At 35.7% G+C, this 57,671-nt stretch carries 47 protein-coding genes, 1 other RNA gene and 1 pseudogene (1 of these 49 only partly in view); 24 read left to right on the top strand and 25 right to left on the bottom strand.

Annotated features, from left to right (window positions below; translation table 11 throughout):
• Nucleotides 1–418: 418 nt before the first annotated feature.
• Both PH4a_RS01980 and PH4a_RS01975 read left to right on the top strand, forming a co-directional pair.
• Nucleotides 419–931: a hypothetical protein gene (locus PH4a_RS01980; protein WP_129037362.1), complete on the top strand. Its 513-nt coding sequence runs from the start codon at nt 419–421 to the stop codon at nt 929–931.
• Nucleotides 932–936: 5 nt separating this feature from the next.
• Nucleotides 937–3,759, top strand: a complete 2,823-nt coding sequence (locus PH4a_RS01975) for a sugar transporter (protein ID WP_129037360.1) — start codon at nt 937–939, stop codon at nt 3,757–3,759.
• Between the two features lie 52 nt (nt 3,760–3,811).
• On the opposite strand, the gene PH4a_RS01970 is transcribed toward PH4a_RS01975, so the two are convergent.
• Nucleotides 3,812–4,663, bottom strand: a complete 852-nt coding sequence (locus PH4a_RS01970) for a T3SS regulon anti-activator ExsD domain-containing protein (RefSeq protein ID WP_129037357.1) — start codon at nt 4,661–4,663, stop codon at nt 3,812–3,814.
• Between the two features lie 83 nt (nt 4,664–4,746).
• A complete protein-coding gene (locus PH4a_RS01965) occupies nt 4,747–5,583 on the bottom strand; it encodes a helix-turn-helix transcriptional regulator (RefSeq protein ID WP_129037355.1) in 837 nt (278 codons plus the stop codon).
• A gap of 1,088 nt (nt 5,584–6,671) precedes the next feature.
• Between PH4a_RS01965 and PH4a_RS01960 the strand changes: the two genes are divergently transcribed.
• Together PH4a_RS01960 and PH4a_RS01955 are read left to right on the top strand one after the other, a co-directional pair.
• The gene (locus PH4a_RS01960) at nt 6,672–7,361 is read left to right on the top strand and encodes a bactofilin family protein (RefSeq protein ID WP_129037353.1); all 690 of its coding nucleotides are present in this window, start codon (nt 6,672–6,674) and stop codon (nt 7,359–7,361) included.
• 80 nt (nt 7,362–7,441) lie between these two features.
• Nucleotides 7,442–7,999: a GNAT family N-acetyltransferase gene (locus tag PH4a_RS01955; RefSeq protein WP_129037351.1), complete on the top strand. Its 558-nt coding sequence runs from the start codon at nt 7,442–7,444 to the stop codon at nt 7,997–7,999.
• Here PH4a_RS01955 and PH4a_RS01950 read toward each other — a convergent pair.
• Nucleotides 7,977–8,327 (bottom strand): nitrous oxide-stimulated promoter family protein, encoded by a 351-nt coding sequence (locus tag PH4a_RS01950; protein WP_129037349.1) that lies wholly within the window; start codon nt 8,325–8,327, stop codon nt 7,977–7,979. The two genes, PH4a_RS01955 and PH4a_RS01950, sit on opposite strands and share 23 nt — an antisense overlap.
• Before the next feature lie 179 nt (nt 8,328–8,506).
• On the opposite strand from PH4a_RS01950, the gene PH4a_RS01945 reads away from it, so the two are divergent.
• Nucleotides 8,507–8,752 carry a DinI-like family protein gene (locus tag PH4a_RS01945; protein WP_064720677.1) on the top strand — a complete coding sequence of 82 codons (246 nt, stop codon included), beginning with the start codon at nt 8,507–8,509 and terminating at the stop codon, nt 8,750–8,752.
• 75 nt (nt 8,753–8,827) lie between these two features.
• Here the strand turns inward: PH4a_RS01945 and PH4a_RS01940 are convergent, their stop codons facing one another.
• Nucleotides 8,828–9,067: a YecH family metal-binding protein gene (locus tag PH4a_RS01940; RefSeq protein ID WP_129037347.1), complete on the bottom strand. Its 240-nt coding sequence runs from the start codon at nt 9,065–9,067 to the stop codon at nt 8,828–8,830.
• 109 nt (nt 9,068–9,176) lie between these two features.
• Nucleotides 9,177–9,392 carry a DUF465 domain-containing protein gene (locus PH4a_RS01935; protein WP_129037345.1) on the bottom strand — a complete coding sequence of 72 codons (216 nt, stop codon included), beginning with the start codon at nt 9,390–9,392 and terminating at the stop codon, nt 9,177–9,179.
• Nucleotides 9,393–9,647: 255 nt separating this feature from the next.
• Here PH4a_RS01935 and eco point away from each other — a divergent pair, with 255 nt between their 5' ends.
• The gene (gene eco, locus PH4a_RS01930) at nt 9,648–10,139 is read left to right on the top strand and encodes a serine protease inhibitor ecotin (RefSeq protein ID WP_129037343.1); all 492 of its coding nucleotides are present in this window, start codon (nt 9,648–9,650) and stop codon (nt 10,137–10,139) included.
• Nucleotides 10,140–10,209: 70 nt separating this feature from the next.
• Here eco and PH4a_RS01925 read toward each other — a convergent pair whose 3' ends face one another.
• Complete coding sequence (locus tag PH4a_RS01925) at nt 10,210–10,647, bottom strand: universal stress protein (RefSeq protein WP_064720673.1); 438 nt, start codon at nt 10,645–10,647, stop codon at nt 10,210–10,212.
• A 516-nt stretch (nt 10,648–11,163) separates the two neighbouring features.
• Here PH4a_RS01925 and PH4a_RS01920 point away from each other — a divergent pair.
• On the top strand, nt 11,164–12,078 hold the full coding sequence (locus tag PH4a_RS01920) for a cation diffusion facilitator family transporter (protein ID WP_129037340.1): 915 nt from the start codon (nt 11,164–11,166) through the stop codon (nt 12,076–12,078).
• Between the two features lie 95 nt (nt 12,079–12,173).
• Here PH4a_RS01920 and ghrB read toward each other — a convergent pair whose 3' ends face one another.
• Nucleotides 12,174–13,133: a glyoxylate/hydroxypyruvate reductase GhrB gene (ghrB, locus tag PH4a_RS01915; RefSeq protein ID WP_129037338.1), complete on the bottom strand. Its 960-nt coding sequence runs from the start codon at nt 13,131–13,133 to the stop codon at nt 12,174–12,176.
• Between the two features lie 421 nt (nt 13,134–13,554).
• Here ghrB and galE point away from each other — a divergent pair, with 421 nt between their 5' ends.
• The 10 genes from galE to PH4a_RS01865 all read left to right on the top strand — a co-directional run bounded on the left by galE (nt 13,555) and on the right by PH4a_RS01865 (nt 26,848).
• Nucleotides 13,555–14,571, top strand: coding sequence for a UDP-glucose 4-epimerase GalE (gene galE / locus PH4a_RS01910; protein ID WP_129037336.1), 1,017 nt, complete (start codon nt 13,555–13,557; stop codon nt 14,569–14,571).
• A 47-nt stretch (nt 14,572–14,618) separates the two neighbouring features.
• Complete coding sequence (locus PH4a_RS01905) at nt 14,619–15,674, top strand: UDP-glucose--hexose-1-phosphate uridylyltransferase (RefSeq protein WP_129037334.1); 1,056 nt, start codon at nt 14,619–14,621, stop codon at nt 15,672–15,674.
• A 132-nt stretch (nt 15,675–15,806) separates the two neighbouring features.
• On the top strand, nt 15,807–16,967 hold the full coding sequence (galK, locus tag PH4a_RS01900; protein WP_129037332.1) for a galactokinase: 1,161 nt from the start codon (nt 15,807–15,809) through the stop codon (nt 16,965–16,967).
• Nucleotides 16,967–18,037: a galactose-1-epimerase gene (gene galM / locus PH4a_RS01895; RefSeq protein ID WP_129037330.1), complete on the top strand. Its 1,071-nt coding sequence runs from the start codon at nt 16,967–16,969 to the stop codon at nt 18,035–18,037. Before galK ends, galM begins: the two co-directional genes overlap by 1 nt.
• A gap of 179 nt (nt 18,038–18,216) precedes the next feature.
• Complete coding sequence (locus PH4a_RS01890; protein WP_129037328.1) at nt 18,217–19,233, top strand: substrate-binding domain-containing protein; 1,017 nt, start codon at nt 18,217–18,219, stop codon at nt 19,231–19,233.
• 406 nt (nt 19,234–19,639) lie between these two features.
• Entirely contained in the window at nt 19,640–21,274 is a 1,635-nt protein-coding gene (locus PH4a_RS01885) for a sodium/sugar symporter (RefSeq protein ID WP_129037326.1), read from the top strand.
• 236 nt (nt 21,275–21,510) lie between these two features.
• Nucleotides 21,511–23,550 carry an IreA family TonB-dependent siderophore receptor gene (locus PH4a_RS01880; RefSeq protein ID WP_129037324.1) on the top strand — a complete coding sequence of 680 codons (2,040 nt, stop codon included), beginning with the start codon at nt 21,511–21,513 and terminating at the stop codon, nt 23,548–23,550.
• Between the two features lie 114 nt (nt 23,551–23,664).
• On the top strand, nt 23,665–24,522 hold the full coding sequence (locus tag PH4a_RS01875) for an alpha/beta hydrolase (RefSeq protein ID WP_129037322.1): 858 nt from the start codon (nt 23,665–23,667) through the stop codon (nt 24,520–24,522).
• 378 nt (nt 24,523–24,900) lie between these two features.
• The gene (locus PH4a_RS01870) at nt 24,901–26,067 is read left to right on the top strand and encodes an MFS transporter (RefSeq protein WP_129037320.1); all 1,167 of its coding nucleotides are present in this window, start codon (nt 24,901–24,903) and stop codon (nt 26,065–26,067) included.
• Nucleotides 26,068–26,347: 280 nt separating this feature from the next.
• Nucleotides 26,348–26,848, top strand: a complete 501-nt coding sequence (locus PH4a_RS01865) for a DUF1287 domain-containing protein (protein ID WP_244212956.1) — start codon at nt 26,348–26,350, stop codon at nt 26,846–26,848.
• A 548-nt stretch (nt 26,849–27,396) separates the two neighbouring features.
• On the opposite strand, the gene PH4a_RS01860 is transcribed toward PH4a_RS01865, so the two are convergent.
• Complete coding sequence (locus tag PH4a_RS01860) at nt 27,397–27,780, bottom strand: YkgJ family cysteine cluster protein (RefSeq protein ID WP_064720660.1); 384 nt, start codon at nt 27,778–27,780, stop codon at nt 27,397–27,399.
• A gap of 409 nt (nt 27,781–28,189) precedes the next feature.
• On the bottom strand, nt 28,190–28,534 hold the full coding sequence (locus PH4a_RS01855; protein ID WP_129037315.1) for a DMT family protein: 345 nt from the start codon (nt 28,532–28,534) through the stop codon (nt 28,190–28,192).
• 452 nt (nt 28,535–28,986) lie between these two features.
• On the opposite strand from PH4a_RS01855, the gene umoC reads away from it, so the two are divergent.
• The gene (gene umoC / locus PH4a_RS01850; protein WP_129037313.1) at nt 28,987–29,400 is read left to right on the top strand and encodes a lysozyme inhibitor LprI family protein; all 414 of its coding nucleotides are present in this window, start codon (nt 28,987–28,989) and stop codon (nt 29,398–29,400) included.
• 162 nt (nt 29,401–29,562) lie between these two features.
• Here the strand turns inward: umoC and PH4a_RS01845 are convergent, their stop codons facing one another.
• The 4 genes from PH4a_RS01845 to PH4a_RS01830 all read right to left on the bottom strand — a co-directional run bounded on the left by PH4a_RS01845 (nt 29,563) and on the right by PH4a_RS01830 (nt 34,067).
• Nucleotides 29,563–30,267: a LutC/YkgG family protein gene (locus PH4a_RS01845; RefSeq protein WP_129037311.1), complete on the bottom strand. Its 705-nt coding sequence runs from the start codon at nt 30,265–30,267 to the stop codon at nt 29,563–29,565.
• A 1-nt stretch (nt 30,268) separates the two neighbouring features.
• A complete protein-coding gene (locus PH4a_RS01840) occupies nt 30,269–31,690 on the bottom strand; it encodes a LutB/LldF family L-lactate oxidation iron-sulfur protein (protein ID WP_064720653.1) in 1,422 nt (473 codons plus the stop codon).
• An 11-nt stretch (nt 31,691–31,701) separates the two neighbouring features.
• Nucleotides 31,702–32,421: a (Fe-S)-binding protein gene (locus PH4a_RS01835; RefSeq protein WP_064720651.1), complete on the bottom strand. Its 720-nt coding sequence runs from the start codon at nt 32,419–32,421 to the stop codon at nt 31,702–31,704.
• A 119-nt stretch (nt 32,422–32,540) separates the two neighbouring features.
• Complete coding sequence (locus PH4a_RS01830; protein WP_129037309.1) at nt 32,541–34,067, bottom strand: L-lactate permease; 1,527 nt, start codon at nt 34,065–34,067, stop codon at nt 32,541–32,543.
• A gap of 2,382 nt (nt 34,068–36,449) precedes the next feature.
• Here PH4a_RS01830 and PH4a_RS01825 point away from each other — a divergent pair.
• Entirely contained in the window at nt 36,450–37,040 is a 591-nt protein-coding gene (locus PH4a_RS01825; protein ID WP_129037307.1) for a histidine phosphatase family protein, read from the top strand.
• Between the two features lie 216 nt (nt 37,041–37,256).
• Here the strand turns inward: PH4a_RS01825 and PH4a_RS01820 are convergent, their stop codons facing one another.
• The 6 genes from PH4a_RS01820 to PH4a_RS01795 form a co-directional block, all read right to left on the bottom strand.
• Nucleotides 37,257–37,856 (bottom strand): protein-methionine-sulfoxide reductase heme-binding subunit MsrQ, encoded by a 600-nt coding sequence (locus tag PH4a_RS01820; RefSeq protein ID WP_129037305.1) that lies wholly within the window; start codon nt 37,854–37,856, stop codon nt 37,257–37,259.
• Entirely contained in the window at nt 37,856–38,866 is a 1,011-nt protein-coding gene (gene msrP / locus PH4a_RS01815; RefSeq protein ID WP_129037303.1) for a protein-methionine-sulfoxide reductase catalytic subunit MsrP, read from the bottom strand. The genes PH4a_RS01820 and msrP overlap by 1 nt, the downstream gene beginning before the upstream one ends.
• A gap of 128 nt (nt 38,867–38,994) precedes the next feature.
• The gene (locus PH4a_RS01810) at nt 38,995–40,353 is read right to left on the bottom strand and encodes a heavy metal sensor histidine kinase (RefSeq protein WP_129037301.1); all 1,359 of its coding nucleotides are present in this window, start codon (nt 40,351–40,353) and stop codon (nt 38,995–38,997) included.
• Entirely contained in the window at nt 40,328–41,020 is a 693-nt protein-coding gene (gene hprR / locus PH4a_RS01805; RefSeq protein WP_129037299.1) for a response regulator transcription factor HprR, read from the bottom strand. Before hprR ends, PH4a_RS01810 begins: the two co-directional genes overlap by 26 nt.
• Nucleotides 41,021–41,389: 369 nt before the next feature.
• On the bottom strand, nt 41,390–43,588 hold the full coding sequence (locus tag PH4a_RS01800) for an ABC transporter permease (protein WP_244212924.1): 2,199 nt from the start codon (nt 43,586–43,588) through the stop codon (nt 41,390–41,392).
• Nucleotides 43,589–43,655: 67 nt separating this feature from the next.
• On the bottom strand, nt 43,656–44,651 hold the full coding sequence (locus PH4a_RS01795) for an HlyD family secretion protein (protein WP_244212923.1): 996 nt from the start codon (nt 44,649–44,651) through the stop codon (nt 43,656–43,658).
• A 729-nt stretch (nt 44,652–45,380) separates the two neighbouring features.
• Here PH4a_RS01795 and PH4a_RS01790 point away from each other — a divergent pair.
• On the top strand, nt 45,381–46,274 hold the full coding sequence (locus PH4a_RS01790; protein ID WP_129037295.1) for a LysR family transcriptional regulator: 894 nt from the start codon (nt 45,381–45,383) through the stop codon (nt 46,272–46,274).
• 64 nt (nt 46,275–46,338) lie between these two features.
• Here the strand turns inward: PH4a_RS01790 and PH4a_RS01785 are convergent, their stop codons facing one another.
• The 3 genes and pseudogenes from PH4a_RS01785 to PH4a_RS01775 all read right to left on the bottom strand — a co-directional run.
• Nucleotides 46,339–47,328 carry an aldo/keto reductase gene (locus PH4a_RS01785; RefSeq protein ID WP_129037293.1) on the bottom strand — a complete coding sequence of 330 codons (990 nt, stop codon included), beginning with the start codon at nt 47,326–47,328 and terminating at the stop codon, nt 46,339–46,341.
• Between the two features lie 40 nt (nt 47,329–47,368).
• Nucleotides 47,369–48,220: an aldo/keto reductase gene (locus PH4a_RS01780; RefSeq protein WP_129037291.1), complete on the bottom strand. Its 852-nt coding sequence runs from the start codon at nt 48,218–48,220 to the stop codon at nt 47,369–47,371.
• 113 nt (nt 48,221–48,333) lie between these two features.
• Nucleotides 48,334–48,534 (bottom strand): annotated as a pseudogene (locus PH4a_RS01775) (hypothetical protein); the annotation flags it as partial.
• A gap of 542 nt (nt 48,535–49,076) precedes the next feature.
• Here PH4a_RS01775 and PH4a_RS01770 point away from each other — a divergent pair.
• From PH4a_RS01770 to PH4a_RS01760, 3 genes are all read left to right on the top strand, one after another.
• Complete coding sequence (locus PH4a_RS01770; RefSeq protein WP_129037289.1) at nt 49,077–50,681, top strand: type I restriction-modification system subunit M; 1,605 nt, start codon at nt 49,077–49,079, stop codon at nt 50,679–50,681.
• On the top strand, nt 50,671–52,113 hold the full coding sequence (locus PH4a_RS01765) for a restriction endonuclease subunit S (protein ID WP_129037287.1): 1,443 nt from the start codon (nt 50,671–50,673) through the stop codon (nt 52,111–52,113). The genes PH4a_RS01770 and PH4a_RS01765 overlap by 11 nt, the downstream gene beginning before the upstream one ends.
• Nucleotides 52,114–52,235: 122 nt before the next feature.
• The gene (locus tag PH4a_RS01760) at nt 52,236–55,514 is read left to right on the top strand and encodes a type I restriction endonuclease subunit R (RefSeq protein WP_129037285.1); all 3,279 of its coding nucleotides are present in this window, start codon (nt 52,236–52,238) and stop codon (nt 55,512–55,514) included.
• 210 nt (nt 55,515–55,724) lie between these two features.
• Here the strand turns inward: PH4a_RS01760 and PH4a_RS18110 are convergent, their stop codons facing one another.
• From PH4a_RS18110 to smpB, 3 genes are all read right to left on the bottom strand, one after another.
• Nucleotides 55,725–55,895: a hypothetical protein gene (locus tag PH4a_RS18110; RefSeq protein WP_164971518.1), complete on the bottom strand. Its 171-nt coding sequence runs from the start codon at nt 55,893–55,895 to the stop codon at nt 55,725–55,727.
• A 296-nt stretch (nt 55,896–56,191) separates the two neighbouring features.
• Nucleotides 56,192–56,557: a transfer-messenger RNA gene (ssrA, locus tag PH4a_RS01755) on the bottom strand.
• A 59-nt stretch (nt 56,558–56,616) separates the two neighbouring features.
• Entirely contained in the window at nt 56,617–57,099 is a 483-nt protein-coding gene (gene smpB / locus PH4a_RS01750) for an SsrA-binding protein SmpB (RefSeq protein ID WP_064720628.1), read from the bottom strand.
• Nucleotides 57,100–57,255: 156 nt separating this feature from the next.
• Between smpB and PH4a_RS01745 the strand changes: the two genes are divergently transcribed.
• A protein-coding gene (locus PH4a_RS01745) for an SRPBCC family protein (RefSeq protein WP_064720627.1) crosses the window boundary here: on the top strand, nt 57,256–57,671 show its 5' portion. The gene runs 19 nt beyond the window's last position; only the first 416 of its 435 coding nucleotides appear in the window; the start codon lies at nt 57,256–57,258; its stop codon lies off the right edge, out of view.

Raw genomic sequence — 57,671 nt, 5'->3', positions numbered from 1 at the left:
ATAAAACGAAAATCAATTACATTTTTGATATTCGTATTCTGATATTATCCTGATAATAAGAAACAGCAATAAAAATTAAATAAAGAAAATACACGTAAAATACGTAAATAAATGATAAATTTAGTATTATTATTTTTATTATTATCTGGTATCCTTTTCTCAAGAAAAACTTAATCACTGGCTAAAAAAGAGATAATATTATTTACTAAATAAAGGTTGTATTCATTTTTTGATGTTTTTTGTGTGATGTATGTTGTGTTTTAAGCATAAACAAACAAAACAACAAGGTTGCTCGTTGCTACCTAAGGCTTCGGCTTATTTATTTAGTATGCAGTAGGTAATAGAAAATTATAATAAAATGGCTTAAAATGCGACAACTCATACGCTCTTATTTAAGTCTGATCGGAATTAAGGAAAAATGATGTCCTTATTAAAATATAAAAAGAATGTTCTTGCTGTGTTTATGGCAACTAGCACTATTGCTTTATCAGGGTGTGTTTGGTCATCACAAAGCCAACCCGTTGAGACGCCAGCCCAAACATCAGCGCCAGTATCGGCACAAAATCCTGCGCCTAATACGACTACACAGCCAACAGCAGCGGCACAACCTATTTCCATGACGCCTACTTTAGGATCGGGAAATGGTGGTTTAGATACACAAAAATTAGGATTAGCACCACAAAGTACTTGTATCAAGCAACTTGACTCCTTAAAAACATTTTCTCCCTCAGATTATCAATCAATGATGGGGGCATTTAAGGAAATTAGTGAAATCAATGCGATGTACCGTAGTGTTCAAGGTACAGCAAGCAAAGATAGCTTAGATCTTTTAAGAATGAGTATTGAGTCGAAGACGGAAGTATTGTGTGCGAAAGTTCGCTACCTCTCTGTAATGTCAGTGAATTCGACATTGAAAAAACTAGGTGAATAATAATCATGAAATTAAAGCAGAGTGTTTGTCTTGCTTTTATGTTGTTTCCGGCTTTGTCATTTGCTAATAATGAGTTTAATTCTGTTATTGAAGACTTTGACCGTTATTTTGAAACTCAAGAGCCTCAGAAACCACTAAAAGTTGATCCTAAACCATCTGCTGTTAATTCATCTTCATCAAGAACGGGACAGGTAAGAGGGGCAAATACTGCAACTGCCAAGCCTCAACAAATAAAAACAGAATCAAAAGTAACGCAGCCAACAGTTAATAAAACAGATAATCAGGTGATAGTGCCCAATGGTACACCTGATATCACGTTGTCTGAAAACTGTCCTGTACCTCAAATTGATTATGCTAAAATAAATAACGACTACACTCGTTATTTAACACCATTACTTTCTTTCGTTCCTATTAAGCCACAGTTTTCAGCTGACGACTTAAATCGATATAGTTATAGCAATAAACCGACTGTTTATAATCCACTTGATCTTTATACTGGTGCGCGTTTTCCAAAACAATCACGTAATGAAAATGCACTGTTAGATATTTTCCCTGGTGCATTTTATTCAATTACAGCTATTCCATTCCATTTTGCTTATCAATTTAATCGTTCTTTGCTTGATCACAAGCAACCTCTGTTTAATAAAGAGTTATTAAATAGACTGGCAACAACGAAAGAGAAATATCAAACATTACATAAACAGTTTACTGAGCAAGCAAGTGTTATTGCCCAGTATTCTGAAAAACTCTTACATGCCAATGCACAAATTCAGCAATTACAAACAGAATTAACGCAAACAGAAAAAAAACTGGTGCTGGCAAATGATCTATTAAAAGATAACACTCTAAAAGAGACGGTTACTCATTTGCAAACTGAGTTAGATAAGACGGAAAAAGAGCGTAATTCCTTAGCTGAACAACTTGCAGAAAAAGAAAAAGCATTATTGGCTTCAACAGAAAAAAATAATGAATTTGTAAAGCTACAACAAGAATTTGAGTCACAAAAAGATGTACTCAAAGACTTAGAAATAAAAGCGGCAGATCTTGAAAAAGAAAAAGAGCTAATTCAGTCACAATATGCACAAGCGCAAGCTTTATTAAAAGACGATACGGCTAAGAAAGAGATTGATAAGTTACAAAGCTCATTAACAGATATCATGAATGAGCATGAAAAATTAACTAACCAATTAAACGAAAGACAAGCATTGTTGGTTAAAGTAGAGAAAGAGAAAGAAGATATACAAGAACAATATGTACAAGCTCAACAGCTATTAAATCAAAATGATGAGCAGAAAGATCAAGAGATTGCTAAATTACAGGCATTAAAAGATAAAGAAATAGAAAAATTACAAGCAACTTTAGAATCAGTACAGAATGAGCAGAATAAACTCACTAATCAGTTAACTGAAGTACAAGCTAAATTTGCTCAAGTCGAAAAAGAAAAAGAGAATGTGCAAGCTCAATATGCACAAGCTCAGACTTTATTAAAAGATAATACAGCTCAAAAAGAACTCGAAAGACTTCAAAGCTTAATATTAAACATTACTGCTGAGCGTGAAGATATCGCTAAAAAATTAGCAGATAATCAAGTGTTACTAACACAAACTCAGCAAGAAAATAAGCAACAAGTTGATAATCAATTACAAGAAATTACGCAGTTAAAAACTCTATTAGCTAAGAGTCAGCAAGAACAAGAGAAAATTAATAAATCATTATTATTAGCTCAACAGCAAAATGCAGACGCAGATGAAAAACTAAAAGTTATTCCTGAGCTAAAACTACAGCTAGACAGTAAAGTAAAAGAATTAGCAGATCTCAAAAAAGGATTATCTGCTGGCGAAAAAGCCATTGAAACTTTAGTTGCTGATAAAAATAGTTTGATTACTAAATTAGAAAAAGCACAAAGTGATTTAACGGCCAAATATCAGGCATTAGATAATCAATATAAAGAAAGTAATATTGCTATTGCTCAGTTAAATGTGAGCAAAACAGAAAATGAAAAAGCGTATGCATTATTAGAAAAACAGTTTGCTGAAAAACAGGATGCTATTAATAAATTAGCAACGCAATTAGAACAAGCAAAAGCTCAGTCAGAACAACAGAACACAGAAAATACGCAATTAATTGCTTCATTGAAACAACAACAAGCCGAATCTACTGCACAAGTTAAACAGCAAGAAAATACATTAACAAACGCCCAAAAAGAACTTATTGATGTTACTAAACAGCTTGAAGCTCAACGTGTGTTAACCAAAACTCTGGAAGAGAAAGAGTTAAAATTAAATGAGCAACTAAAAGCGAAAGAAGCAGAGTTAGTCAAAACGAATACTGATACAACGAGTATCCAAAAAGAAAATAAATCACTCAAAGAACAGCTAGAAAAAGTGATGGGTGAAGGGCAAATGATCTCAGGACAACTTGCATATGCGTATTCCATTATTGGAAAAGATAATGCTCAGCGAAATAAAACAATTCTTTCGGATATACAAAAACAAAATTATATTCAGTATGATGACAACACCTACTTTAAAATATTAAAACAGGGTAAACCGGTTGATTCTATTTCAAATAAGACGGTAGTTTTCGTTATGCATGAAGAACTTACAGATGGTACGGTAACACTCAATTATGATAAGTCTAATCCGCTTATTTTGCCTTATCGTCAGTTACCACTACCATTGAATACCTTTATTGCTAAGGCAGGTATCAATGGTAAAGCTAAAATCTATATTAAGCCTGGTGGTGGTTATGGTAAAAATGGTGTTCCGGGTCAAATACCACCTGAGTCTATGTCTATTGTGACTGTTGAAATATTAGAAATTAAATAGCCTTCGAGAATATCAGCTCTTCTATTCCTTTGGGTTTAGATGAGCTGAGTCGTTATTCACGCCATAAAAAATTATCATTATTTAAACATAGTGATCTTTCAAGTAGCCAATCTTTTAATTTTTGACAATTATCGTGATGTTCAGGAATTGTTTTTAATATATCCCAAAGTGGCTTTAAGATCTCTGAGCGTGGATAAACAGCTTGAATATATTCTCGAGTATTTTTTATTTCAACAGTAAAAATAGGTTCGATTTTCCATGCATCTAAAAGTATTTTTAACTCTTTGCTTAATAAATCTTCGATAAGCATTAGTCTTACCTTATCTGCATCTAGTTTTATATTAATATCATCTAAAGATAAAAAAGAATCAGCATTATTTGATGGTTGTTTTTCTTCAAATAGCTTAATGTTATTACATTGATTAATTTGTAACTCCAAATCTCTTTTTATTTCATAAAGAGAGAATAACTGTGGAGCGATATGGTTAACCCACCAAATAAAAAGAGGTTTGATTACAGCTTGAATAAGGCGTAGGTGTTCTGTGATGTTCACTGTAGCATCAAGAGAATCATTCCATTTTATATCTAAAGGTAAGGAATTATCAGATGAAAGGCTTGAAACACGAGCTAATTCGATAATATCTCTAATATCATTTTTTGACATTTCAACCGAGCAATGTTTTTTTCGTAAAAACCAGGTTGATTGCAACAGGCTATCTAAATCTTCTCGACATAAAAGGCGCGATAAGACTTTTATCTGTTTTTCATTAACATCTTCGTCGTTAAAAAATGAAGAAAACTGAAGATTAAATAAATTATCTACAGTTTTCATATCATTATTAGCCATTATTTTTTTTAGTGAATCTAGATCACGGTAATAATGGTGCTGATTGTTTTTTATCATAATATTTACTCTCTCGTAAGGATAAATTTCAAGTATTCTAACGATGAATAGATTTTTTATATTATGATATTCGTCTGTATTTTTTATAATTTCAACTTGAGATTTCGTGCTTTGCTTGGTGTCATGTTGAAGCGACGATGATAACTTTGTGTGAAGTAAGATTGGCTAGAAAAACCGGACTCCATTGAAATATCCACAATACTCATTTCAGTGGTTAGTAATAGCTGGTGTGCGTAAATAATTCTTCTTTCACATATCCATGTTCTTGGTGATGTACCATAAACATGGCTGAACAACTCTTTAAATGTGGTTAGCCCCATACCAAACTCACGAGCAAATTGTTTTAATTTCCAATTTTTTAAATGATTCTTTTCCATGAAAATTTGTAAGCGGTCAACTTGGCGATGACTTAATTGGCGTAATAATGCCATAAGGTCAGAACCTTGCTCTGTCGAGAGTAATAAGATTAAAAGTTCTTCAATACGTAATTGGGTAAAAGCATTAGGACAATCTTGAGAAAATAAATATTCAAAACCATTATTGCAAAAATGAATAAGAGGGGAGTCTTGAAAGCAAATAAAGGCTGAAGAAAAAGTTTCATCTCGTTCTATATTACTAAGAATATCACTGTACTTTGACATGAAATTTCTTAAAAAATCATCAGGCAGTGGAATATAGATTGTTTCACAAGGCTCAGCATTTTGTGTTTTTATTGTATAATTTCCTGTTTGCAGGAAAAGTACTTGGTCTTGTTCTACCAAAACTGTATCGGTACAGTTTTGTAATATGAGCGCATTCTTTCTTATAAGATATAAAGCTTTTTGTTCACTTTCTAATATTTGATATTGTGGATATAAATAAGTTTTTTTTTGAATAGCACAATCATTTAGATTATTTTCACTGCATTGTATTGTATTCATTTTTCGCCCAAAATTTATTTTATAAGTATCACTATATTTTAAAAATTAATAAATAGAGAGTTTTTAAAAACTGTCTTTTTATTATTGTGCCGTTATTAAAAATAAAAAAGAGAATGTTTTCTTTATTCTAATGTGGTTTTTTTTTAGATATTAGACATCGATATAACCATTGGTGATTTAAGATAAGTGATTTTTCTTAATTTAATGTCATTTTTAATGAATTGCAAAAAAAAATTAATTAAGCCAAATTTAATGGAAAGAAATAAAATGATATAGTTATGAAAATTTGTAACTTATTATTTACAGATGTTATATGAATGGCTAAACCAATTTAATTACAATAAGTTATGGGTAATTAATTTCTTTACAGTGTAAAATATTCGGCTATAAATTATAGAAATAAAGAGCTTAGATAAAATGTGATTTATTTCAATTTAGTTAAAATATAATTGGTTATTGTAAATAAATATAAGTAAAATATTTTAAATAATTAACAATTAAAAATAAAACCATAAGTTTATAATTCATTGATTTATTATTTCATTTGTATCTTTTATTCGTGATCTTTTTGTTGATAACTTTTAAAATTTAATGCTTTCCAAATTTAAATTATGAATATTTATTTTAATTACACGAAAAATAAATAATAATAGACAAAAGCATATTTTTCAGACTGAGTAATTTATCAAAAAAATCTATTTAAAATAGGTTAAAATTTTCATTACGTGACGTTGATCTCATATTTTTTAATTTAACTTATATTCCTCCCTAATAAAAAAATATTTTAAATGATGAGTTTTTTTGAATGATTTCATGGGTGAATATTACGACTGATAAATAGATGTTAATTTTAGATAAAAAGCGACAATCAATAAAAGATTAATAATGTTACGAAAATTAAATTTAAATCTAACTTATTAAAAATTAAGCTATTAATATTATCTGTGACGTTAAATTTTTCTAAAAGCAAACCAATAAACTGAATAGAAATAGTAGTCCTATTATTGCAATTATATTTGATGATTATTTATTAATATAGTGAATGCATTAGTGTATTTATTGTCAGGGAGGTAGAGTTGCAGCTAATTATGGATAATAAGCGAACACAGCAAAATATTATATTTAGCGGGATATGGATTATTTGGGTTATCGCATTAATTGCTTTTTGGCGTTACAAAATAGCGGGCGAGTTTTTGATTATCCTTATCCTAATTTTTAGCATTATTATTTATTCTATGACTTTGAGGTTAAAAAAAACAGCTATGTTTAGTCGTAAAACTGAAACACCAAAAGCTGCGGAGCCAATTACTACAGTAATTACTGAAGAGAAAAAACCGATGCCAGAACAACGCCTGTATACCATTATTGCCAAGGGGTCGGTATTTCAAGGTGATATTAATGTTGAAGGTGATATCCAAATATGGGGAAAAGTCGCTGGAAATATCAATGTAAAAGATGGTGTGATCCGAGTTATGCATGCAGGTCAAGTTGAAGGTGAATTAGCAGCGCCAGATATTATTATTGACGGTTTTGTTAAAGGAATTTGTGCAGCTAATAACTTAGATATTTTGGAACATGGTGAATTACGTGGTACAAGTCGTTGCGGCAGCATGTCGATTAAACGTGGTGGTATTTTCACCGGACAATCAGAACAGGTAGAGCATCAAGCTAAAGCCGTTGCTCAACAGCGAGTCGTTTCTATTAAAGAAGGTACCCATACTAATAAAGAGAAAGATGTAGCGCCAATAGAAACGCCACTTAAAGAAAATAAAAAATAAAAGACCCTTTTTCTTTTCATCGTTTGCTATTTATTCTATTTTATCATTATTGTCTTAGAGCGAATAAAAAGAGAATAACGTTGAAATTAGAAACTCCCCGACTACAACTGCGAAAATGGCGTGAAAGTGATAAAGCGCCATTTTTTTATCATATTAATTCTGATGTTGATGTAATGCGCTATTTTCCTTCAGTATTAACGCAGGCTGAAAGTGATAAACTTGTTAAGATGATTAAAGATAAATTTATTCAGCAAAATGGCTGGGGTCTTTGGGCTGTGGAATTAAAAGAGACTGAAGAGTTTATCGGTTTTGTCGGTCTTAATATTCCTCAAGCAGTATTACCTTTTAACCCTTGTGTTGAAATTGGTTGGCGTATTGCAAAAACACATTGGCGTAAAGGTTATACCTATGAAGCAGCAATAGCGGTATTAAAATTTGCTTTTGAGCAGTTATCCCTTAACGAAGTCGTCGCATTTACCGCAATATCAAATATACCTTCGCAAGGCGTTATGAAAAAGCTGGGTATGACTGAAACTGAATACTTTTTACATCCAGCATTAGATAAAGGGCATCCTTTAGCTGAGCATGTATTATATAAGCTAAGTAAACAGGATTTTATTTTTCCGTCGAACGTGTAGATCTACGTTTAACAGGTAATGGGGGAATAGGCTTTTTATCATCAATAAGATGTCTAATCGCTAGAATTGGGTGATAAATTAGCATTCTAGGCCCTGCCCAACGCATAATTTGTTTCATTGTCTCTCTTTTTACGGGTTGATAACAATGAATTGGACACTGTTTACATGCTGGCTTTTCTTCACCATAACGACACTTATCTAATCGGCTGTAAGAGTAATCAATAAGCTGCTGATAATAGTTTTGCTCAGGTTCAGGGTGGTTACGGGCATAAAGCAAAACCATTTTTTGAATTGTCTTTTTCTCTCGATTAATTCTTTTACCTGACATATTTTTCTCTCTAAACAATATGTTGTATTTATTATGCATCTTATCACTTGTGTCTGTATGATGCTAAAAACTTATTTAGTGAAATAAAGTGAATTTTTTTATTAAAAACACTTTTCTTTTTTCTTAGAATATAATACTGTATTTATATACAGTTTATTTGTTTTTGAACGGTGAAAACCATGCGTGTGGAAATTCTATTTAGTAAGCAATCTAAAATTACAGAGTCATTATTTCCGCTATTAGAGCTCGAACTAAGAAAAAAAATTACTCCAGAATACCCTGATATGCAATATCGTATCGCTTTTAGCAGTATGAATTCAATTCAAGTTACAGGTGTAAAAGATGAAACTAAACATGAGCATATAATGGAACTTATTCAGGGTGTTTGGGAAGACGACAGCTGGTTACAAACAGACGACGAATAAAGTGATATAAAAATAGATTAAGATAATTGCCAGTAATAAATTATTTTTAAAATAAATCACTGGCAATTTATAAAACTAGTGGCGGCAAATCTTACTTTCACTGGTTGTGAATCCACCTTCAGCAGGAATGAACTTACCCTTCTTTTCTAAAAAATCTACAAGCTGAGATGCCGTCATATTTTCAGCTGAACAAGTATGAAAAAGTGAGTCATTGCCAAATTGTTGGTGAATTGCTTCTATCAACGATTCTTTTGTGAATGCGGTTTCAGACGATAAGATAAAATGCAAAACTTCATGGCCATGTATAGAAGACATAATTAGCATCCTAAAAATAAAGATATATTAATTATGCATCTTTTGCTGCAAGTAACTTTGTTTTTAATCATAAAAGCGATGACATAATGCCATCGCTTTTAAATACTGATTATTTTTCAGCTTGTTGAAGTAATTTCTGCATTTCATCTTTTAAATGAAGCTTTTCTTTTTTGAGTTTTACCACTTCATCATTATAGCCTGCACCATTAGGTCCTTCTAATTTAGCTATTTCTTGATCCAACCGATTATGTTTATCAAAGAGGGCTTGAAAGCGAGGATTGCTATCTTTTAACTGAGAAACTAAAGTTTGTTGATCTGAGAACATATAACCTCCTAAAAAGAGAAATTGGGGTCTCTATTTCAGTATAATCGTTGAGCGATTGTCTGCATGGTGATATATCACAAATTTACATTTCATTAGAATAAGAGCTATTTTCTTTTAAAAAATTATTCGGAATTATCCTCTCATAGTGATATCTGCTAAGGTGTTAGCATTCAATTAATAAAAATATTAGTTGTAAGATGATTATTAATAGAAACATCTAAGCTAAATTTATTATCAGCGTGATATCGCTGTAAAATGGAGAAAATGATGAATAAAGTAATTTTAACTTTAGTTGCAGCAATGTCTTTATCTGCTTGCGCTCAAGCAGTTGATGGTTTAGAAAAAGTAGCTCCTTATCCAAAAGCACAAGACAATCAAGTACGCCATGTTATAGAACTAGAGAAAAAAGATAACGAGAGTAATTACCAAGTCGAATTAATTGTTGGTAAAGAGTTAATGGTAGATTGTAATCGCCAATGGTTTGGCGCTGAGCTAGATAAAAAAGATTTAGAAGGTTGGGGTTACGACTATTATGTAGTCGGCGATTTAAATGGCCCAATGTCGACGATGATGGGATGCCTTGATAATACGAAAAAAGCAGAATTTGTTCAGGCAAATATGGGACAAGATGCTTTTATCCGTTATAACAGTAAATTACCTATCGTTGTTTACGCACCTACTGGTGTTGATGTTAAATATCGTGTTTGGTCTGCTGCTGATGCAGTACAAGATTCTGTAAAAAAATAGAATTCAATTAGGCTAATAATATAGCGAAAAAAGATAAAGCCCTTTGTATAATCAGAGGGCTTTTTTTATGTTATCGGATAACAAGTACTGACATTTTAGCATGACGTACAATTGATGACGCCGTCGAGCCTAATAAGTAAGATGAAACGTTAGGTCGATGTGAAGCTATTGCAATTAAGTCCGCATCAATGTGACGAGCATATTCTAAAATTTCATCTTTTGCGTTACCAATACCAACATTGCAAACAATTTGCTCATCAGGAATTTTAGTATCTTTAATCATTTCTTGCAGAGCGATAAAGGCAAGACGAGTACGTTCTGATGAATCTTTAAATTTTTCAGGAATAGCCGCAAACTCGATACCAAAGAAAAGTTCAGCATTAGGAATAACAGTGAGGAAGTGGATCTCTGGCTTACCAACCTTTGCAATTTGTTCAATATGGGAGATCAGTTCCTGAGACAGTTCGTCTTCTAAAATATCGATTGGAACTAGAATTTTTTTGTACATTACAAGCCTCACTTAATGTTAGTCAAAGGATATCTTCTATTATCGCTTAATATAAAAAAATAGCTGTGATCTGTGTTCTAAATAATAGTGAGAATGATTACTTCCACGTTTTAAAATAATAATATAACAAGCACTAAATTAATACGATCTAAATTAGCTTACGACTTAACTCTTTGACAGTATAGATATAAATACATTTTTTTAAAATCGCCTATAATTAATATTATCCATAAATACAAAATGAATAAAAGAATGATTATCAATTATATTATTGTTCTGTATCTATAGGATTTTGTTGATAAAAATTAAAGACAATAAGGTCTAAATATGGCATATTAATAAAGAATGACATCTCAATATGATGTCTGGACAGCAATCTTAGTCCCTAAACAGGATTGTTATTCAGAGTCGTCCTTTATCCTCACCAATGAGTTATGGATCCTGAAATAACCTATGGAACTCTATTCTTCACCTGTTAATAGAGTAGGCTATTTAAAACAGAATAAGATAATCACTATGGCACATAATCACATTGATGATATTGAGTTAGATCTGGCTGATAATAGTCAGTTAGAAAAGTTTAAAGCGGCAAAAAAAAGCACGCTAGTTAGTGTTTTCGTTAATATCATTTTATCTATTTGGCAAATAGCTATCGGCTTTTTTTCACACTCTCAGGGCTTAATTGCTGACGGAATTCACTCACTGTCTGACCTGATTGCCGACTTTGTGGTACTGATTGCTAATAAAGGAAGTCAAAAACAACCCGATGCCGATCACCCTTATGGACATTTTCGTTATGAAAATGCGGCTTCATTGATTTTGGGAACTATTTTATTAATTGTTGGCTTAGGTATGGTGGTATCAGCAATACATAAAATGTTTGATCCTTCGACTATTCCTGAAGTTCATAGTATTGCTTTATATGTTGCGTTATTAGCATTAGCAGCTAAAGAAGGACTATTTCATTATATGCTACGTGTAGCGAAAAGAGTTGATTCAAATATGCTCGTTGCCAATGCATGGCATGCACGTTCTGATGCAGCATCTTCTTTGGTTGTCGCTATTGGTATTATCGGAAGTCTTGCAGGATTTAAATTTTTTGATCCGTTAGCGGCACTTATTGTGGGTATTTTTGTTGGTAGAATGGGCTGGCGTTTTACTTATCAAGCACTGCAAGATTTAATGGATAGAGGCGCCGATGAAGAAACGCTAGCAGAGATAACCCATATATTGGAGAGCACTCCGGGTGTTAAAGGTATTCATGATTTAAAAACACGCCGCGCAGGGGATTATTTCTTAGTTGATGTCCATATAGAGGTTGCTGGGGAATTAACCGTTAAAGAAAGCCATGACATAGTTGTTAAAGCGCGTAATAAAGTTTTGCAAAATAAACAGATATTAAGTGTTATGGCGCACGTAGATCCTGCTTAATTCATTGAGGTTTAGTGTAATCAATAAAAGGTAATGCAATATATTCATTACCTTTTTTCTTATCTAGAATAAATTAATTGAGATATTCTATTAGATTAAAAATTAACACAATTCTCTTTTACTTTATCTTTTAATGCGGCAATTAAATTATCCACTGCGCATTGTGCCATTGCATAACGCGTTTCTTTGGTTGCCGATCCAATATGTGGAACAGCCACGACATTTTTCATCGCTAATAATGGTGATAAAGCAGAAAGCGGCTCTTTTTCAAATACATCTAATCCCGCTCCGGCAATTTCTTTTTGCTCTAGCGCTGTTATTAAGGCTTTTTCATCAACCACTGCACCTCGACCTGCATTAATTAAATAGGAGTCTGGTTTCATTAATGAAAATTGCGCTTTGCTGATTAAATGATGCGTTTTTGCGGTTAAAGGAAGGGTAATACACACAAAATCTGACTGCTGCAATAATGTTTCTAATGAGCAATAAGTTGCATTAAAACGATCATTTACTTCTGCATATTCAGTTCGAGATTGATAAAGAATTTTCATATCAAAACCAAAATGAGCGCGTTTGGCTAACGCTTTACCAATACGACCCATACCAATAATTCCCATGGTTTTATGATGAACATCAGTGCCATACCAATCAGGTGTAATTCCTTTTAACCATAAGCCTTGCTTAACATTATCAGCGAGTTCAGGAATGCGTCTTGAAACAGATAATACAAGTGCCATCATAGTGTCAGCAACGGTATCAGTAAGTACAGTCGGAGTATGCATCAACTTAATGTTGCGCTCAGTGAGGGCCTTCACATCAATATTATCATAGCCAACAGAGATGGTTGAAACCGCCTTTAAGTTAGGTGCTTGTTCGATAAAGTGTTTATCTATATTTCCACCAGCACCTAATAGTCCAGAAGCATTAGCTAGTGCAGTACAAAAGTCCGGCGAGTCAAAAGAGAGTGAACGAAATTGTTTTATTTCAGCAAAACTTGCTAATTTTTGTTGTAAGTCTTCTGGTAGGTCTTGATAAAGCACGACTATCGGTTTCATTATGTTCTCCTAACGGAAGGGGTTATAAGGCTTGATACGATTTATTTTTTTAACAATTGTTATTGAGAATATTCTCAGCCCTCTTATACATATTACAAGGGGTGTTAATAAGGTATGATAAAACCCAAGTAATGTCAGTTTTATCAGATTATTAGCGCATTAAATGAGATGTAATCGTTCTCTTTTTTATTGTGATAAATACGATAGTAAAAATAAACGATCTTTCATTAAGATGCCCAGTCTATTGTAATACTGATATAAAAATTATTTTTTATTATCTTAAATAACAGGAAATGAGTGTAAACGTTTACACTAAATGTCGGTTTGATCACGAAAATACTTTGTTGATCTTGTTAAACTCATTGTCAATGAGCAGAAACCGTCTTTAGCTTTCCTTTGAAATGAATGAAAAGAGGTGAATGTGGAAATACTAGTCACAGGTGGAATGGGATATATCGGAAGCCATACTTGCGTACAAATGATTGAAGCAGGAATGACGCCAATTATTCTGGATAACTTAAGTAATGCCAATGAAGAAGTGCTTAATAGAGTTGAGGCACTCACAGGAAAACGTCCACTGTTCTACAACGGTGATATTCGCGATGACAAATTATTAGCATCAATTTTTGCTCAGCATACAATTCAATCCGTTATTCACTTTGCAGGATTAAAATCCGTGGGTGAGTCGGTTCAAAAACCAATTGAATATTATGACAATAACGTGAATGGCACTTTAGTTTTAGTGCGTTGTATGCGTGACGCGGGTGTAAAAAGCATTATTTTTAGTTCATCTGCAACCGTTTATGGTGATCCACAAACAGTACCTATTACTGAAGACTCACCTGTGGGTGGCACAACCAATCCATATGGCACCAGTAAATATATGGTAGAGCGTATTTTATCTGATTTATATGTTGCTGATGAAAACTGGTCAATTAGCTTATTACGTTATTTTAACCCAGTAGGGGCTCATCCATCTGGCTCTATGGGGGAAGATCCTAAAGGTATTCCAAACAACTTAACGCCTTATATCGCTCAGGTTGCTATTGGTCGTCGTGAAAAAGTTGCTGTGTTTGGTAGTGACTATCCGACTAAAGATGGTACCGGTGTACGCGATTACATTCACGTTATGGATTTGGCTGATGGTCATATTGCTGCGCTAAATGCACTAGGTAAGAAAGCGGGTTTACATATTTATAACTTGGGTACAGGTAATGGTACTAGCGTTATTGAAATGATTGAAGCGTTCCGCAAAGCCAGTGGTAAAGATATTCCTTATGAACTGCAACCTCGTCGTCCTGGTGATATTGCTGAGTGCTGGTCAAGCCCTGCGAAAGCAGCCGCAGATTTAAAATGGAAAGCAATCCGTTCTATTGATGATATGGCTGCAGATGCTTGGCGTTGGCAATCAAAGAATCCAAATGGTTATCTGAAATAAGCGATTAAATGCTATCGGATAATCACTAATAAATAAGAGAGAAGATTATGTCGAAACTGATTTTTGATCCTGTTGAACATCCTCATCGTCGTTATAATCCACTTACGGGTCAGTGGGTTTTAGTTTCACCACATAGAGCGAAACGACCTTGGAATGGCAAAGATGAAAAACCTCAGATAGCGACACTTCCCTCTTATGATCCACATTGTTATTTGTGTCCTAATAATATGCGAGTTTCAGGTGATAAAAATCCTGATTACAAAGAAACTTATGTGTTTAATAATGATCACTCCGCGTTATTGTCTGATGAATATAATGTAGCTCCTTCTGATAATCCTTTATTTCAGACTCAAGCTGTTAGGGGTATTAGCCGAGTTATCTGCTTTTCGCCTGATCATGGAAAAACTATTCCTGAATTACCTGTTAACCAATTACGCAAAGTCGTTGATACATGGGATAGCCAAATAGAAGAATTAAGTAAGGAATACCTCTGGATTCAAGTATTTGAAAATAAAGGTGAAACAATGGGGTGTTCTCAGCCTCATCCTCATGGACAAATTTGGGCAAGTGATTTTTTACCTAATGAATTAGCGCGTAAAGACCACTACTTACGTGATTACTTTAATCAGCGAGGCAGCAATTTATTAATCGATTATGTTAATGCTGAGATTAAAGATGGAAGCCGTACAGTAGTTGAAACTGAGTATTGGATTGCTGTTGTACCTTATTGGGCGGCTTGGCCTTATGAAACTATGCTATTACCTAAAACGCATATTCGTAGAATGAGCGAATTAACTGATATACAGCGAGATGATCTGGCATTAGCAATGAAAAAGTTAACGAGTCGATATGACAATCTTTTTCATTGTTCCTTTCCTTATTCAATGGGATGGCATTTTGCACCATTTTTTAATAATGGTGAAAATATCGATCATTGGCAATTACATGCTCTTTATTACCCCCCTTTATTGCGCTCAGCCAGTGTGCGTAAGTTTATGGTGGGATACGAAATGTTAGCTGAAACGCAAAGAGATCTAACACCAGAACAAGCCGCTGCTAACTTACGTCAATTGAGCGATATTCATTATAAAAAACAGTCCTAATTCTGTCAGAAACCTAATTAACTTCAGTTTTAATTAGCGCGATTATTTGATGATTAAACAGATAAAAGAGTGCATCTCATTAATTGTGATGTAACGGATTATTATTACTTAATTTTAAGTTGAGGAACTATTATGCAGGCACTTATTAATAATGTGACTCGCTCATTTTCGGCCGCTTTTGGTTATATACCAACCCATTTTATACAAGCGCCGGGAAGAGTTAATCTGATTGGTGAACATACTGATTATAACGATGGTTTTGTTCTTCCTTGTGCCATTAATTATCAAATGGTGGTTGCTGCGGCAAAACGCACTGACGGTATTGTTCGTGTTATTGCTGTCGATTATCAAGATGAAGCAGATCAATTTAATCTTGATTCTCCCATCGAATTTTTGGCTGATAAAATGTGGGCTAATTATATTCGTGGCGTAATTCATTTTTTACAGCAAGACAATTACCATTTTCAGGGTATGGATATTGCTATATCAGGTAATGTTCCACAAGGTGCGGGACTCAGTTCTTCAGCTGCATTAGAAGTTGCTATTGGACAAACAGTTAAAACACTTTATCAGCTTCCTATTAGTCAAAAGGCTATTGCATTAAATGGTCAAAAAGCAGAAAACCAATTTGTTGGTTGTAACTGTGGCATTATGGATCAGCTTATTTCGGCATGTGGTGAAGAAAATCATGCGCTTTTAATTGATTGTCGTTCTTTAGACACAACAGCCGTCACCATGCCTGAAGATATTGTGGTGATGATTATTAATAGTAATAAAAAGCGTGGTTTAGTAGATAGTGAATACAACACGCGTCGTCAACAGTGTGAAGAAGCGGCAAAAATATTAAATGTAACGGCTTTAAGAGACGCATCATTAGATGATTTATTGGTTAAAAAAGCGATAATGAGCGACGTGGTATATCGTCGTGCTCGCCATGTTATTACTGAAAATGATCGCACATTACTTGCGGCTGATGCTCTACGCCAAGGTAATTTACCTGTGTTAAGTCAGCTGATGGCACTGTCTCATCAATCAATGCGTGATGATTTTGAAATTACGGTGCCTGAAGTTGATGTTCTCGTCGATATTATTAAATCGGTTATTGGCGAACAAGGTGGCGTTAGAATGACGGGAGGCGGGTTTGGTGGTTGTGTGGTTGCATTAGTCACACCTGATTTGGTTAGTAAGGTCACCGAAGCTGTTGTATCACAATATCAGGCAAAAACAGGGTTAAAAGAAACTATTTATGTCTGCTCTGCAAGCCAAGGAGCGGGCTATACGGAGGCAAAGTAATGGCAGCTAATGATATTCGTTTTTTTGAACCTGAACAAATGACGGCTCATCCAGCGTGGGATGGGTTGCCTGCGGAGATAGTCACTTTAAAAAATCGCCTTGGTATGTCCATTTCTATTATGGATATAGGGGCGACATGGCTAACTTGTATTGTTCCTGTGAATGGTGTTCGTCGAGATGTGCTATTAGGCTCGCCTGATATGAACGCTCACAAACTACAAACTGCATATATGGGTGCTACTGTAGGACGTTTTGCTAATCGCATTGCGGGAAGTACATTTTCATTAGCAGAAAAGCAGTATGTTATTGCTGCCAATGAAGGTGAAAATACACTTCATGGAGGAAAACATAATTTTAGTCGTCGCCGCTGGAATATTGCTGCAAAATCAGCGCAATCTGTCACTTTTACATTAAAATCTCCCGATGGTGATCAAGGGTTTCCGGGTAATGTTGATGTTTCTGTGGTCTATACGTTAACGGATAACAATGAAGTTTTTATTAATTATCAAGCGATAAGTGATAAAACAACGCCACTTAGCTTAACTAATCATGCTTATTTTAATCTTGCCGGTGAGCACACGTTACGTACTGCACTTGAGCATGATGTATTTATATCCGCAAATCATTATTTAAAAAATGGTGCTGGTAATATCCCAACGGGTGAGTTCGTTGATGTGACTGGAACCAGTTTTGATTTTCGTAAATTAAAGCGAGTCGGGCGAGATTTTATGACCGATGAGTGTCAAAAAGCGGCTCATGGTTATGATCATGCTTTTGTTTTAGATAAACAAAAAACGGATGGGAAAACAGTTATTGCCACTGTAATTTCGCCTGAAGGTGAATTAAAAATGGATGTGATGACAACTATGCCATCAGTTCAATTTTATACTGGTAATTTCTTGGCTGAAACCAAGGGAAAAAGTCGTCGTTATGGTAATTATTCGGGGCTCGCATTAGAGACTCAATATTTTCCTGACGGGCCAAATCACCCTGAATGGGGTGATAGCCAAGGGATCCTTCCTGCTAATCAGCAATGGAATAGCCAAACAATCTATAAGTTTTATCAGTAAATAAGAGAGGAAAGTGTAAACGCTTTCCTTTTCATCACTTATTTGATCTTTTTGCTTTTTAAATTTCCAAACTTCACTGATAATCCCTACCAATGCTTTTATAGCGAATTTTTTTGTATTCAGATTAAATTTCAGGTTATTCCTTGGTGGTGAAATAAGGGTGACCTTATGAGGTGTATATGGCGACTATCAAGGATGTAGCAAAAGAAGCGGGTGTTTCTGTTGCAACGGTATCGCGAGTCATTAATAACTCGCCAAAAGCAAGCCGTGCTTCAATAGATGTTGTGAATACCGCGATGCAAAAATTAGGATATCGCCCTAACGCAGCGGCAAGAGCATTGGTTAATCAAAGTACGCAAACTTTAGGTGTGCTGGTACATGATGTGTCAGATCCCTTTTTTGGTACATTGGTTAAAGCCGTTGATAATGTTGCCAGAGATGCGGGAAAACACATTTTAGTTTGTAATGGCTATCATGATGCACAAGATGAGCGTCAATCAATCGAGCTTCTAATTAATAGTCGTTGCGATGGTTTAGTTATCCACTCTAAAGCATTAGGTGATGATGAATTGCTTGCTTACGCCAATGAAGTTAAAAGTATGGTACTTATTAATCGTTTTATTCCGGAAATAGCAGAACGCTGTGTCGCTCTTGATAATTATAAAGGTGCCTGGATGGCGACAGAACACCTTATTAGACAAGGCCATAATAAAATAGCTTATATTTCGTCAACTCATAATATTGAAGATACCGCTCAACGACTTGCTGGATATAAAGCTGCTTTAGCCGCATATAAAATCGACTTACCAACCAGTTATATTGAATATGGTGAACCAGAAGGTGAGGGGGGTGAAAAAGCCATGACACATCTTTTAACTAAATCAATAGATTTTACGGCAGTGGTCGCTTACAACGATTTTATGGCTGCGGGTGCTTTATCGGTATTAGATGAAAATGAAATTCCAGTTCCTGAAAAAATATCAGTAATTGGTTTTGATGATGTATTAATTGCTCGTTATATTCATCCTCGCTTAACTACAGTGCGTTATCCTGTTCAAATGATGGCTGAGCAAGCGGCAACACTGGCAATTCGACTTTCTCGCGGTGAAATATTAGAACAAAAACAGCGTATTTTTTCGCCAACACTTGTACAGAGAAATTCAGTATTTAATTTAAGCCATCTAAATCAGTCATAAAGCTAATTACTTTTTAGTTTTCTTTTTATTCAGTGGTTTCTAGTAGTGAGATTTGTGATTAGAAACCATATCCCCTTTTTATTTTCCTTTGTACATCTTCAATATCATCAATATAAAAGTATTTTGTTATTATATAATTATAAATTGTAATCGTTATCAATTTATTGGTGTTGTTCTTGTTTGTCTTTATTATTCTGTCTTTTTAAACATCCAAATATAGTTATAAAAATAGTTTTTTCATCAAACTATTTTTGTTTTTATGTGACGTAATCGTTTGTTTTGCTATTTCATGATGCATGTTCGTAACATTCTCGATGAATTTGTGAAGAGAGTAACGGAAAAAGGAAGTGGAAACGTTTACATTTAATCCCTCTCTATCTTACTCTGGGTCTGAAAGGATAATATTATGCATACAGAAGGTGTTGGATTAAGCACAATAGATTATGCAATCTTTGCCCTCTATGTTGTGATCATTATTAGTGTGGGATTATGGGTCTCTCGTACTAAAAATGGTGAAAAAAAAGGCACCAAAGATTACTTTCTTGCAGGTAAAACACTGCCTTGGTGGGCAATTGGTTCTTCGTTGATTGCCGCTAATATTTCAGCAGAACAATTTATTGGTATGTCTGGTTCTGGCTTTTCTATTGGTTTAGCTATCGCTTCTTATGAATGGATGGCGGCTCTTACGCTAATTATTGTTGCTAAATACTTTTTACCTGTATTTATCGAAAAAGGGATTTACACCATTCCTGAATTTGTCGAAAACCGCTTTAAAAGTCGTAATTTAAAAACGATCCTAGCGGTATTTTGGCTAGCGTTATTTATTTTCGTTAACTTAACTTCAGTTCTTTATTTAGGTTCATTGGCATTAGAAACTATTCTTGGTGTGCCAATGATGTATGCGATAATCGGGCTAGCTTTATTTGCCGTAGTTTATTCTCTTTATGGTGGACTTTCTGCTGTAGCCTGGACGGATGTGGTACAAGTCTTTTTCCTTATTTTAGGGGGCTTGTTTACGACAATATTAGCGGTGAGTTATATCGGTGGTGATGGTGGTATAACAGAAGGCTTAGCGAAAATGACCGCGGCAGCTCCTGACCACTTTAAAATGATTTTAGAAAAAGAAAATCCGCAGTTTATGAACTTACCGGGTATCGCTGTACTTATCGGTGGGTTGTGGGTTGCTAATCTTTATTATTGGGGTTTTAACCAATATATCATTCAACGTGCGTTAGCCGCTAAATCTATTAATGAAGCTCAAAAAGGTTTAGTTTTTGCCGCCTTCCTAAAATTAATTGTGCCTATTTTAGTGGTAGTGCCGGGGATCGCTGCATTTGTTATTACGACTAATCCTGAATTAATGGCAGGCTTAGGAACAATGGCTCAAGAACATATTCCAACAATGGGGCAAGCTGATAAAGCTTATCCTTGGTTAACTCAGTTCTTACCTGTTGGTGCAAAAGGCTTGGTATTTGCTGCATTGGCGGCGGCTATTGTTTCTTCATTAGCTTCAATGCTTAACTCTATCGCGACTATTTTCACGATGGATATCTACAAAGAATATGTGGGGCCAAAAGCATCAGAAACTCGCTTAGTTAATGTGGGACGTATTAGTGCTGTAGTCGCATTGATTATTGCTTGTTTTATCGCACCACTATTAGGCGGCATTGATCAGGCATTCCAATATATTCAAGAATATACTGGCTTAGTGAGTCCTGGAATTTTAGCTGTATTCTTATTAGGTCTGTTTTGGAAAAAAACCAATGCAAAAGGAGCAATTATGGGTGTCGTATTATCCATTCCTTTTGCGTTATTCTTAAAACTAATGCCATTAGGTATGCCATTCCTTGACCAGATGATGTACACCTTTATCTTTACCACGGTGGTGATTGGTTTAGTGAGTTTAACTTCAACTAAAACAGATGATAGCGTTGGTGCTATTGCACTGACTGATACAACCTTTAAAACACAAAGTGGATTTAATATTTCCTCTTATATCATCATGATTATTCTTTGTGTGTTGTATGCCGCATTCTGGTAATTATTAGAACAGAAAATAATCCCCTACAAGAAAAGGGCAAGTGGCTAAGTCACTTGCTCTTTTTTGTGATCACAGAGTGATAAATTCCTTGAGTTATCAACAATTGCGTAAATTTGCTTTGATGTAGATTAAAAAAAAATAGTTAATAGATAAAGAAAATCATTCTCATCAATAATTGATTAAGATAATATTAATAATTCTCATTTATATAATCGTTTTGATCTCAGGGAATTATTATGAATTATAAAATAGGCCTTTTAGCAGCCTGTATTTTTTCTGCCTCTTATCCTCTCTATGCACAAGAAAACAAAGAGGAAAGATTGGTTGTTTCAGCCTCCGGCTTTGCACAGCAACTCACCGATGCACCAGCAAGTATCACTGTTATTAGCAAAGAACAACTTGCCAAAAAACCCGTTCATGATCTTGCTGATGCAGTTAAAGGTGTTGAAGGTGTGAGTGTTAACGGTAATGCGAACAAACAAGAAATTACAATTCGCGGTTTACCGGGTGACTACACACTGATTATGGTGGATGGCAAACGTCAAAATAGCCGTGAATCACGTCCAAATGGAAGTGGTGGTTATGAAGGGGGATTTATTCCACCCGTTGAAGCCATAGAACGAATTGAAGTTATTCGCGGACCTATGTCATCACTGTATGGTTCTGATGCGATGGGTGGAGTAATTAATATTATTACAAAACCTATAACTAAAGAGTGGCATGGCTCTATTGGTGTGGGGGGAACTATTCAACATAATCGCGATGCAGGTGATTCTATTAATGGTGATTTTTATCTCTCAGGACCACTTATCGAAGATAAATTAGGCTTACAGCTTTATGGTGGTGGTTATTTACGAGCTGAAGATAAAATTACTTACGGTCAAGGCAGAAATGATAATAAAAATATTACTGCTAAATTGGCTTTTACCCCAACAGATAACCAGACATTTTTATTAGAAGCGGGTCGTACCACACAACAGCGCACAACCACACCTGGTAAATCGATGAGTGAGTTTACTATCCGTGGTGGTAAAGCTGATGAAAATAAAATGCTAGAGACCAATAATGACCGCAATCATTGGGCTTTAACATATAAAAATCAGATGGATATCTTGCATTCTGAATTAAGCGTTTATCAAGAACAAACTAAACGTATCACTAAAACAGAAGAAATTGATGAAAAGACGAAAGATCGCCATGAATTTTATGAAGATCGTCGCCCTGAAATCACCAACACGGTATTTGATGCCAAATTTACAGCATTCTTACCTGATAATGTGATGACCTTTGGTGGTCAATATCAATATGCTCGCTTAAAAGATGAATCTTCTCTCGGTAAAGATGAAATCAAACAATCAACAGTAACGGCTGATCAAAAAGCACTGTTTATTGAAAATGAATATAGTGTAACTGATAATTTAGCCTTAACTGGTGGGTTACGTCTTGATGATCATGAATATTATGGTAATCATTGGAATCCAAGAGCTTACGCTGTTTATCATTTAACTGATGAATTTACGTTAAAAGGGGGAATAGCTAAAGCCTTTAAAGCCCCGAGTTTACGTGAGTTAAGCCCTGAATACGGTACTTCAACAGAGAAAGGTCGTGCGATTATGTATGGTAATCGTGATTTAAAACCTGAAACCTCTGTAAGTGAAGAGATTGGTATTGGTTATGATAATGGTGATGGTATTACAGCCAGTTTGACATTCTTTAATACTGAATTTAAAGACAAACTGACCAATTACGATACGGGTGAAATAGATCCAATCACAGGCTTAAAACTTTATCAGTACGATAATGTAGGTAAAGCGAATATTAAAGGGATAGAAACGGCAATTGCATTCCCTATTGCTGAAGATTGGCGTGTAAATGCTAATTACACTTATATCAATTCAAAACGTAAAAGTGATGATGAGAAATTAGGTTCAGGTGAGTCATTAAAAGGTTATCCATTGGATATGACACCAAAACACAGCGCGAATGCACGAGTGGATTGGGATTTTAATGAAGATATGAGCTTCTACGCAAATACGGCTTATACAGGTAAGCAGATATGGGCTGCACAACGTAATGGTTTTACGGGTGCGCGTTATCGTAGTGGTTACACCACATTTGATTTAGGTATGACATATAACATTAATAAAAATACGCTGTTTAATTTGGCTGTATTAAATATTACCGATGAAACAGGTCCAGCAGTAAATGACAAAGGCGGCAACTGGGTTGTTGATGAAGGTCGTCGTTATTGGGCCAATGTAAAATATAGCTTCTAATTTTATTCGATTTAAATAAACCTCATGTTATACATGAGGTTTATTTTTTACCGCTATATCTGATTATATTATTGACGATTACGCCTTTCTTATTACTTACAGTGTATCTGACTTATGCGAATACTTATCTTATGTGGAATGATTATGTTGTCCTCTTTAGTACAAGCAAGACCTAATCAGGAGGTTCCTGAAATAAATCCTCAGGTTCAAGAATATTATCAAATAACCGAAAAAGAGATGGATTATCAAGGCGAACAATATCGTATTTTCCTTGCTATTCCTAAAGCAACAACAAAAACCTCGCTACTTTATTCGGTTGATGGTAATGCGCAATTTCCATTAATAGTTAATGAAATCGTTGAACAAAATAGTATGCCGTTACCTGTTATTGTTAGTATTGGCTATGTTGGTGATCAAGCTTATTTTATTCCTGAGCGTACGCGTGATTATACGCCAGAGGTAACAGGGGATGAGTTTAAACAAGGTGGTAATGCGGAGCGTTTTTACCAGTTTATTCTAACGCAGGTAAAACCTTATGCAGATAATCAAATCGAAACAGCTAATTTAACCATCACTAAAGGTTCATTATTTGGTCACTCTTTTGGTGGGGTGTTTACGCTATATGTTTTATTGAATCACCCTGAGACTTTCCAGCATTATACTGCGGCAAGCCCATCATTATGGTGGGGAAAAGGGGAATGGATAACTAAAGAGAAATGGCAAGTTATTCCTAATGATGTTTCAGTGACTATTACCCTTGGTGAAAAAGAAGAAACTCCCGATCTTTCCAAAATGAATCAAGAGCAACAGCAAAATCATAAAGGCCGCAGTAGTTGGCTAACACCTCGCCAATTATGTCACTATTTATCTGAAGCAGGGAAACAGTGTGACTTTCAGCTTTTTGCTGGAAAAACACATGGCGGTTCTATTCCAGACGCTATTAAAACGGCGATTAGTTATAGTGCAGAGTAATTGATTGTAATAGTTTATTAGTCATTATCCTATCTTGTAACGGTAGGATAATGACTAATCTTATCTACGTGTTTTGTCGTAATATTATTAATATAGAATTAATCTTATTTTTATAAAAATAAAATTGCTAGAGAGGCTATTCTTTTTGCAAGAAAAGGCGATAATAACTTATAGGATAAATAAAATTATTTTCTGGCATTAGATTTTATAATTTTATTTGTACTGAGTAACAAGCTATATTCGCGTCTCCTGAAATTAGGGACGCCATCCACTGCTTTTATCATGAAAACAATCATCTTTCCTAGATGAACGTTTTGCCAATATCTGGCATCGAAAAAGCAGCGCATTATCAACCGTTTGAGTGTGGAGACGAGGGTAGTGAAACAGAACACTACTTTGGTACGCAAAGGCGACGGTACATTAGTACCTGTAGCTGGGTTAACGGTATTTGCTATCGCATCAGGCTATTTAATGAGTTTAATACCACTATCAATGGATAGTTTTGGGTTTGATACTCTTTATGCTAGCTGGTTAGCAAGTATTTATTTTATTGGATTATTAATAGGTTCAGTGATGATAGAACCTATTATTGCAAGAATAGGGCATCGTCTTTCATTCGTTGTATTTTTATTATTACTGGCATTAACTGTCAGTATATTACCATTGTTGCCTTATTTATCAGTATGGATGGTGTCGCGCTTTATTGGCGGCATGGCGGTTGCAGGTATTTTTGTTGTTGTCGAATCATGGCTATTAATTGGTGATAATCCTAAAGAACGAGCTAAACGCTTGGGCTTTTATATGACCTCGCTTTATGGTGGCACAACATTGGGACAATTAGCGATTGGTGCAATTGGTACTCAGGGTACTATTCCTTTTATGGCAGTATTAGCGCTGTTATTAATCGCGGTATTACCTCCGTTGTTTTTTAAACAAGGGCAGCCACAAGGACATGTACATAAAAGTTTGTCATTAAAACAGATAAGCCGTTTAAATAAAGCCGCTTTAGTGGGCTGTATGGTTTCTGGTGTAGTGATGGGCAGTATCTATGGCATGATGCCGCTAGCATTAAATCAAGGACAATTTACTACCGATCAAATCGGTGTATTAATGGCTGCCATTATTTTAGGTGGAATGGTTGTTCAGCCGATTATCAGTAAATTGTCAGTGATAATGAGTAAAACATTGTTATTAGCAATGATGTGTTTAGTTGGAGTGTTTGCAATGGGAATGACCTATTTGTCTAACGATTATATAGTGCTAATTGTTGCGCTAGGATTGTTAGGAATGTCTTCTTTTGCACTTTATCCTATCGCAATTACTTTGGCGTGTGACCATGTGAATGCGAGTTATATCGTTGCTATTACACAAATTATGTTATTGAGCTATAGCATTGGCTCAGCAATAGGCCCATTAGGCGCAGGTATTTTTATGTCTCAGGCGAATGACGGTATTATGAACTTCTTTTTTGTTGTGTTATTAGCAACAGCTGTTTATATGCTCTTCGCAAGCTTACGTCGTAAGAGTCATATTGTATTGAACTAACCTATTTTTAGTTTTTATCTCTCTCTTTCTTGTTTATTTTATACCGAGCTTATCTTGTAAAAGAGGGCTCGGTTTTTTTATTCTTAATAATTAAGAGTTCGCTCATTTTTTTGTTAGTCTACTTAGCTAATTATCATTGCTAATAATACACAATAAATAATTATGGACACCTAACTTGCATGGAGACACACTATTGAAAATCATCTCACCTCTTTTATCTGCATTATTTTTTATTCCTTTTTCTAATGCTCAAGCGTTAACACTTGAACAAAATAAACAGCTGGTGGAACATGCGAGCAATTTACCAAGCGCTGTTTTTTACGATCCCGCTTATCGTAAGATAGATTACCCTAATGGCGATGTGCCTGAAAATTATGGGGTGTGTAGTGATGTAGTTATTCGTAGTTATCGGGGTATTGGTATCGATTTACAAAAATTACTACATGAAGATATAAAAGCTCATTTTTCTGCTTACCCTAGTCATCGTATGTGGGGATTAACAAAACCTGATACTAATATTGATCACCGAAGAGTGCCTAATTTAGAGGTGTTTTTTTCACGCAAAGGAAAAGTGAAACCAATAACTAAAAATGCGGCTGATTATTTTCCTGGGGATATTGTTAGTTGGCGTTTAGATAATGGGCGACCTCATATTGGTATTGTGGTGGATAGTAAAAGCCGTGATAACAAACGCTATTTGGTAATGCACAATATCGGTTTTGGGCAAGTGGCTGAGGATGTTTTATTTTCGTGGAAAATAACAGGACACTATAGTTATTAAATTAGTTATTAAAATAGTGATTAAAGACGACAATTAAAAATAAGCAGTAAAAATAAGCAAGTAAAATATAGATTGAAAGCTTAGTTTAATTTAAAAAATAAAACTTAATTATCAATTTTAGATAATAAATAGATAATTTAGTTATCTGATAAATAGAGAATTAAATAATCGCCCATACACTTTTTTAATAAATTGAGTACGGGCGTTATTGCTGGGAAAGAATATTTTCATCAGAAATATTCATAATTAATCCTCTAAGCCACCTAGTAACATACTAACGACGGCGATAGAACAGATGAAAGATAGAAAAAGAATAAAAAAAGAGCTACTAATCATAATGCCCTCCAAGATAACGACTATTTTTAAATAAAAAACCTCACTAAATACACATTATTATTCGATTACTATCTATACTAGATGTTTTAAACGCAAAGTCAAACTAACACATTATTTTATAATGATATTTTTCGTGGTTTTTCTTATTTTTATTAAAATAAGTCTAATAGTGTGATCTTGATGGATCAGGAGGGGCTAACCCCTCTGATGTATTATGCTGAATGTGGTAGCTCGGTTCTGGTTAATGGTGGAAGACCATAAGCAGCCCTTGCTCGATCACAAGCCTCATTTTGCACGCCATTAACCCAGGACTGATTAAACTCACGGCAAGGTGATGGGCGTTGTTCATAGATAGTACAACTCACACATTCACCTACTTCCCCAACCAGTTTTGCACAACGAGGTTTCTTTTCATTAGTACCTTTCATACAAGATAAAAATGGTGTGAGTGGTTCTGTTAATTCATCAGGAACAACACCGCCACCGCTGACCATTTCTGCCCAATAGAAAGAGACTCTAAAATAGGCGCAACAAGCACCACAATGCATACAGGGATTATCCTGCATATAAATAAAATCGTTAGACTGTTTGCTCATACCAGATACCATTTTATCTGACGTTAAAGTAACAAAGGGGCGCTTTAACAGCGCATTTATTTAAGAGAGGCAATAAAAAGACAGAGAAACAATGCTTCTCTTAAGAGAGTACATTATGCGCTGAGTGAAAATGTTTTTTCAAGAGGAAAGTCTGGTTTGATACAACTATATTTATACTAAAGCAGTCTATTATTTTATATAAACTAATTAAGCAAATTATATGACTTAATGATAAACGATGTTGTAATCTTATTTATAGCGTATAAAAAAGAGTGGGCTGTATTAAAGTTAATCGATTAGCTATATGAGAAGTGCAAAAAACCTCATTTTTATCATGAGGTTAATAGGTTAAAAAAGTAACTAGGATAGCAATAAAACGAGTAATTATTTTTTCGTTTATTTAGTTATTTTAAAAAGGACCTTTAAAAATAAATAAAGCGCCGGCACCAATTAAAAGAAAGCCAATAAAATGGTTTAGCGTGAAGTTTTCACCTAAGTAAGTAACCGAAAAAATAGCAAAAATAGTTAAAGTAATGACTTCTTGAATCGTTTTTAATTCAGCTGCACTGTAGTAATTATGGCCTATTCTATTAGCGGGTACAGCAAAACAGTATTCAACAAAAGCGATTAGCCAGCTTAAAATAATAACAATAATTAAAGGTTTATTCCCATATTTAAGGTGACCATACCAAGCAAAAGTCATAAAAATATTTGAAATAATCAATAAAATAATAGGAGTAAATTTGTAGAACATGTTGGCAATACCATTGGTAATGATTAAGGCAAAAATGCCTAAATGAAGACGGTGAGATTACTGCAAAAAAAGATATTTTTCTATTAGCTTAAGTTAAAATAATCAGACGATTTAAATTGTAATAAGAACTGATAAAAATGCTTTTTTCACTTTTTATCATAAATTAAGTGTTAACCACAAAAAATTCACTTTTATCCTCTTTTTTATCAATAATAATCCCTTGATATCATTCTTAAATGTGATCTTTTGATAAAAAAATGATGCAAAAATGCGAGATAAAAAAGAGAATTAATAATAATTTCTTTATATTATTACTGCGCAATATTCTTTTTATTTTGAGATACGATATATCCTATTTTTGCTGTATCGCATTAATAGCAGTGGTAAATATTAATTTATACTTTAGGCTAATAATAGTTTTATTATTTAATATTTTATCATTGGGAGTTAGCATGAAAGTGAGTGCATTTATTATTTCTTGCAGTTTATTCATGATGAGTTTTCTCTCTTTTTCTTCTATTGCTCAAGTAGCAAGTGATCCTCTAACAAAATGTTATGAATTAACCTCACAAGCACCTAGAACAGAAATTCAGACTTGTTTATTAGATGAGTTAAAACTTTCAGAGCGGCAAATGAATTTGATTTATGAAAAAAGTAAAAGTGATCTTGAAGATATCGACTCTGTTGCAGTAAAAAGTGCGATAGAAGCATTGGTGAGTTCACAAGAGCATTTTATAAAATTTAGAAGTGCTGAGTGCCAACGTCAATCATCATTAGTGATGGGAGGTACAGGGGCTGGTGATGTTTTGTTAGCCTGTGAAGTTAAACTTAATCAATGGCGAGCGAAAGTATTGTTAGAAAATTAATCACGCCGCTGATATGTATCAATATCTAGCTACAATGATAAGATCGCAATAATAAAAAGACGCCTTTATTTGGCGTCTTTTATATTAATAGGCCAATCCTTTGACCATGACCTTAGTTTGCTTGTTAACGTTATTGTTGTAATTAACTGATTTTATATGTTATTAACAATCTTCAATAATAAGATAAGCAGCATGAACAGGGCCATGAACGCCCCATACTTTTATCAGTTCAATATCTGCGGTTGAACTTGCGCCACCAATTAAGTTAATACATGAAGGCATTCTAATGCCATCTTGCGCCATTTTATGCAGACGTTCTGCAATTTGTGCAACACGAGGTAAAATATCGCTTTTACGCAGGATCACAATCGATGTTTCTGGCAATAAACTGACTGAACGTCCTTTTTCAGGAGATGAAAACAATACGATCCCCCCTGATTCTGTTAATCCAGCTTCGGCAAAAACAATACCAATTTGCGATCTTTCAGCATGAATAATGTTGTCATAACCTAATTGTGGATCCCAAACATAGGTTTCATATTTTTCACTAATGGCCTCAGTGACACCAAGATCATGTAAACGTTGATCACCACTCATCACCACTGAACCCTGACAATCATAACTTTCACATAATTCAATGAGGCTATTAATGAGATCATTGGGTTTAGTAACGACACATTTCACCATTTGTGTTTGTGCGAACTCGGTAAATGCGTTGCATAGCTCATCTTGTGATAGATTTGCCAACCGCGTTTTTGCTAAATCATTAACAGGTGTTGGCTGAGGCTGTGGTGTATGTGCAACAGGACGACCTAATTGTTGAGCAATAGTTTGCAGAAATTCATTACGATTTTGTTCATTCAACATGTTATTTTTTTCCTTCTGCTTTATGGCGTTTAAACCAACTACGGAAACTATAGCCATCAGGTTCTGGAAGATCTCTTGATGCCATCCAATCATTTAATACGCTGATCTTAATTGGCGTAGTGCCTTTTTTGATCATTAAGCCCGCCATTTTCGCACCGACATTCATGCCCACTTTCCATAATGTAGGATGTGCATTTAGGTAGTTAAACATACCTGTTACGCGACGTTCAGCTTTTGGTGTTAAGCCGCCTTCTGCCATAACTCGGCGATGTTTTAAAATTAACTGTGCTAAAGGAATTTTAACAGGGCAAACGACATTACAGGCATTGCACAGTGAGCAAGCATAAGGGAGATCATGAAAATCTTCATATCCGCCTAATAAAGGAGAGATAACGGCACCAATTGGGCCTGGATAAATAGAGCCATAAGCGTGACCACCAATATTACGGTAAGCAGGGCAGGTATTTAAACAAGCACCACAGCGGATGCAACGTAAAATATCTCTAAACTGCGAACCTAAAATTTTAGAACGGCCATTATCTACAATAACTAGATGGAACTCTTCTGGGCCATCAACATTACCCGCTTCTCGGGGGCCTGTTACCCATGTGTTATAACTGGTGAGGCGTGACCCCACCGCACTACGGCATAGCATAGTAATAAGCGGATCCACTTCTTCAAATGTTGGCGCAATACGCTCCATTCCCATTACGGCAATATGGGTTTTTGGTAATGTCGTTGTCATACGCGCATTACCTTCATTGGTGACTAAACAAACAGAACCTGTTTCAGCAACAGCAAAGTTACAGCCTGTTACACCAATATCGGCAGAGAGGAAATCTTGGCGAATACGTTGACGAATAAACAGTGTAATATCTTCAGGATTTTCGCTACCTTCATAACCCAGCTTTTCATTTAATACTTTACGAATTTGGTAACGATCTTTATGAATTGCAGGCACGACGATATGTGATGGTGGATCGTTATCCACTTGAAGGATATATTCACCAAGATCGGTTTCGATAATTTCAATGCCTTCATTTTGTAAGGCTTTGTTCATGCCTATCTCTTCAGTCACCATTGACTTAGATTTGACTATCTTTTTGGCATTTTTCTTTTTGGCTACTTCGCAAATATAACGAGAAGCATCTTCAGCGGTTTTGGCAAAATAGACATGGCCACCGTTTTCGGTTACTTTTTCTGATAATTGATAGAGATAAGCATCAAGATTTTCAAGCACATGATTACGAATTTGTTCAGCACGATCTCGCCATTCTTCCCAATTGCCCAACTCCTTAACCATAATTTCACGGTTAGCCCCGATACGTTCTTGCGCCATGACAACAGCATTACGCATGATAGTATCTTTCATCTCATGTTCTAGGCGGGGTCTGAAATCTATATCACTGGTTTTAATCGACATAGTGGGCTTCCTTATTGGCTCATTAATACTTGTGCAATATGCAGCACTTTTACAGGGCGTTTTTCACGGTTTAAACGCCCCTGTATGTTAATTAAGCAGCTGGTATCAGCACCAATAACATAATCAGGACTCACTTCCATGATATGTTTAACTTTCTCAGTTACCATCTCACCTGAGATTTCAGACATCTTAACGGAGAACGTACCGCCAAAGCCGCAGCAGGTTTCGGAGTTGGCAAAAGGCAGCATTTCAAGCCCTTCAACATGTTTTAGTAGTGTTAATGGCTCACTTACAACGCCCAATTTTCGCGTTAAACTGCACGATGGATGATAAACTGCTTTTCCTGGAAGGCGCGCACCTACATCAACAATACCTAATTTGTTGACAATAAAGCTGGTTAAGTCGATTAATCGGTCTGCAACACCTTGTGCGCGTAATGCCCATTGTGGCTCATCAGCAAGATAAGTCGGATAACCTTTAATGGCATAAGTACAAGATCCCGCTGGTGAAATTATTGGGTAATCATTGACTTCCAATGTTTCAATTAAGGATTTCATTGCCGGTTTTGCACTATTTACGTAGCCGCTATTTAAAGCGGGCTGACCACAGCAACCTTGGCGTTCTTGAAATAGTACTTCGCAACCTAGCTTCTCAAGTAGCAATACGGTATCTCTTGCTGAATCCGCCTTCAGCACATCCCCAAGGCAGGTCGCATAAAAATTAACTTTCATTAATTGAACTCCATAACATCGCTCAGATGTTGTCATTTTTACTTAAAATAAAATTCTTTTTACTGTGTTATTTATTAATGAGAAGTGAGTAAATTAAGAACTCACTTCTCTTTTATCAGTTAATTCATTAGGTGATAAATAATGCCAATTTTTGCCCCAAGAATAACAATGTAAGCGATACAATATTTTAGGGTTTCACGCATAATGGCACTACTTTGGCCATCCATTTTGGTCGCAGAAACCGCTATCGCAATACTTTGAGGGGAGATCATCTTACCGCCGGTTGCACCCGAGGTATTTGCCGCGGCAAGAATGAATGGGTCGATATTGAGTTTGGCTGCCGCACTGGTTTGTAACTTACCAAACAGCACGTTAGAGTTGGTGTCACTACCGGTTACAAAGGTTCCCAACGCACCAATCACTGGGGCAATAAAGATAAAACCAGAGCCGGTTAAATCGACCAGTGTTTCAGCAATACTGCCTATCATGCCACTGAAATCCATAACAGTTGCCATCGCAACTATCGCCATAATGGCAATAATGGAATTTTTTAGTTGGATAGTGGTTTGAACTAATACTGAAATCAACGTTGAAACGCTGGCTCCTTGAATTGTTCCTCCCACAAAGCTCGCTAGAATAATCAACACACCCGGAGTGCTTAACCAAGCAATAGTTTGATATTCAGTTTGTGAATCACTTAATACAAATGGAATTTTTGTAGAGATAGCACCAGCTGCACTTTGTAATGTTGGGAACAGTGGTGAACAAGCAAGAATAAAAATAAAAGTGAATAAATAGATAGAGCTTGCTGTCAGCAGTTCTTTTGCAGTGTATTTCTTAGTATTTTTATTATTGTTATTTTTACCTTTCATGCATTTAGCCAGGCAAACAACAACAACAAGGCTCACTAAACTACCAGCAAAAGCTGGTAACTCTGCACCTAAATTGGCGGCGACGATATATTGTGGAATAAGTGTACTAATACCACACATCAGAGTGATAAATACCACACCTTTAATGGCTTTAATTCCGCCACCAGCTATCGCAACAATAACGAACGGCAGCAAGATATTAAATAATCCTAGCTGAATAATAATCGTTTTACTTAAAATTAGGACATCAAGCCCGGTATTTTGCGCAAGAATAGAAACCGGGATCCCTACCGCACCAAATGCGGTGGGCACAGTATTGGCAACTAAAGAGGCAACAGCGGCTTTGAATGGATCAAATCCTAATGCAATTAAAATTCCGATAGGGATAGCAACCGCAGTACCATATCCTGCAACTGCTTCTAGAAAACCACCAAAACACCATGAAATAAGCAGCACTTGCACACGCTTATCATCACTAATGCCTGCTAGCACATTTTTTAAAACTTCCATGCCACCGGTTTTTAACATTAAGTTATAACTGTAAATAGCGGCAAGAATAACGATGATTATTGGCCACAATCCTTTCACTGCACCATAAAGCACAGACATTGAGGCAAATTGGAGGGTGTTGTTCCAATGGAAAATAGCAAGAACGACAGAGATAGCTAAAGAGACAAGCACTGCATGGTGAACTGCAGATTTCATCTTTAATATCATAAAAATCAGAACAGCCAAAGGAACTATTCCCAATAAAAATGATAGATAGTCTGACATGTTATTTTTATCCTTAAGTTTGCAATTTTTATCGTTTATTACTGCGTCGGCAAAACTATAAGTTGGTCATTATTTTATTGTGTAGGGTACTCGGTTTTATTAATGCTCTACTTTGCTGAAACGATAAACTATAAGTAAAAAAAGATAGTTACCTAACTAAACAATGCTCATAATAATTACATAGGAGATTGTCAGGTTTGATAAGTTGGCTATTGTAGGGAATATTTGAAGAGATGTAATAGAATAAAATCAATTGTGTGACAAATATAAAAAAAATCCTTTTTTGTTATGATTTGGTTATTAATTGGCTGATTTTTTGACTTTCATCAATGTAATTGAGTTATTAATGTTGTTGCAAATATTGATTTAGATGAAAAAAAGTACAGCATTATTCTTTTCATCGCGATAACTTTATGGACACACTAAGTAAAAAAAAGCTTTTTCTGTTTTAAAAATTATTTTTCTACGCACTAAATTGATAAAATTTTTTAATGTATTTTGGTTGGTTTATATTGGCCGTAAAGCGGTATTTTAGCGTTGTTTTTTAATAATATATTTAAGTTATAAACTTGATTTTAATTTAACTTATAAAATTATAAAAATTAATTATTAAAATGTTAAAGTTATTTTTTTATTAAATTTTCTATGTTTTTATCCGTGTTTTTTAAATTTTAGTTTTTTTGTTTTTATATTTAACTGTTATTTTTAATATTGTATTTTAATATAATTAAAATTATTATTAATTTTTTATCTTTAAAAATATTATTGTTTTGTTTGTTAATTTTGATAATTTCTGTGAAGGTTTTTAATAAGCTTTACTTTGAATTAGACCTATAGATATTATATTTTTATTATTAATATTTTAAATTTATTTAATTCTATTTTAAATGATAATATAAATTGAATTATACAATTTTACTAAATTTATATTTATTGTTTAAATAATTAAAATGTTCTTTTAGCATCAGTGATGGAGGTCTTTATCGCGCTTAGGCTGCTAAAATACTAGCGTTGTGTGATGCTTTATTTGTATTACAAATCAGCATTATAAGTAGATTGTTTATGTGGATTTTGAAATGAAAAATCATCATGTTGATCGTGTTTTTTTTAATTACTACTCTTTTGTGTTATTTTTTTTACTAAAAAAATAAGTTTTAGCTATTTTTATTTATAATTTTTATTAGTAAATTTTTGCTATTTGTTTATTTTAAATTCTCAGAATTTATATTTTAATTATTTGATAAATTCACTTTTCATATATGATGTTTATTTGTAGAAAAACGATACCGATTTATCTATCTTGTGTCAGTATTATTTTTTTTTGATTTTTAATTTGGTCTTATGGTTATTTGTTTAATTTTAGAACCTAACTAAGGGAAAAATTCATTAGTTACGTACTGATATTATTTTCTTCTATATGGTGTTTTTGGCATGATGGTTTTATTCTCATAGTGCGTTTTTCTTACATTCTCGGTGGTTGATGATAAATTGTCAAAAATATGGTGTTTGCTCTAATAATAATTCACAGTAGCAATGTAACTAAAGGGTAAAAAAATGCGTCGTATTGCTGTGTTTTATACTCTAATTTATATTATTAGTTGATAAAAAATATCGGCGGTTATGTTAGCGATGTTTTAGGATTTAACATTTGAGACAGTAGTCTCTTTTTTAGAAAAAAAAGAGTAACACAATCACTGAAGTAGTATTGAAGCTATAGAAATTTAAATCATGTTAGAAGGTTCAAGTAGGGGAACGGTCTTTGTTTTTTGTATATTAATTAAACACACAATGGTGTGTAAAAAAGAAAAATGATTTTTTACCTCAAGATCCCTTTAGATATATTTTTTATCTTTTTCGATAAAGGTGAAAACTTTATCAGTTAATTAGATAATTTATAGTAAATGTATATGTAAAAATGGTAGTTTTTTGTACAAATGCTACATCGATACTTTTTGACTTTTTGACTTTTTGACTTTTTGACTTTTTGATTTAAACAATGGCGGCACATTAGAGAGCAAAAAAATGTACTCCTTATATGAATTGAGATGTCATCGCCGATATCCATAACGAAAATATGCAAATTGCAGTGTTATCGGGTCATGATAAGAGGACCATTCGATGATTGGTCTAATGTTTTTTAGCATTTGATTATACTTATCCAGCAACAGCATCTGTAATTAATGGGGTCGCCACTAGTATGACGATTACGACAACTTATTTGTAGTCAATTAGTTTTAATAATTTTGGCATAATATAAAGGTAACATTTAGATAGATACTATCTTTTCTATTTTTAACTTTTGTAACAGTGGGCATGCTGTATATTGTGTATAAGAAAATAATAAGATAAAACGACTGTTAATTCGTATAAAGGCAAAAATAGATGCGTAAAATAGTTATTTTTTTTAGCTTACTGATTTTAGGATTTAGTCATATGGCATATTCAGAACAAACACTTGTTTTTGTAAGACATGGTGAGAAACCGGATAATGACAGCGGGCAATTAACCTGCAAAGGTTTAAACCGTGCTTTATCTCTGCCAGATGTACTTATTAATCAATTTGGTAAACCTAACGCATTGTTTGCCGCTGCACCTAAGCAGAGTAAGTTAGGTAATTCATTACGTTCTTTACAAACAATAACGCCAACGGCAATTCGAGTCTCACTACCTATTCACCTTAATTTTCATGCAAAAGAAATAAAAGGGTTGAAAGAAGAATTATTGAGTAACCAATATGAAAATACAGTTATTTTTATTGCATGGGAACATGATAATTTAGTTAAAGTGACTAAAGAGATAATGAAGCAAGAAGGGGGAGACCCTGATTTAATTCCGAAGTGGAAAAGTAGTGATTTTGATAGTATTTATATTTTAAAAATAATCCGAAATGAAGAGGGGGGTAAAAGCGTTTTATTTGAACAGAGACAACAAGGGTTAAATGAAGTTTCAGAGAATTGTGTTCACACTTTATAATCACTTTATCGTGATAAATGCATTTTATTGGTTTTTAATGATTAATAATTCTACTTTTATTTTTTATACCTTACTTTAATTTGTGACTTTATATTTATATAGATGGTGTGATGTTTTTTTAATCATTTTTATATCATAAAACATATTTTTACTCAGTTAGATTAAATAAGTTATTACCTGAGATGTTATTTATTCAATACACTAAATCTCGTTATTTTACTTCTTGTTTTTTTGTTGCAAAAAACGATAAAAATAGGTGATCCCAATCATTAATAAGTAAAAAATAGGTTCTGGTGTTAGTGTTTTCAACGATAAAAGGTAATGAATACAAACTAATAGCAAAAGTGGATAAAACAGGCTATGTATTCTTTTCCACCACTTATTAAATTTTATTTGTAACCATTTGAATGAGCTGATAGCCATCAAGAATAACATCACCCAACATATGGCTCCTATAATTAGATAAGTTCGGGAAAAAACCTCATTAAAAAAGAGCGTTATATTTTCCCAACCGATTTCCAGTAGTAAATAGCTCGTTAAATGTAAACTCGCCCAAAAAAAACACCATAATCCTAATAGTTTTCTTACCTGAAATAATGCGTTTAATTTTAAGTAATCGGCAGCCATAGGGATTAGCGCTAATAGAATCAATAAACGTAATGCAGTGATCCCTGTGAAATGCTGAATGTCTTTTGCAGGATCTGCGCTGAATTGTTGATTATAGAGAGCATAAATAAGCCAAATAAAAGCCAATAAACCAATAAGATGGAATATGGTTTTTAATAACTTAACGTCTATTCCATATTGTGGTTTCATTAAAAATTTCTCCGTAGATCTAATCCTTTATATAAATGCGCTACTTGCTCGCTATAACCATTGAACAATAATGTTGGTTGTCTGGTGACTTGACCTAAACCACCAGCACCAATAAATCGTTCTGTTGCTTGCGACCAACGAGGATGGCTAACATCCGGATTAACATTGGCATAAAAACCATATTCATTTGGTGCTGAAAGATTCCATGTTGTTGGTGGTATTGATTCTGTTAGACGAATTCTGACAATGGATTTAATCCCTTTAAAGCCATATTTCCAAGGAACAACTAGGCGAATTGGTGCACCATTCTGATTTGGTAGTGATTTTCCATATACCCCTGTTGCTAATAAGGTGAGGGGATTGATTGCTTCATCTAATCTCAATCCTTCAACATAAGGGTATTGTAAACCACCACCAATAAAGCGACTATTTTGTCCTCGCATTTCCTGTGGTGCGTAACGTGTTTCAAAGGCAACATATTTTGCTCGGCTAGTGGGTTCAGCCAAAGAAAGTAAACTTGCTAATGGAAATCCTACCCAAGGGATCACCATAGACCACGCTTCAACGCAGCGCATACGGTAGATGCGTTCTTCTAATTGAAATTTATGATTAATATCATCTAAATTTAAGGTGAGGGGTCGGTTTACTTCACCATCAATGGTTAATGTCCACTCATCTGTGTTCATTGTATGTGCATATTCGGCAGGATCAGATTTATTAAGGCCAAACTCATAGAAGTTGTTATATCCCGTTACTTTATCTTCAGGAGTTAATGGTAATGAAGATTTGTATTCATCTGGTTGAATAAATTGTAAGTCTTTATAAGGTGACTTGAGCGTTGTAGGCTTGTTATCTTCAGAAAACCATGAAAATAAATCCGCTTTTACAGCCGATGAGACGGCTATCCCTGCTGCTCCAACGCCTAATAATTTTAGTAAATTTCGTCGTTTCATCATAAAGATAGATTCAGGTGTAATCTCTGATAGGTTACTTTTTCTATTTTTTTTCATTATGTTACCTCTGCATAATTAAAAAACGTATAGATCCTTAAAAAGTCTATTCGATTAATAAGCTAATTATGCTGAGATGTTTTAAAAAAAAGCTGACATTATGATGACAATTTTGTCATGTGGCGTATTTAGCATGGGAAAGTTAAATAAAATAGATTGTGTCCGTCTATATACTTATAGCTCACTTTACCTCCATGCAATGTCATAATTGCCTGTACTATCGACAGACCTAAACCATTTCCATCCGTTGTTCTTGCATTATCACCACGCCAAAAACGCGTAAATATCTGTTCATGTGGATTCAACTCTTCTCCAACATTACTTATGCAAATAACGAGTTGATTATGTTCTTTTTTACATTGAGTAGTTATTTGTGTATTAACAGGTGAATACTTAATCGCATTTGAAATTAAATTCATTAATATGCGAGTAAGTAGCAGATGATCTGCGTTGATGACCAATGTTGTTGGTTCTTTTAATAGCTCAATATTTTTTTCTTCTGCATAAAATGAAAATAGATTATAAACTTTATCGATCAGGTCTGATAAAGACAGATTTTCTTTATTTAATATAATATTTTTATTCTCAGCTCGGGCTATAAATAAAACATTTTCGATGATTTTTGCCAGTTTATCTAATTCTTCAATATTACTAATAATAATTGATTCATATTCCTCAGCGGAGCGAGAGTGTTGTAACATAATTTCATTTTGAACTTTTATTGCATTAATGGGTGTCCTAAGTTCATGGGCTAAGTCATCTGCTAGTTGAGTTAGTTTTATAAAATCATTTTTTAGCCTTTCCCTCATTATATTTAATGATTCCCCCAAGCTTTTAAGCTCATTAGGTAGTCGTGAAATATTTATTTTTTGGTTAAGAGTATATATATCTGTTTTAGCCGTAATTTGGCTAAGAAAACGGATATCACTCAGTCCATGTTTAATTAACCAGAAGCTTAGTATTCCCATAAATAAAATAGACGCTAATGAGATGACGATGATTTTGCTTAAGTATTCACTTAGCATACTGATGCGAACAAAGGAAGCTTTAGCTATCACCACATTTAATGCGCCTATTGGTGACTCTATTGTAAAGCTAATGGCAGAAACAGGTACACCTGATGTTGTTTCCCAATAGGTAACTGCGTTTAAATCTATATTTTGCACATCAACAGTTTTCAGGTGATTTGAAAATAGGATATCTGAGTTAGTATCAACCAAAATTTTATTGTGGGCATCGGTAATATAAATAATATCTTGCTGCATATCCATCATACGTTGGAAATAGATTGGTAAAGTTTGGATATCAATTCCGCTATTAATTAATTTAGCTAATTGATCTGCTCGGTTTACCAGTAAGGTATTATCACGGGATATTAATTCATTTTTGAGTGATTGATAAAGCGTTAAAGCCATAAACCCTGCATTTACAACCATCAGTATGATAAATAAAGAAATAATCTTAAATCTCAATGATTTTTTTTTCATTATTGATCCCATTTAGTCTATAACCCATGCCTCTAACCGTTTCGATTAATTTAATATCAAAACCATCATCAATTTTTTTTCGTAAACGGCGAATAGCAACATCTACAATATTTGTGTCACTGTCAAAATTAATTCCCCAAATCTCACTTGCAATCAATGTTCTTGGTAATATTTCATTAATGTGTAAAGCAAAAAATAGTAATAAAGAATATTCTTGGCGTGTCATTGAGATTTGTATACCATTGCGCTCAACGTCATGGCGAGACAAATTAATTTTTAGATCCGCAATCTCAATAATGGGTGAAATATTTTTTTGTACTCGTAATTGATTTTTAACTCTGGCCAATAATTCTGAAAATGAAAATGGTTTTACTAAATAATCATTTGCTCCTAATTCTAATCCTTTTACTCGATCACCTACGGCATCTCTTGCTGTTAAACAAATTACAGGAACAGATTTTGATGTGCGTAATATTTTTAAAATATTCCAACCATCCATACCAGGCAGCATAATATCGAGAATAACCAAGTCATAATCATTTTCTAACGCCAAATAAAGACCATCTCGACCATCACTTATGGTATCAATAGTATATCCCGCTTCCTCTAGTCCTTTTTTAACCCAACTCGCTGTTTTTTGATGATCTTCAATTAAGAGTATTTTCATTGTTATTACCTTAAACTCTTTAAATAACTATTTAATATTAATTTTTACGTTAACTTTATTATTTATAAAATAAATAAGGTGGATATGATATAGAATGCTCGACTAAAGAATACGGAAAAACACTGGGCAACTATCACCGGGGTTTGGTGTAAGAAAAATACATTTTTAGTTTGTCCTTCGTAATGATTTGTCGCTTTTAATCATCGGTTAACCTGAATGGATTAGTTAATAACATAATTTTTTACTGATATAAATAATAGTGCCGATTTATTGATTATATTAGTCTCTAATATAATCAATAGGTGGAGTAAATTAGTGTATTTTTGGGTTAAAGAATATAGCTAGCTAAATCATCAGCACTGAGTAATATCAGGCAACTTTGGGTGTCCGCCAAACCAGTCGATACATTGCCAGTAAAAATAATATTGTTGCTAACAACGTTATTTTTATGATCACCGGTATTAACTCTTGGATATTCGCATCCTGAGAGTTCAACATGGTAAATCCACTCACCATTGTACTCGAAGGGAATATTTCCATCGTTGTCACAACCCAGCCAGGCATATTAAACGTAGGGAACGAGGCGCCTGAGGCATAAAAAATAACCATCGAAGTAGCAGATAGAATTTGCATAGGGCGATTAATATTATCCATAAAACTACCAAGTAACATACCCATTGAACTTACAGCTGCAGAAAACAGAATAATCAGATAGAGCTGCAAAAATATATTACCCTCGTTGGGATATCCTTGTAAGTAATAAACCCAACCAAACACAAATATTGCCCCGAAAAAGCCAACGATAAATAAGCCCAAAAATGTTCCGATAAACTGTGATACATTTATTTTGCTTAAACCCATGCTGTTACGTAATGCAATGAGCATAGAACTAGCAAAAATAAGTGTTTGTTGAAGTATGATAATAAACACCAGTGGCATAATAAAAGATTCGTATCCTAACGTAGGGTTATATAGCGGAAGCGAGATAATATTATTAGTGGCTTGTGGTGCTAATCTATTGACATCTGTCGTAGAGCTTATTGCATTAGTTACGGCCAACCTCAGATCTGCTGCCACAGCCATATAGCCACCGGATAGGTGTATATCAACCCCTGCATCTCCACCTCGGATAAGATTATTTTTAAAATCATTATCAATAGTTATCACGGCAGAAACTTTTCTATTGCGCAATAAATTTAATGCATTAGACAAAGAGCTATCAACATGAGTGACATCAATCTCACGGGTGGTTTGTAGATTATCGATTAAGTTACGTGATAAGGATGATTGATCAAAATCGACAACTGCGACAGGGAGTTTGAGGTTAACCTGCGCTTTATAAGCACTAGGGTAGAAGATGCTGTAGAGAATTAATGACATAACAGCCGTTGAAAATATAGGCTGAGATCTTTTTATTGATGTCATAGTTCTGATAAAGCTCTGTGTAATACCATTAAAATTTATATTTTCTTGGAACGCAGCGGGTAACTGTTTATCTTTGTGTTTACCCAACAGGATAAAAGAAACAGCTAAAGGTATGATGATATAAAGTGACAAAATACCAAATTGGTAAAGGCTTGTTGTAATATCGCTACCAAGATTAACTTGCTCAAGCTGTATGCGATAATAGTGAGTAAATGGCTGAAAATTACTCCAAAATTGAGCCCAGCCATTGGCATTCAAAATAGATAGTGTGCCATCAGAGTAGGTTAATGCAGCACTGGTATACACCGTTGAAATACTTAATGCGGTGAGTACGCCTCGTGTTATTGAGATAAACATAATGGCAATAGATGCAGTAAGAAGACACAGCATAAATATCGCCAGCATTAAAATCCATGAATTACCTAAAATTGGCCAGCCTCGTCCCACTGTTTGCCAGACGTTATATATTAAGTTCCAGAGAAAAATAATGACTATATAGGGTAGGATGCGAGCAATAATCTGAATTGATAGGCAGGCTCTGCTTTTATTTACCCAACTAGCGTAGAGTTTATCGTTTTCAAAAAAACGTCCGATAGCACAAATTACAGCACTACTCAGAACTATACTTAGCAACACGGGTATTGCAATTGGCGTTAAGAATCTTTCGTAGCTATTTTGTGGATTGCTGATATTAACCACTTGTATGTTTAGCGATAGGTCACTCGCACCTTTATGCTCAACGCCTAATAGTTTCCTGTCTTTAAGTGAGCTAAAGGCATCACTTGCTGCTGATTGTAATCCGTTAGAGGCGGCATTACCCGTTGACCGGAATTGCCCGTTATAGCGAATGACTACCGCATTATCATCTTGGCGGAGAATTGAACCCGATGCACCGCTTGGTATCTCGATAAATGCATAGATTTTCATGCTTTTCATCAAGCGTTGAGCTTGTGTAACATTTACCGGTGTTTCGATTAACTCAATACTTTTTGATGCTTCAATATTCCTGATTATTTCTCGGCTTAATGAGGAATGATCATGATCTACCAGTGCGACGGGTATCTTTTCAGGCACACCATTACTGAACATTGCGCTGACAAAAATTAACAAAAATATCGGCACAATAAACAGTAAAATTTTCATATAGCGATCATGATAGATGAAGTTAATTTCATCTATCAATGAAGCTGAAAATTTTGAAAAGGTATTTTTAATCATTACCAATAGGCCAATCAAAAATAACAGACATACCCGGACGCATTCCTTCGATTTTATCTATTGGATGTAACCGTACTTCAAATGTTCTGACGTCATAACCGCTTGACTGACGAGTTGCTCGCCAGGTGGCAAAATTACCTTTGGGATTAATAAAAAACACTTCAAATTTCGCCGTTTTATCTTTCAGTGCAGGAATAGTTCCTTCAATCACATCACCTATTTTTAATGCGTTGAAACGATCTTCACGTAAATTAACGGTTACCCATAGATTGTTTAAATCAATCATACTGAATATTGGCTTACCCGCAGAAACCAGCTCACCTTGATTGGCAAAACGCTTGGCAATTTCTCCATTGTTATTTGAGAGAACACTGAGTTCGCTGACTAGCGAATTCGCTGATTCAAACGCGGCTTTAGCTGCATTTACGTTAGCATCAGCAATGCGAATGTCTTCCGCTCGGTTACCTCGGTTAGCTTGCATATATTGCTCATAGGCAGCATTTGTTTTCTGCTTAGCAACATTATATTTGGCAATGGCATCATCGCGCTCTTGGGTAGAGACGGCTTTGCTCTTTTCATAAAGTTTTACCACTCGATCAGTGGTTATTTTGAGGTTTTTTTCATCCGCTTGAGCACTGATCCAGTTGGCTTTTAATGATTCAATGTACTCTGAGCGTTCCCCATTATATGCTTTATCCTGATTAGCTATAGCCGCAGCTAGCGCTTCTTTTGTCTGTAGCGCATTTTCAGTGGTTTGTCTGTCATATAAGCTGACTAAGGATTGTCCTTTATGAATGCTATCTCCTTCTTTGACATGCAGACTATCAACTCTTGCTGTGACTTTACTTGTGATATTGATTTCATCTGTATCAACAATGCCTTCTAATATCTCATGTTCAGAAGAGTGAGATAAAATAAATCCAGCAGATAACACCATTATTATAACGATAAGTATGGTTATCTTTATTTTTTTATTCTTTATCGTCATGCCCTTTATATCCTTAGATTCTCGCTATTTTTGTGGTTTGGCGTTATTTCAACAATATGTTGAGTTTAGTTCAAAGTTATCTTCGTTCTTCAATGAAAATGCTAATATTTTTACCATGAGATTTTTTCATTATACGTTTCTTCGTCTCCTTAAACATCTTAATATTTCCAATATCTTCATAAAATAGGACTTATTGCAGTATAATTACCTAAAATTTTTAGATAGTTTGATTATTAGTGCCTAATTTAAGGTTTAAGGCAAATTGAACGTTACAATTTATCCTTCACGTTTACTTGCTGTTGATTATCGCAGCGATCCTGTTTGAAATACCAAATTTCAATGGCGGTTTTATCCACATTCTGCAGTGAAAGAATTAAAATTAACGCGAAAATACACAGTATAAATAATTATCTAAACTTCAGTTTTTTGCTCTTTTAGGACAAAAGTATAATTAAAACTCTTATATTTAGGATATTTGACTATGACTATGTCATCGTGGAATAAAAGCCGCATCTGATCACCAGAAAATAAAGGATCTTTGTGTCATTCAGTGATTGCAGGGCGATATAGCAACTCTGTGCTTCAGCTATCTATTTATATGAACAAGCTTACTATGCTGCTATGGCGTAACTATTACCGAAATATATAAAATGTAGAAAAAGAACACTCAAGCATTCTGTGGTTTGCTAGAAAGGATACAAAATTTAAAGCTATATTAAGGAATACATTGTGCTAAAAGATAACTTTAATGAGTTACAAATTTTTTTTGCTGTTGCAAAGGAAAGAAGTTTTACCAAAGCTGCAGCTAAACTGGGTGTTTCTCAATCAGCACTGAGTCATGCAGTCAAAACATTGGAAGAGCGTTTAAACACACGGTTATTAACACGAACAACACGAAGTGTTGCTGCTACAGAAATGGGCGAAAAGATTATTGCCTACCTTGAACCCCAACTGGCTGATCTTAATCATAAATTAGAGGATATCATTCAGCTGAATGGCACAGCATCTGGTAATATTCGTCTTTCAGCGGGCGAGCATGCAGCACGTAGTCTTCTTTGGCCTAAACTCAAACCTTTTCTGCGTACATACCCCGATATTAATGTCGAATTAGTAGTTGATAATGGATTTGTTAATATTGTCGATGGCGGTTTTGATGCGGGTGTACGTTTGGGGGAAAGTGTTGATAAGGACATGGTCGCTATTAGGATTGGTCCTGATATGCGCTTAGCGATTGTTGGCTCACCGAGTTATTTTGGATCTCAAGGCATACCGCAAACCCCTCATGAGTTACAGCATCATCGCTGCATCAATATGCGTCTTCCTACCGCAGGAGGGTTATATCATTGGGAGTTTGAAAAAGAGGGTAAATCGTTACGAGTAAGAGTAGAAGGGCAATTAACCTTTAATTTATTATCTGAGCGAATTGATGCAGCACTGTCTGGGTTTGGTGTAGCTTGTGTCCCTGAAGATACCATTCAAAGTGCAGTAAAGTCAGGAGATCTCATTCAAGTTTTGCGCGATTGGTGCCCGACGTTTTCAGGTTATTACCTTTATTATCCGAGTCGAAAACAGCATCCTCCCGCGTTTGCATTATTGATTGATGAGTTGCGTTATAGTGAGTGAAAATGAGAAATAAAGGTTGGCAGTGTGAGATAAATGAATTGACGGCCACCAACCTAAGATGTATTTAGCGATTAATCAGTGCTTGTAACGCTGCGGGATAACGTTCCCCGATAATTTTTACTGCTTCTAATGCGTGAGCAATTTTTTGCAAATCATTCTCAGTGAGTATGATATCTACGGCACTTAAATTCTCTTCTAAACGATGTAGTTTCGTTGTACCCGGAATAGGCACAATCCACGGCTTTTGTGCCAATAGCCAAGCCAGCGCGATTTGTGCTGAAGTGACGCCTTTCTGGCTAGCGAGGTCTGCTAACAGAGTGACCAGTTGTGCATTCGCCTTTAAAGCTTCTGGGTTGAAGCGTGGGACTTTGCTACGAAAATCATCGTCGTTGAATGTGGTATTCGCGCTAATTGCACCCGTTAAAAATCCTTTCCCTAATGGGCTAAAGGGCACAAATCCAATGCCTAATTCTTCGAGCACAGGTAATATTTCATCTTCAGGCTCGCGCCACCAAAGAGAATATTCGCTTTGCAGTGCGGTGACAGGCTCAATGGCATGTGCTCTGCGAATTGTTTGCGCGCTAGCTTCAGAGAGACCGAAGTGTTTTACCTTACCTTCTGAAATTAAATCTTTTATTGTACCTGCCACATCTTCAATCGGTACATCAGGGTCAACACGGTGTTGATACAGTAGGTCGATAACGTCAGTTTTGAGCCGACGTAATGAACCTTCGACGGCTTTACGAATATGTTCTGGACGGCTATTTAAAAGCTGTTGTTTGTTTTCATTACTGCAGTTAAAACCAAATTTTGTCGCAATAACGACGCTATCTCTAAAAGGTTTTAATGCTTCACCTACTACTTCCTCATTTAAAAATGGCCCATAGACTTCTGCGGTATCAAAAAAAGTCACCCCACGTTCTACTGCTGCACGAAGTAATTCAATGGCTTGGTGTTTATCTGTGGCTGGACCATAACCATGACTTAGCCCCATACAACCCAATCCAAGCGCAGAAACCTCAAGATCTGAATTACCGAGAAAACGTTTTTTCATGATTAATGTCCTGATAATTAACTAGAGATTATTGGTATGACTACACATCTATCTTGCGGTTAGTGAGCCATTCGACCATCGCAGGGTCGCGATGTGAGAAAAATGCACTTGTTGCAGTATCCATTGCCGTGATTTGCATCATTTCATCATCGGTTAGAGTGAAATCCAGGATGTTTATATTTTCTTCCATTCTGGTTTTACGAACTGATTTAGCCAGTGACACAATCCCCCGTTGAAATAACCAGCGTAGAACGACTTGTCCAACACTCTTGGCGTATTTTTCACCGATAGCCGTTAATTTGGGATGCTGAAATAATCCATTTTTACCTTCAGCAAAAGGCGCCCAAGCTTCTGGCTGGATATTTTTACTTTTCATCCACGGCACAGCATATAGTTGCTGATTAAATGGGTTAACTTCGATTTGGTTGACTGCGGGTATCACTTTATTAAACGCAATAAGATCAGCCAATCTATCAGGATGAAAATTACTGACACCTATCGCTCGGATTTTCCCTGCTTGATAGAGCTCTTCCATTGCACGCCATGCACCGTGGACATCGCCATAAGGCTGGTGGATAAGATAGAGGTCTACATAATCGAGTTGCAGGCGGTTTAATGAGCGCTCAAATTGCGCCTTCGCACCTTTATAGTTGGTATCTTGTAGCCACAATTTTGTGGTTATAAATAAATCTTTTCGCGCTATTGCGCTGTGCTTGAGTGCGTTTCCGACTTGAGTCTCATTTTGATAAGATGCTGCGGTATCAATTAAGCGATAGCCTGTTTCAAGAGCGTCAAGAACAGCGCGTTCACATTCGGCCGCATCTGTCATTTGAAAGACACCAAAGCCTAACAGCGGCATTTCAATCCCATTGTTTAACTTAACCGTTTGCATAATGTGCTCCTTTTATCCTTGTTGGAATAAAGCATAGCGTAGATTTATTGATTAGATTAGAGGCCCTAGTTTTCTAGGGTTTATGAGCAGAATTCATAAATAATGGGTTCTACTCATAATAGAAGTGAATTACTGTAGATTTTTTGCTCAAGAAACTGGCTAATTAAATGAGTAATTTGAATATTGTTCAGATCTGAAAAAGGAAAATAGGTATTTTCTTTAATGCCAATTTTAGGTAAATGGATAACGACCACATCACCCCCATATCGATTGACCACATCTCGTCATTCTCTTGTTATGGCAAGATGTACCCGTCAGCTATTTTGTATGGGGCTTTTGATAGCGCATATAAATTTAATTCATAAATAAAATAATGTGTTTGCTATCTATTTCTTGAAGATCTGAATTTTTGTTCAATATGAAATACATCACCAAGCATTAGTCGATTTGGACTATGTGACTACGGCATATAAATAAAAGAAATTTATACTGAACGATGGAAATTACTTTGCATAGGTGCTCTAAACTCAAAAAAATACAGGAACGGTATAGTTTATAACAAATACTGACGCTATTGATTTATATATTGTTGATGACCCGTTTTCTCCCCCTTTCCTTAACTAGGCTTATATTCAGCTGCGAATGCAGTAGTATTGGGTACTGTTTAATACTGCGTTAAAAAAGGCTGATACAATTTTAGTTTTACCAGCCCAAACCTTCCTGATTTTATGAGATAATCTTATCTAAACCTATTTTGCATATTTTATCGGGAGTTGGCATAAAAATAATCCGCGCTAACTTAGCCCTTAACCCGTGCTCTGCGATAATGACTAATAAAAAAAGAGAATCTATTTACATGGCTAAATCACCCGCTAAGAAACCAAGTAAAGGCTTTGAAGAAACCCTTTGGGATACGGCTAATCAACTACGTGGCAGTGTTGAATCCTCCGAGTATAAGCATGTGGTACTCAGTTTGGTGTTCCTGAAATTTATCAGTGATAAATTCGAGGCCAAACGCAGCCAATTAATCAAGAATGGTCAGGAAGCCTTTGTTGATATGGATGTTTTTTATCAACAAGATAACGTTTTCTTTTTACCGCAACAGTCCCGTTGGTCTTATGTCCAAGAGCGTGCAAAGCAAGATGATATTGCAGTCATTATTGATACGGCTTTATCCACTATCGAAAAAAGCAACGCATCGCTAACGGGCGCTTTGCCTGATAACTATTTCTCCCGCCAAGGGTTAGAGCCTAAAAAGCTCGCTTCACTTATCGACAGCATTGAAAACATCAATACTCTTGCCTCTGAGTGTGGGGTAGGGGAAGAGGATCTTGTTGGTCGCGTTTACGAATATTTCTTAGGACGATTTGCTGCCAGCGAGGGTAAAGGCGGTGGTGAGTTTTATACCCCGAAATCGGTAGTAACACTGCTGGCTGAGATGTTGGAACCTTATCAAGGTAAGGTCTATGACCCGTGCTGCGGCTCGGGCGGTATGTTTGTGCAATCGTTGAAGTTTGTGGAAAGTCACCAAGGTAAAAGTAAAGATATTGCGATATATGGGCAGGAGCTGACCAGCACCACCTATAAACTGGCAAAAATGAACTTGGCGGTGAGGGGGCTTACGGGCAATTTAGGGGAACGCCCTGCGGATACTTTTTTTGCCGACCAGCACCCTGATCTGAAAGCCGACTTTATTATGGCGAATCCGCCGTTTAACTTAAAAGATTGGCGTAATGACGCAGAACTAACCAATGACCCACGTTTTGCTGGTTTCCGCACCCCGCCGACGGGAAATGCTAACTATGCGTGGATTTTGCATATGTTGTCTAAGCTTAGTGAAGACGGTGTTGCAGGGTTTGTGTTAGCGAATGGTTCGATGAGTTCGAACACCAGTGGTGAAGGGGAAATTCGCCAAAAACTGATTGAAGATGATCGCATTGAATGCATGATTGCCTTACCTGGTCAGTTGTTTTTTACCACGCAAATCCCCGTTTGCTTGTGGTTTATCAGCAAAAGTAAGCAAGCGAGTGCCAAATATGGCTATCGTGATCGCCAAGGGGAAACCTTGTTTATCGACGCCCGTAACCTTGGCACTATGATCAGCCGTACCCAAAAAGAGCTAACAGCGGAAGATATCGCCACTATCGCCGATACTTTCCACGTATGGCGCAGTAGTGAAAGCGAACTGAAACGTCGTATAACAGCTAAAGAAATCAGTGTTGAGCAGTATCAAGATAAGGCTGGTTTTTGCAAGGTTGCCACCCTTGACGATATCAAAGCCAATGATTTTGTATTAACCCCGGGGCGCTATGTGGGGGCTGCGGATATTGAGGATGATGGTATTCCTTTTGAAACCAAGATGCAGGAACTGACCCAAACTCTTTATCGCCAGATGGATGAGGCTGCGGAATTGGATAAGGCTATCCGTAAAAATATGGAGGTATTGGGTTATGGGGAGTGAGTGGGTCATTACTTGTATTGACGATATTAAGTCACCAGAAAAGTATAGTTGTGTTGGAGGCCCATTCGGCTCGTCCCTTTCTCGCAAACATTATGAAGATTCAGGGATTCCTGTAATCAGAGGTGTTAATTTATCAGGTGACATATTTTCAGAAACTGATTTTGTTTTTGTATCTGAAATTAAATCAAAAGAACTGCAGCGAAATATGGCTTTTCGTGGGGATCTTGTTTTCACTCAACGAGGGACATTAGGCCAAGTGGCTTTGATTCCTGATAATTCTAAATATGAACGATATATTGTATCTCAGAGCCAAATGAAGCTTACTGTAAATTCGCAAAAAGCTGACTCATATTTCATCTATTCATATTTCAGAACAAATGAAGCTAAAATTCGAATTGAGAATAGTGCAATTGTTGGTGGAGTTCCTCATATTAATCTTGGTATTTTGAAAGAGTTTAAGTTGCGACTACCTCCACTCTCGGAGCAAAAGCGAATTTCTGAGCTATCTAAGATTATTGACAACAAAATCACCCTCAACCGCCAAATAAACCAAACCCTAGAGCAAATGGCGCAAACACTATTTAAATCATGGTTTGTTGATTTTGATCCTGTTATCGATAATGCACTAGACGCTGGTTTTTTTGAGCAGGACTTAGCTTTCTCTGAAGAGTTATTGCACCGCGTTGAAATGCGTAAATCGGTGCGTGAAAGTGATAATTTTAAACTGTTACCAGAGGATATTCGTCAGTTATTTCCTCATACGTTTGAAGAATGTGCAGAGCCAGCATTGGGGCTTGGGGGATGGGTGCCGAAGGGGTGGAAAATATCTAAGCTTTCTGATTTTGGTAATATAATTTGTGGAAAAACACCTTCTAAGAAAGAAAATAGTTTCTATGGTAATGACGTACCATTTATTAAAATTCCTGATATGCATGATAATGTATTTATTACTAGAACATTTGATAATCTTAGTTTTGAAGGTAGTAAATCTCAGATTAAAAAGCTTATACCTGAAGACAGTATCTGTGTCAGTAGTATAGCAACCGTAGGCCTTGTATCAATAACAACGGAATCTGCACATACCAATCAGCAAATTAATAGCGTAGTTCCTCAATATAAATATTTTAGGGATTATCTTTATTTTTCACTTTTGAATAAAAATAAACATTTTCATGATCTTGCTAGTGGAGGTAGTACGACTTTGAATATGAATACGACATTATTTTCAAATGTTTTATTTATTCAACCAGATAAATTTATACTTGAGTTTTTCCAACAAGAGAGTGGACGATTATTAGAACGAATAAAATGTTCTAAATATGAAATTGGCGAATTAACCCAACTCCGAGACACACTTCTCCCCAAACTGATCTCTGGCGAGCTGTCCTTAAGCGAGTTAAAAACAGCAATCCCAGAAGAAACATTAATCTAATATATTCGACCGCTTCACATTTTTATTGTTGTGAGGCGGTTTTTCTTATCTAATCAATTAAACTAGCTTAATTAAAAAACGCGATAAAAAACAATTTATAAAACAAATAAGAAGCCACTGATATGAGCCATATTTTCACCGAAGCTAAGCTGGAGCAGGCGATTATTGAACTGCTAGGACAACATGCAAATAATGCAGGCCAGCTTTGCTATCCGCATTTTACTGGCAACACCATCCCGCGCAAAGACAATAGCGAAGTGTTGATAGTGGATGACTTACGTCAGTATCTCGCTAGTCAGTATCAAGGGAATGGCATCACAGAAGGTGAAATTAACTCAATTATACATCAGCTACAGGCGTTGCCTGCCAGTGACCTATATCAAAGCAACAAAATCTTCTGCCATTGGCTTAGTAATGGCTTTTTACTTAAGCGTGAAGACCGCAAGCAAAAAGACCTGTATATCGAACTGATGGATACCCAAGCGTTACCAAGCCAGTTAGGTAGGCTGTTTTCGCAGAACGAAGTCGCACCAGAGGCAGATAATAACCGCTACCGATTAGTTAACCAATTAGAAATAGAAGGCCAAGCCCGAGACGGTGGGGTGCAAACGCGTATCCCTGATGCGATATTATACGTCAATGGGTTACCGCTGGTGGTGTTTGAATTTAAATCGGCGGTACGTGGAGAAGATGCAACGCTATTTGATGCATGGACACAGCTTTGTGTTCGTTATCGTCGTGATATTCCTAAATTATTTGTTTATAACGCCCTGTGTATTCTTAGCGATGGCGTGAATAACAAAATGGGCAACCTATTTGCCCCTTATGAATTCTATTACGCATGGCGCAAAATCAACGGTAACGAATCAACGGAAAAACAGGGCATCAATGGCCTGTACACCTTGATTGAAGGGCTATTCCATCCCGTTCGTTTATTGGACGTACTGAAAAACTTTATTTTTTTCCCTGATACCAGCAAGTACGAAGTGAAAGTGTGCTGTCGTTATCCGCAGTATTATGCTGCCCGTAAGCTGTATTACAACATTAAAAAAGAGCGTAAGCAGATTATTGCAGCTGGTGAAAATATCGGCGGAAGCGGTAAGGGGGGCACCTACTTCGGTGCGACAGGCTGTGGCAAAAGTTACACCATGCAATTTTTGACGCGTCTATTGATGAAAAGCATCGATTTTTCCAGCCCAACCATCATTTTAATTACTGATCGTACTGATCTTGACGAACAGCTGGCAAAACAATTTTGTAATGCCACTAAATTTATTGGTGATGACATTATTGAGCCAGTATCAAGCCGACAAGATTTGCGCGATAAGCTGGCAGGGCGTGCTAGTGGTGGGGTGTTCCTGACCACTATTCATAAATTTACCGAAGATATTCAATTGCTGTCTGAGCGTAGTAATATTATCTGTATCTCTGATGAAGCCCACCGTAGCCAAATTAATCTCGACCAAAAAATCACAATCAACCAACAAGACGGCACGGTTAAAAAGACTTACGGCTTTGCTAAATACCTGCATGATTCATTACCTAATGCCACTTATGTCGGTTTTACCGGCACGCCTATTGATGCCACGCTGGATGTGTTCGGGGAAACCATTGATAGCTATACTATGACCGAGTCGGTAAATGATGAAATCACAGTACGCATTGTGTACGAAGGGCGTGCGGCAAAAATCGCGCTTGATAACAGCAAATTAGAAGAAATTGAACGCTATTACCAAGAGTGTGAGACGCAAGGCACTAGCGAATATCAAATAGAAGAGAGTAAAAAAGCCACAGCCAATATGAACTCTATTCTGGGTGATCCTGACCGTATTGATGCGCTAGCGAAAGATTTTGCTCAACATTATGAAAAACGAGTGGAAGAAGGCTCGACCATCAAAGAGAAAGCGATGATGGTTTGCGCTAGTCGTGAAATAGCTTATGCGTTTTATCAGAGCCTGAAATTACAACGTCCAGAGTGGTTTGAAGCGAAACAGGCAATAGACGGCGTTTCTCTAACTGAGCAAGAAAAAAGCGAATTGATGCGTTTGCCGAGGGTTAATATGGTGATGACCCGAGGGAAAGATGACCAAGAGACCATGTACAATCTATTAGGGACGAAAGATTACCGCAGAGAGTTAGATAAGCAATTTAAAAATCCAAAATCTAACTTCAAGATAGCGATAGTGGTGGATATGTGGCTGACGGGCTTTGATGTGCCAGAGTTGGATACTATTTATATCGATAAGCCGTTACAAAAGCATAATCTTATTCAAACTATTTCCCGCGTGAATCGCCGTTTTGAAGGGAAAGAAAAGGGATTGGTTGTTGATTATATTGGGATTAAGAGCCGTATGAATATGGCGCTGGCGATGTACTCGAAGGCTGACAAATCTAACTTTGAAGATATTCAGCAATCCATCGTCGAAGTACGTAATCACCTCAACTTGCTTTCTCAAGTATTCCATAAATTTGATAGCTGTGATTACTTTTCAGGCTCGCCAACGCTGCAATTAGACTGCCTTAATAGGGCGGCTGAGTTTATCTTGCAAACCAAGAAAGTTGAACTGCGCTTTATGGGATTAGTGAAGCGATTGAAAGCGGCTTATGATGTTTGTGTTGGCAGTGAAGAGATAGCTCAAGATGAACGTGAACATATCCATTTTTATTTGGCAGTCCGTTCCATTGTCTACAAATTAACCAAAGGCGATGCACCTGATACGGCGCAGATGAACCAAAAAGTGCGTGAAATGATAGCCGAAGCCCTCAAAGCGGAAGGGGTAGAAGAGATTTTCACTTTAGGGGACGACAAAGCTGAAACCATTGATATTTTTGATGATGAGTACATGGCTCGCATTAATAAAATTAAGTTGCCAAACACTAAAATGCAACTGCTGCAAAAAATGCTACAAAAAGCCATTAGTGACTTTCAAAAGGTCAACCAACTGCAAGGGATTAATTTTTCTAAGCGATTCCAAGCGTTAGTGGAGCAGTATAACCAACGCAAAGAAAATGATGTACTTAATGGTGAAGAGTTCGATGATTTCACGCAGCAAATGGCCGATATGATTTATGACATTAAGGCAGAAATGATGTCGTTTGAGGATATTGGTATCGATATGGAAGAGAAGGCCTTTCTCGATATTTTGCTGCATATGTGCCAGAAATACGATTTTACCTATGATGACGACAAAATGTTGGCACTTGCAAAGGATATGAAGCTGATTGTTGATGACAGCACTCAGTATCCGGATTGGAGTAACCGTGATGATATTAAGGCCAAATTGAAAGTTGATTTGATTCTGTTATTACACCGCTATGGTTTTCCGCCAGTGGCCAATGACGAAGTGTATAAAAATGTGCTGGAACAAGCCGAGAATTTTAAAAAATATCAGTTGGGGTGATCTGTATTAACTGGAATAGCGTCGATATTCTAAGTTGCTCAATTAAAACTGATTATTATTTTGGGGGATCTGGTGTGGTGGTTCAACCATTTATTTACATATCGGAGCCCAGCTTTCCCCCAAGAGTTAGATGTAACTGAATCTTGCTTTTTTGCAAGACCAAATAAAAGATGACAAGTTAAAAGATATTTTTCCTTCGCTTTTAACTTGTTACGAATTTGCTCTTTCTAGTGAACTGAGAGGCTCGAGCGGTGTTCTTGCTTTAAGGTGATAACTACGTGCATTAGCAAGGTTGACGGCAGGGTAAGAAGCAAAGCTCTTTTTAGCTCCGCTTTTTAGTGAGTGAGCGAATGTAGCGAAATGACCATAGCTTACTGCCATTAAATTTAACCAATAGCTCTAGATCATCATTATTATAGAGAACATAATCACTTTGTTTGAGCTTAGCTGCATTGATCTTTTTACTGATAACGGGTTGGTTTTTCTTACTATTTTTGATGTTCCATTGTGTTTAGCTATATCAAAAATAATAATTTTTTATAAGGTATCGAGAAAAAGTAACTATTAGCTTTAATTTTTTGACAAATTGCAGATACAAAAAAAACTCGTAGAGCTTTCGCCTTACGAGCATTTTTGAACTTCATCAAATGACTCTGGTAATCATTGATGGAGAATTTTGGTGGAGCTGGGGGGATTTGAACCCCCGTCCGAAATTCCTACATCCGCGGCACTACATGCTTAGTCTGTCTTTAATTTTACTTACTTGCTGCGAACAGACACGCCACAAATAAGCTAGCTTGATTATATTTAACGCTTCAACCCCAAGCTAGGTTTCCACGCGATCTCTTTTGGGTTTGACCTCTCTTGATCCCCGTCCTAAGAGCGGAGGCTAGGGAGAGAGGGCTCTAAGCAGGTTATTAAGCTGCTAGTGCTTCGTACTGATTGTCGTTTGCGACTATCTTTTTGCGGCTTTTTACGAGGCCAACCGCCCCTCGGCATGCACCTTGGGTTTCGCAAATTCCGTCGAATCCAGAATCAGCCCCAAGTTGATAAACGCAAGTATATCAGAAAAATACTTGTAATAGCTAGTACTTAACGTGATTTAGCGATTAGCATTTTTCATAATTCTTGCTTTGTCTAATTTCCACTCACGATCTTTGATCGTGTCTCGCTTATCGTGGTCTTTCTTACCTTTAGCAACACCAACTTTAATTTTACACCATGCATTCTTCCAATAAAGCGAAAGAGCAACAACGGTGTAACCATCACGGTTTATTTGACCATAAAGTGAATCAAGTTCGCGTTGTTTTAATAACAGTTTACGAGTACGTGTTGGATCACAAACTACATGGCTTGATGCAACATTCAACGGGGTGATATTGGCACCAAAAAGATAAGCTTCGCCATCACGCATAACAACGTAGCTATCACTGATGTTTGCTTTACCCGCACGCAGTGATTTAACTTCCCAGCCTTGTAACGACAGACCCGCTTCTATCTCATCTTCGATGAAATATTCATGGCGAGCACGTTTATTTAGCGCAATAGTCGCAGAACCAGGTTTGTGTGATTTTTTCTTTGTCATAATGTCCACATTATACTGTATGAGCAACAGAAAGAAATCATTTAACCGACTGTTTTCTTTTCAATTGCATAAAAATTGAGCTATATTCCATTAGATTTTTATTTAGCCACTGTTCAATGATATGATCGCACACAGTGTTGTCGTACAGGAATAACTATGCCTCAGATTAGCCGATCTGCTCTAGTCCCTTTTAGCGCAGAGCAAATGTTTATACTGGTGAATGATGTTCTCACTTATCCTGATTTTCTACCAGGATGCGTTGGAAGTAAACTGATCAAAAGCACACCAGAAGAAATGATTGCATCAGTTCAGGTCTCTAAAGCGGGTATCAGTAAAACATTTACTACCCATAATTTTTTAAAGACAAATGAACGAGTTGATATGCGTCTTGTTGATGGCCCCTTTCGTAAACTCACGGGAGGATGGGTATTTACCGCATTAGATGATAATGCCTGTAAGGTCGAGTTTCAGTTAGACTTTGAGTTCACAAATAAATTAGTTGAGTTAGCCTTTGGTCGTATTTTTAAAGAATTAACCAATAATATGGTGCAGGCATTTACTCAACGAGCGAA

This window comes from Proteus hauseri, assembly GCF_004116975.1.
Classification (GTDB): domain Bacteria; phylum Pseudomonadota; class Gammaproteobacteria; order Enterobacterales; family Enterobacteriaceae; genus Proteus; species Proteus hauseri.
This window is presented reverse-complemented; position numbering and strand designations above follow the sequence as displayed.

Excerpts from the sequence above, each read along its gene's own strand:
- PH4a_RS01980 (WP_129037362.1), top strand. The coding sequence starts at position 419 with ATGATGTCCTTATTAAAATATAAAAAGAATGTTCTTGCTGTGTTTATG.
- PH4a_RS01975 (WP_129037360.1), top strand. The coding sequence starts at position 937 with ATGAAATTAAAGCAGAGTGTTTGTCTTGCTTTTATGTTGTTTCCGGCT.
- PH4a_RS01970 (WP_129037357.1), bottom strand. The coding sequence starts at position 4,663 with ATGATAAAAAACAATCAGCACCATTATTACCGTGATCTAGATTCACTA.
- PH4a_RS01965 (WP_129037355.1), bottom strand. The coding sequence starts at position 5,583 with ATGAATACAATACAATGCAGTGAAAATAATCTAAATGATTGTGCTATT.
- PH4a_RS01960 (WP_129037353.1), top strand. The coding sequence starts at position 6,672 with ATGGATAATAAGCGAACACAGCAAAATATTATATTTAGCGGGATATGG.
- PH4a_RS01950 (WP_129037349.1), bottom strand. The coding sequence starts at position 8,327 with ATGTCAGGTAAAAGAATTAATCGAGAGAAAAAGACAATTCAAAAAATG.
- PH4a_RS01945 (WP_064720677.1), top strand. The coding sequence starts at position 8,507 with ATGCGTGTGGAAATTCTATTTAGTAAGCAATCTAAAATTACAGAGTCA.
- PH4a_RS01940 (WP_129037347.1), bottom strand. The coding sequence starts at position 9,067 with ATGTCTTCTATACATGGCCATGAAGTTTTGCATTTTATCTTATCGTCT.
- PH4a_RS01935 (WP_129037345.1), bottom strand. The coding sequence starts at position 9,392 with ATGTTCTCAGATCAACAAACTTTAGTTTCTCAGTTAAAAGATAGCAAT.
- eco (WP_129037343.1), top strand. The coding sequence starts at position 9,648 with ATGGAGAAAATGATGAATAAAGTAATTTTAACTTTAGTTGCAGCAATG.
- PH4a_RS01925 (WP_064720673.1), bottom strand. The coding sequence starts at position 10,647 with ATGTACAAAAAAATTCTAGTTCCAATCGATATTTTAGAAGACGAACTG.
- PH4a_RS01920 (WP_129037340.1), top strand. The coding sequence starts at position 11,164 with ATGGCACATAATCACATTGATGATATTGAGTTAGATCTGGCTGATAAT.
- ghrB (WP_129037338.1), bottom strand. The coding sequence starts at position 13,133 with ATGAAACCGATAGTCGTGCTTTATCAAGACCTACCAGAAGACTTACAA.
- PH4a_RS01905 (WP_129037334.1), top strand. The coding sequence starts at position 14,619 with ATGTCGAAACTGATTTTTGATCCTGTTGAACATCCTCATCGTCGTTAT.
- galK (WP_129037332.1), top strand. The coding sequence starts at position 15,807 with ATGCAGGCACTTATTAATAATGTGACTCGCTCATTTTCGGCCGCTTTT.
- galM (WP_129037330.1), top strand. The coding sequence starts at position 16,967 with ATGGCAGCTAATGATATTCGTTTTTTTGAACCTGAACAAATGACGGCT.
- PH4a_RS01890 (WP_129037328.1), top strand. The coding sequence starts at position 18,217 with ATGGCGACTATCAAGGATGTAGCAAAAGAAGCGGGTGTTTCTGTTGCA.
- PH4a_RS01885 (WP_129037326.1), top strand. The coding sequence starts at position 19,640 with ATGCATACAGAAGGTGTTGGATTAAGCACAATAGATTATGCAATCTTT.
- PH4a_RS01880 (WP_129037324.1), top strand. The coding sequence starts at position 21,511 with ATGAATTATAAAATAGGCCTTTTAGCAGCCTGTATTTTTTCTGCCTCT.
- PH4a_RS01875 (WP_129037322.1), top strand. The coding sequence starts at position 23,665 with ATGCGAATACTTATCTTATGTGGAATGATTATGTTGTCCTCTTTAGTA.
- PH4a_RS01860 (WP_064720660.1), bottom strand. The coding sequence starts at position 27,780 with ATGAGCAAACAGTCTAACGATTTTATTTATATGCAGGATAATCCCTGT.
- PH4a_RS01855 (WP_129037315.1), bottom strand. The coding sequence starts at position 28,534 with ATGTTCTACAAATTTACTCCTATTATTTTATTGATTATTTCAAATATT.
- umoC (WP_129037313.1), top strand. The coding sequence starts at position 28,987 with ATGAAAGTGAGTGCATTTATTATTTCTTGCAGTTTATTCATGATGAGT.
- PH4a_RS01845 (WP_129037311.1), bottom strand. The coding sequence starts at position 30,267 with ATGTTGAATGAACAAAATCGTAATGAATTTCTGCAAACTATTGCTCAA.
- PH4a_RS01840 (WP_064720653.1), bottom strand. The coding sequence starts at position 31,690 with ATGTCGATTAAAACCAGTGATATAGATTTCAGACCCCGCCTAGAACAT.
- PH4a_RS01835 (WP_064720651.1), bottom strand. The coding sequence starts at position 32,421 with ATGAAAGTTAATTTTTATGCGACCTGCCTTGGGGATGTGCTGAAGGCG.
- PH4a_RS01830 (WP_129037309.1), bottom strand. The coding sequence starts at position 34,067 with ATGTCAGACTATCTATCATTTTTATTGGGAATAGTTCCTTTGGCTGTT.
- PH4a_RS01825 (WP_129037307.1), top strand. The coding sequence starts at position 36,450 with ATGCGTAAAATAGTTATTTTTTTTAGCTTACTGATTTTAGGATTTAGT.
- PH4a_RS01820 (WP_129037305.1), bottom strand. The coding sequence starts at position 37,856 with ATGAAACCACAATATGGAATAGACGTTAAGTTATTAAAAACCATATTC.
- msrP (WP_129037303.1), bottom strand. The coding sequence starts at position 38,866 with ATGAAAAAAAATAGAAAAAGTAACCTATCAGAGATTACACCTGAATCT.
- PH4a_RS01810 (WP_129037301.1), bottom strand. The coding sequence starts at position 40,353 with ATGAAAAAAAAATCATTGAGATTTAAGATTATTTCTTTATTTATCATA.
- hprR (WP_129037299.1), bottom strand. The coding sequence starts at position 41,020 with ATGAAAATACTCTTAATTGAAGATCATCAAAAAACAGCGAGTTGGGTT.
- PH4a_RS01800 (WP_244212924.1), bottom strand. The coding sequence starts at position 43,588 with ATGAAAATTTTACTGTTTATTGTGCCGATATTTTTGTTAATTTTTGTC.
- PH4a_RS01795 (WP_244212923.1), bottom strand. The coding sequence starts at position 44,651 with ATGACGATAAAGAATAAAAAAATAAAGATAACCATACTTATCGTTATA.
- PH4a_RS01785 (WP_129037293.1), bottom strand. The coding sequence starts at position 47,328 with ATGAAAAAACGTTTTCTCGGTAATTCAGATCTTGAGGTTTCTGCGCTT.
- PH4a_RS01780 (WP_129037291.1), bottom strand. The coding sequence starts at position 48,220 with ATGCAAACGGTTAAGTTAAACAATGGGATTGAAATGCCGCTGTTAGGC.
- PH4a_RS01770 (WP_129037289.1), top strand. The coding sequence starts at position 49,077 with ATGGCTAAATCACCCGCTAAGAAACCAAGTAAAGGCTTTGAAGAAACC.
- PH4a_RS01765 (WP_129037287.1), top strand. The coding sequence starts at position 50,671 with ATGGGGAGTGAGTGGGTCATTACTTGTATTGACGATATTAAGTCACCA.
- PH4a_RS01760 (WP_129037285.1), top strand. The coding sequence starts at position 52,236 with ATGAGCCATATTTTCACCGAAGCTAAGCTGGAGCAGGCGATTATTGAA.
- PH4a_RS18110 (WP_164971518.1), bottom strand. The coding sequence starts at position 55,895 with ATGGCAGTAAGCTATGGTCATTTCGCTACATTCGCTCACTCACTAAAA.
- smpB (WP_064720628.1), bottom strand. The coding sequence starts at position 57,099 with ATGACAAAGAAAAAATCACACAAACCTGGTTCTGCGACTATTGCGCTA.